Here is a 57,671-nt window from a genome sequence, read left to right as displayed (position 1 = left end):
TGGCAAACTGCTGTCGCTGCAAAACGCGCATTACTAGAAAATCCATAAAAATACTGCCCGAACGTCAGACAACCTGACGTTTCGGACAGTCTGTTTTATTACTTCGTAGCAGCCTCATATTCCCCAAGTAATTCAACTGCTTCTTCTGCTAGAGATGTATCAATTGCTTTATTGAAATCGATATCTCCAATAATCGCACCGTTCGCTTTATACATCTCATATTGCTTTTGAATATCATCCACGAACATCTTGCCATCTGGATCGAGCCCCGTTACAAAAACCTTATCCCATAACTCTTTATCTTTAAGCGCAGTATGCTCCACCATGATGTCGATGATCGCATCCTCGTCTACCTCTTCGAAAAACGCGTCGTTATAATCCCGAACTCCTTTTAAATAGGCAGCCATGAAGCGAATAGATAATTCTTCATCCTCCATGAACTGTGGCGATGCGAGTACCATTGCAATCTGGGATTCTGGAGCATAGTCCGTCGCGTCTCCAAAACGTACGTGGAATCCTTTGTCAATCCCCTGTGCGATCAATGGCTCTATATTGAGTGCAGCATCGATTGTTCCAGAGTCAATCGCACCGAGCATTGCGCCGAAATCTGCGATGTGGACATATTCCACATCTTCCTCTGTGAGACCCGCATGCTTCAACATTTCCTCGTAGATGTATCCATCAATCGAATTGCGTGATGAGACTGCAATCTTTTTACCTTTAAAATCTGGATAGTCTTTGATGACGTCTTTCATGTGATTACCGATGACGAAAGAAAAATACGATTCGCCCGGCATGTTGTGGCCTTTGTCTGCAATGATTCGCACGTCGATCCCTTGAGCGATTGCGTTGAAGAAGGAAGCAGTAGAAACCCCACCAGCAATCGAGACTTCTCCAGCGGCAAGTGCTGGAAGCATATCATCACTATTAGCAAAATCAGTGAATTCCACGTCAATGTTGTAGTCATCGAAATATCCGCGTTCTTTCGCAATATAAAATCCAGCTCCGGACGCTGCCCCATCTTCTGCGATGACGACTTTCGTCCGTTTTTCGAGCGGCGAAAGCTGACCTGTTTCAGCTCCTTCGCTCGGCTTTGTAACCGGTTCAGGCTTCGCTGGTTCTTTCTCCGCGCATCCTCCAAGTACAACGGCAACACCTAATACAACTGCAAGCCAACCTACCTTCATCCGCTGTTTCACACGCTTCCCCTTTCGTCATGTTCTCGATTTCTGCACTTCTTTTTGTAGATGCTGCCAGATGTCGACAAACTGCGCTGCCAGTTCTGGATCTTTCCGAATTTCTTCGATTTTACGTGGTCGGGGTCGGTCAATCCGAACTTCCTGAATGATTTGCCCCGGCTGTGCACTCATGAGTAAAATTCGATCACTTAGCATGAGTGCTTCGTCGATACTATGCGTTATGAACAGCACCGTTTTTTTCGTTTCTGCCCAAATACTCAATAACTCTTCTTGAAGGATAAACTTATTTTGTTCATCTAAAGCAGCAAAAGGTTCATCCATCAACAAGATTTCCGGATCATTTGCAAACGCACGTGCAATACTGACACGTTGCTTCATGCCTCCGGACAATTCACTTGGATACAGACTCGCAAATTGTGTGAGACCGGTTTTCTCCAAATAATAAGCGGTCTGCTTCGCAATGATGTCTTTCGGAGCTTTTCGCATTGCAAGACCGAACGCGACGTTGTCTTGGACTGTCATCCAAGGTAAAATCCCTTTTTCTTGAAACACCATGGATTGCAACGGGCGCTTCGACTGTTCAGCGTTAATCTTAAAGTTCCCTGCGCTGTGTTTCTCAAGTCCTGCTAAAATGCGTAGTAGTGTAGTTTTACCACAGCCACTCGGTCCGACCAGACAGACAAACTCGCCGTCTTCAATTGTCATAGAGATATTTTGCAGTGCTGTCACACTTCCTGTTTTCTTCACAAACACTTTCGTCAAATCGTTAATTTCAATTTTAGGGGGCATCTGTTCACCTCCATGGCAGCAGTTTTTTCTGAAGACCCCTCAACAGCAATGAGAACAAATAACCAAAGAACGAAATCATGATCAACCCGACAAACATATTTTGGAGTAAAAATGCTTTGTACGACGTCCAAATCAGATAGCCGATACCCGATGTTGCACCCATCATTTCTGCAGCTACTATTGTTAATAGCGCAATCGCCTGCCCCATCTGAATGCCTTCTAGCATAACCGGAAGCGCGCCAGGCAGTGCGATTTTGAAAAAGAATTGGGACTTACTCGCCCCGTAGTTATTTGCAACATCTAAGTAAATTTTGTCGATGTTAAGAACACCCGCAGCGGTATTGATGACGACTGGGAAGAATACACTTCCTGCGATTGTGATGACTTTCGACAGATCTCCAATCCCGAATAGAATAATGATAATCGGAAGTAACGCGAGTGTCGGAATCGGCATGAGCGCCATCACGAGCGGCGAAACAAAGTGCCGGATCGGAGTAAATAGCCCCATCATCAAACCGATAATGATTCCCGGAATCACTCCTGCGAGAAATCCTAGCGCAATACGATACAGAGAGACACCAACATGTTCTGCAATTGCGCCGCTAACTAGCAGTTCCCAGAACGTTTGCAAGATTGCGGACGGTGGTGGGAAGAAACGGATATCCATGACACCGGTTCGAGATAGGACTTCCCATAGCACAAGTAAAAAAACTGGAGAGACAATTGTGAGCAGTTGTTGCAGTCGTGCTTTCGTTTGCTGACGCTTCCATTCTGCTCGTTCTACACGCACAGGATCTTGCACAATTTTACCTGATTGAGTCACTTTCACCACCTCACCTCAATCTATGCACCGGCCTACTAGGCTGGGTGGGCAATTATATAAAAAACCTCCGCATCCTAGTAAAGGAGGCGGAGGCTATTCTAAACCGTTTTCGTGGCGGTCTTCTTAATATCTTGTCGTGCTGCATAAATATTTGTGACAATTACTTTAGCTACCCCATATACAGGCACAGCTACGATAATTCCGACAAATCCTGCGATATTACCTGCTGCAAGTAGCAGGGTGATGACGGTAAGCGGGTGAATGTCGAGAGATTTCCCCATTACATTCGGAGTAATGAAGTTACTGTCCACTTGGTTGGCGATTAAAGTGATGACAGCAACCCAAATGACCAATTTCGGATCTTGTGTAAATGCGATGAGAATCGCAGGCACCACAGCGATCCACGGTCCGATGAACGGAACCAAGTTCATGAATAACGTAAAAATCGCAATGAGCAGTGCATATTGCAGGCCGATAATCCAATAGCCGATTAAAATAATCGTCGCGAGAATCGCACTGATTAAAAATTGACCTTGAATGTAGCTGCGTAACACATGATCAATATCATGAATGGTTTTCTTTACCCACTCTCGTCGCTTGCCACTGAAATAGTTGTATATTTTAGGCGCGAGCTTCTCATGATCTTTCAACATGAAGACGAAGAAGAAAGGTACAAGCACAAGCAAGACAATCGCTTGAACGAATGATTGTAAGAACGAAACAATCCACCCACCAAATTTCAACGCATACGACTGTATTTTATCTGCTGCACTGTTAAGTGATTCCTCAAGCTTTGGAGGTAAATCTCTCTTCTGTTCGAGCGCCACGTCTGTTAAATGGGTCAATTCTTTTGCAATCGTTGGGCCATTGTCGATTAATTTGTTAACCTCATTTGCGACAGGAGGACCGACAACTGCAGAGAACGCATAAACCCCGCCTATTAAGATGACGAAAATGATAAGAATACTTCCCCATCTCGGCACTTTCCGCTTTTCAAGAAAACGTTGAATCGGTTCGGTCATGTAATACAGCACACCACCCAGAACAAGAGGAAGGATGATGGCTTTGGCAATAATACCGACTGGCGCAAAGATATAATTGATTTCTAAAAAGAATTTAATAATCAATAACGCTAGTAAAATGGCGACGCCTGATTGAAACCACAGTTTCTTCGTCAAGACACAGCCTCCTTTCCAATTACTATATTGTTTAGTTGTTATTAGTATACGATTTTCCGTGCATGGTGTCTAACGCAGAAAAAACCAAAAAGAGATCATCCCTTTATAGAAGGAATGACCCCTTTTTTGTTAGTCGCGCATTTCCAAGTAGGAGAGCGATACTTTCAAGTTGGCATTGCGTTCACGAATTGCATCAAGGAGTACTTGGTCTTTCGTGTCAACTTTGCTTCGGATAGCGAATGTATATAAGATCATCGTACCAAGATTTGTTGTTTCAACTTGGCGAAGCTGATAAAAGTCTGTTTTTTCATCCAAAATGTCATCCAACAAGCTTTCGTGGTTCAAGTTTTCAGGTACAGTCACTTTCAGCAGCTGTGTATCTTTTCCTTTGCCGTAATCGACTTTGTACAATAAGTAGAAGATCAAACTCGCGAACAGTGTTAACACAATTGCGAGTGGGAACTGGAACAATCCTGCTGTCATCCCTACACATAGACCGAAGAAAATGTATGAAATGTCTTTCGCGTTTGTGACGGCACTTCGGAAGCGGATAAGGGAGAAAACAGCGAACAACCCAAACGCAACTCCTGCATTATCACTCACTACGTTCATCACAACTGACACGACAACACTCATCATAATGATTGTATGGACAAACGCTTGTGAATAGCGTTCTCCTGTAAACGTGATTTGGTACACTTTCGTAATGACTAAACTAAGAACAAATGCTAATGCCATTGCAGCCAAACTCATCCAAATTGTTGGTGCACCTTCTAATCCATTAGATGTAAACAAGCTCGTGATCTGATCCATCTTCCATTCCTCCAATTGTTGGTTGTTCTAATTCTTTTGGCTCCGTATATCCTGTTTGCGGCAAAACTTCACCGTCTAATAACTCCGTACTCGTACAGAACTTCGATGCACTACGTTGCTCACAGTTCAAGTCCTGTAAGATACGCGCAAGCCAAAGTGGCACCGCGTGATCCACTTTCACTTCTAGCACAACAAGGTCAGAGTCGATGAAGTGGTTTCCATAAGGCCCGTTCTCGATATGTAAATCGTCTTTTCGACACTTTAAGTCGAAATCGAACGTTATGCGTAGTTCAGGGTCTGTCACCCCATGCAATGCGTGACGGCTATAACTGACGACCATTTCGGGTTTCAAGTTATAATATTTTCGAAAATAGTCAATTTCCTTCATAACTTGTCGATTGGACGTATTAATATCTGACAGATCTTCTTTAATTTCACCTTCTAGGTAACGGTAAGCTTCTCCCAGTGGCAACAACATCCGACGTTTGTTGACCACTTTTTTGTGTTTCTGCTTCACTTCAAAAAAAGCAGTGCTGTTCAAATCTGCCTCGTCATACACACGTAATCGCAGTTTTTGGCGATACTTCAATTTATTTTTGGTCTCAAAATAAATCGATTTGTCCGGACTGTCGAAGTAAAGACTAGTAACGGAATATCTCCCTTCCGTTCCATTTTTATCATTCCGCATTTTAGGTCCAATACGTTCTACCAATTCTTCATATTGATGGCGTGTGACTAAATACTTCTGTTCTTTTCTGCTAAAGATTTCAATCGCCACATCAGTTCCTCCTCTTCAATTGTTTTCTCTTTGTAAAGACGACTTTACAAGATTGAAATGTGAACTCTCTGAAGGATGCATTAGAAAATGATGAGAACGTGAATTTTTTGTATACTTTCGTCGATTGTGGGTAGGTTATAGAAGAATCGAATGTATATGAGGAGGAGTGTTTCATTATGAAAAAGACGGCACTAGTGGCTCTCGGTCTTGGCGTTGCGTACTTAATGCGCAACGAAGAATCCAGGAATAAGATGATGAAGCAGTTTGACTCATTCGCAGGAAGCAGTACTTCAAAGTAAGCTCTGCTATAGATTCGCCATAGGCAGCTGGGGGATATCCCTGGCTGCTTTTTGTATTAACAATTCAGATTATTAACCGATATTACATAAAAGGAAGGTGATTTCTGTGCTCGGTCAATGGCAATCAACCGGACTTATGGTCATTCGTAACATGAATACTCAGCATTCTCTTGCAGCTATGTCCATGCGCCGTCTTTCCACGGGTTTACGCATTAACAGTGCGGCAGATGATCCTGCGGGTCTTGCAATTTCAGAAAAAATGCGAGGTCAAATAAGAGGATTGGCTATGGCTCAGCGCAACATTCAGGATGGGATCTCGCTTATTCAAACAGCTGAAGGAGCTCTGGATGAGACGCATTCCATGTTGCAACGCATGCGTGAGTTGAGTGTTCAAGCTTCTAATGGAACATTGACTGATGAAGACCGTAAGATGTTAGACGAGGAGTTTCAGCAGCTTAAAAAGGAAATTCAACGCACATCTAAAGACACGGAATTCAATACAAAACCACTACTTGATGGCTCTCAGACAGACTTAAAAATCCAAGTAGGGGCGAACGCGGGACAAACAATCTCTGTTGGTATCAATTCAATGAGTTCGACATCTCTAGGACTTGACGACGTTTCGATTGCGACTCAAGAAGATGCAGAAAAAGCAATTGGAATTTTGGATAAGGCCGTTCAAACTGTTTCATCCGAACGCGGTAGGCTCGGTGCAATCAGCAACCGATTAGAACACGCGTATAACAACGCTGTGACAATGGAAGAAAATCTGACCAGTGCTGAATCCCGAATTCGAGATGCCGATATCGCAAAAGAAATGATGGCACTGACAAAGGCGAATTTACTTGCTCAAGTGGGACAGTATGTATTGTCTCTTCATATGCAGCAAGCTCAGTCTGTGTTGCAGTTGTTGAAACAGTAAAACCCGTCCGCCTGTGAAGAGGCGTGACGGGTTTTTAGACGAACCGATTTTCAAAACCAAGAATCGGAATGCGGTCTTCTTCTACAGTAATGCTATGAAGTGGCAGTTCAATCATGTACTCATCGCTTCCGTATGGAAGTACTTTTATTTTTTTTAAGGTAAATGCGTTGTTCGTCACAAGTTTCACCATCCCGGTATGAGAATCAATTCCTTCAATCGCAAATCGATGTCCGTCCAGTATTGCATAAGGTACGATTTCATAAGCGTCATCCAGCTCCTTCACCTCAACTGCTCTAAGCAGTGAAGCCGTTGACCCCCCCATGTGTTTGAAACCATTTTGTAGTTCATCTGAATCTGTAGTCGCTAAGTAGATTTGTTTGTTTCTAGAACTAATCTCGTATTCCTTCTCATTCCAGCGGGCGAATCTTCCTCTGCGAATCATCTGATCACCTCCGAAGAGTTCGTAACAATGTATATCTATTAGTATACAAATTATTAGACATTTTCAATAGACATGGTTTGTCCTATTTCGCATTAAGAGTGAAGGCGCATTCTCCTACGACTCTGTTAGTCGGTAGTATCTATACCCCATATTAATATGTGTTTAACCTATTCACTGCAGGGGTATGAAATAACTATATATTACGAGGAGGTTTTTTGATGAGTCAAGATCATGGTTTTTCAGACAAAGTAAAAGGCGCAGTGAACAAAGCTAAAGGTGAGGCAAAAGACCAATACGGAAATGCTACAGGCGATACTAAAAAACAAGCAGAAGGTAAGTTGGATAAGATGAAAGGGAATGCACAAGAGAAAGTCGGCGAAATGAAAGACGATCGTAATCGAGTGAAGTAATGAGTTGCTAGCACGTCGGGTATTTCTGACGTGCTAGCAACTTTTTTTATGAGGTTAACAGAATCTCAAACTGTATACAGCTCTCAGTATATGTTCCACACAAAAAACCGACTCACCTTAAGCCGGTTTTTACTATTAAAGATTATTTGTATTGATACGTGGGTATCGGCCAGCATTTTCTTCTACTTCAGCATCTGCACCTGCATTTTCAAGCGGAACCCCACTTTCTGAAATCTCGCTTGAACTGTCTGATCGATTGGTGTCGATTTTACTATTTTCGCTAAAGAGATCCGGATGCCGTGGTGTTTTTGGATCGTCCAAAACAAATAATGCTACTCCGCCATCCTTGACTTCATTGTAAAAAGCCTTAGTTTGTTGTTCATTAAAACCAAGCTGCTCAAATGCTTCTTTAGCTGGTTCATCATTTGTAAAAAAGAATTTCATACGTCCTAAAAATCCGTCTTGTTCTCTTGTCGCTAACACAATATCTGTTTGATCTTCGAGCATCCTGTCATTATCATCCAAATTGGAAACTGCCAGGATTTCGTCCTTTGTGTAACCGAACGATTTTAATTGTGTAATTTTAATTAACACATTATCAATTGAATGAAATGTCCCCACATACCGTTTTTGCTTCATAATTCATTCACTTCCTTCCCCATATAATTGGTCGCTCCTTGTGTAAGTATCTATTCCCCAAACAGACATCTTTAGAAACACTTATTTTGTAATGTTTATTTTTTGCTGATTAGTCAATACTGTTACTATCACATAAAAGGAGTGGACACTTCCTATGGACGTTAAAGGCAAAGTTGAAGGTGAACTAAATAAGTTGGACAGTGAAAAGAAAGAAGATATCTTAAAAAACTTTACATCGTTTAAAGATTATCTCTCCGACAAAGTAAGCAAAGGTGAAAAGTTGGGACTCAGTGAGGAACAACTGACGAAGGCAACAGAGTATGTCGCAGGGTATTTGGCGAAACACGAAGAACCGAAAAACCGCGAACAATACGTGCTTCAAGAACTTTGGAAAGTCGGCGACAAGGAAGAGCAAAAAGCACTGTCCAGTCTTTTGCTGAAACTCGTCAAAGCGGAGTAACTCCTAAAAGGAGGACTATTCATGAACGACAAGAAAAAGTCATTCACTGCCGAAGATCGAAAAGAGGTTATCCAACCTTATTTGGATAACCCTGACGCCGTTAAAACTGACAAAGAATCCCTTTTTGATATGCATGAAGATATGCAAACGGTAGATGCAGTCCCTGTTGAAGACACAAATATGGAATGGGAAGAAGAAAAGCAAGAAAACCATCGTAAATCCAAAGATCAATCATCCAGTGAAGAAAAATACGCGGGTAGATAATTTTATCCGTAGACACCTTCTTAAACAGAGGGTGTCTTTTTTTCATTTCCCGGGCAATAATTAGAGGTCTAACTTCCTAACGTATCAAAATGGTAATCAGCGTGATATACTATTTAGCTTAGGAGGAAATGCATTATGAAATTTTGGATATATCCCATTCTCGTAATTGTCGCGGCAAGCAGTTACGGAATTCTTTCATCTATTGTCAAATTAGCCATTAAAGATGGTTATTCGGCTTCTCAAGCTGTTACTAGCCAATTCTTCATAGGGTTCTTAATCGCCCTTTTACTTTACATCATCATTCAACACAAGCGTCCTCGTTTTGGTGGGGGCTGGACACTTATACTTGCAGGATTTTTCACCGCTTTAACAGGGATTGTTTATGGAAAAACAGTTGAGTATATGCCTGCATCACTGGCAGTAGTTATGCTCTTTCAATTTACGTGGATTGGCATGCTATTTGACTGTATAGCCAGTCGACGTTTACCGAAGAGGGTAGAAGTGATTTCACTCGTATTCCTTTTCACTGGAACGATTTTTGCAGCAGGTATTTTAAATGTCGATTTGAGTGGTATCCCTTGGCAAGGCTGGGCATTTGGGCTGGCTTCAGCAACAAGTTTTGCCTCATTCGTGATGGCGAACCAAAAAGCGATTGAAGGAATGGATACAACCACTCGCCTACTATTTACTTCTTTCTTCGCAGTAATTGTGATCTTGTTCTTCCAATCACCCGAAATCGTTTGGACCGGACAATTATTCACTTCAAGCCTCTTATTATATGGACTTGTCCTTGGCTTATTCGGAATTATAATTCCCATCTATCTCTTCTCCATCGCAGTTCCTAAAGTGGGTACCGCAATGACGTCCATTCTTAGTGCTATGGAGCTTCCGGTCGCTATGACCGCCTCTGTTGTATTAGTTGGTGAACATATTACGTTCATACAAATCATTGGGATTTTAATAATATTATTCGGGATGACTTTACCGTCACTTGCACAGAGACGACTTAAACGTCTCCCCCCAAAAACGTCTGAACTGCTCTAATGCAGTTCAGACGTTTTTGCATATAAGACAGCAACCCCGTACAATGAATACATAGAAAATGAGACAATCTAGAGAGGAGTTTTTCGATGTTGCAAGACCGCTTATATTATCAAGAGCCTTACCGTACCAGCTTCACAACAGTGGTGACACAGCACGCTGTCGATGAAAAAGGACGACCGTTCGCAGTGCTAGAGAATACTGCATTTTACCCTACTGGTGGCGGACAACCTCATGACACAGGACATATTGCAGACATTACAGTTGTGGACGTAGAAGAAGTCGACGGAGAAATTAGACATTATTTGGAAACTCCCTTAGTCACCGGAGGAACGGTTTCTGCTGAAATTGACTGGGATCGCAGGTTTGATCATATGCAACAGCATACTGGTCAACATGTACTGACTGCTGCTTTTGTTGAACTTTTTGACTACCCTACCGTCAGTTTTCACCTTGGACGAGAATTCGTGACCATCGATCTCGCCACTGATCAGGTCTCTTCTGATGAACTGCGTGCGGCTGAAAAACTGGCCAATACAATTATCCTTGAAAATCGACCGATTGAGCAGAAATGGGTGACGCAAGAAGAACTGTCAGCATATTCACTTCGCAAACAAATCAGTGTCGATGAAGAAATTCGTCTCGTAATCATTCCGGACTTCGATACAAACGGATGTGGAGGTACACACCCTAGCTCCACCGGACAAATCGGATCGTTAAAGGTCCTCTCCACTGAAAAGCAGAAAAAGAATACACGCATCCACTTTGTGTGCGGAGGGCGGGTCCTCCATCAGCTCGGTACAGTTCATGACGAACTTTCAGACGTTGCACGTCTACTGAGCGCTCCATTGGACCAAGCAGCTGATGCCACACAAAAACTGCTCGATGCGCAACATACGTTAGAAAAGCAATTAGAAGCCGCGAACGAACAATTGCTTGAAGTAGAAGCGGCATCTCTTGCAGAACGAAAAACTATTGTCATTCGACAAACATACAAAGATCGTTCCATGCAAGAATTGCAAAAGCTTGCTCGCAAAACACTTGCTCTTCGTGAACAGGCAATTGTTTTACTCGTTTCGGATGATGGCGAGAAGTTGCAATTCGTGGCATCGCGTACAAATTCGCTCACGCCGGATATGAGTACGGTTTCATCCATCGTACTTCCTGCAATAGAAGGTAAAGGAGGAGGCTCTGCGTCATCAGTTCAGGGAGGCGGTGCACGAACCATGCCTGCCGAAGACCTATCAGAGTTGCTCGAGCGCTCCATTCCCGTTCACGTATAATAACAAATACAACCCAAAACCCCCAACCATCGCATTAATTGCGTTGTTGGGGGTTTCCATTTATTCTTTCTTACCAATAACTGCTTCCCAGTCAATTGTGCCAGCCTTGATTTCATCGCGACGCTCTTTTGTCATCGAGTCGCTTGGACGTCCGCCATTTGGCCAATCTCCTTCATGATTTCCAAACTCAGGACGGTCTTGGGATAGGATGAACGCTGAAACGTCAGCAACTTCCTGATCAGAAAGACTTCCTGGATTTCCAACTGGCATATTGTTGTGCACGTAGCCTGCCATTTTAGTTAGGCGCGCAATTCCAGCACCATCATTAAAGGAGCCATCTCCCCATAATGCAGGACCCGTGTTAGAACCAGTTCCACTTCCATCACCTGCGTGACATGTTGCACACGATTGCTGATATACTTTTTCTCCATCTGCAACACTTGGAATTGGCATGTCGTCTACACTATTCTGGTGACGCCAAGGCAACTCTGCCCCTACTGGAATTCCTTCAGAAATATAAGTCATATACGCAACCATAGCTTTTAAATCAGGATCATTGCTTTCAAACTTTGTACCATTCATGCTTCGAACCATACATCCATTGATACGATCCTCTAATGAAACAATTTTACCAGAACGTCCGATATACATCGGATACACTGCTGACATTCCTACTAATGAAGAGACTTCACTGTCCAAACCAGCACCTGCGTGACAACTAGTACATGATAATTCGTTTACCAGTTTCTCACCGTCTTCTGCAGTGGGAGCTTCATTTCGCAATACAGTAGAAGTATCGTTTACAAGGTCGTATCCGCGCTTGATTGCATCACCAAGCTCGTCGTCTGGAACGTCATCCATTGAAGGCGGATTATGTTGAATTTCACCACCTGCAGTATTATCGGAACCGGATTCAGTTGCAGATACATCTGCAACACCTTCATTTTCTGCTGCTTTGTTCGTTTTTAATTGGAAAGACATAAGGACGATGGTAAGTGCAAAAATAGCCACTAATACAGTTAGTACCAAAGTAGAGGTTTTTCTCATTTTTAATTCCTCCTTCGTTTGTGACTATTGTATCAAACGACATTCTATTATGATATGGAATTAAAGTAAATTGGATTGAAATAGGGAATTCCCTTAGTTATTTATGAATTTTCACGCGACGCAAAGAACATCCATGGGTATCCCCTATGGATGTCCTTAATCACTTATGTCCTAACACCTTTTCCCAATCAATCGAGCCTTCTTTAACTTGTTGTTGCTTTTCTTTATTCATAATATCTTTAGGCCCATCACCGTCCGGCCAGTCTTCATCACTGTTCTCAAATTCCGGTCGTTCTTGGGATAAGATGAATGCCGAAACGTCCGCTGCTTCTTGGGGTGTAAGAGAGCCAGGATCTGTTTTTGGCATATTCTTTTGGACAAAGCCTGTCATTTTCGACATTCTTCCCATACCAGCACCATCATTGAAAGAGCCTTCTCCCCATAGTGCGGGACCAGTTGTAGGCCCGGAACCTGCTCCATCTGTCGCATGACATGCGATACATGACTGCTGAAAGATAGAATTTCCTTTGTCGACATTTGGAATTGGAACTTCATCTACTTCGTTTTTTCCAAGCCAAGGTAAGTCAGCGCCTTGCGGAATCCCTTCGGAGATATAGCTTAAGTAAGCAACCATTGCCGACAAATCCTCATCACCATCTTCGAACTCTGCATAATTCATACTACGAACCATACATCCATTGATGCGATCTTCTATCGTTGCGATTTTATCATTCCGGGAACGATACGCAGGATATTTTGTAGTCACACCTACCAAGGAAGAAACACCCTCATCTAATCCAGCGCCAGCATGACAACTTGTACAAGCAAGTTGACTCATTACTTCTTCTCCATCACTGGTTTCTGCTTTTTTCCGTAGTTCATTTGACGTGTCCATCATAAGTGCGTAACCTCTTTTAATCGCATCCCCTTCTGGTCCATCAGGTACATCATCTATAGAAGGTGGATTGTGGGCAATATCGATGTCATCCAACACAGCTTCTATATTTCCATCTGCAATTTCTTGTTGCTTGACCTTACTATCTTTCAACTCGTTCGCTAGTACAAAAATGAGTATGATTCCTACAACTGCTAACACACTTAGCAGAACTGTGGATTTGTTTTTCATATGTACTCCTCCTATCTAGTTGTTTGTACTTGAAACGCTTCAAGCACAGCTCTACCTCTTCCCTTTTTTTATAAAACTTTTACTCAATGAATTTCGCAAACTTGTATCTTTTTGTATTTTTAAAAAGCACAATACTCTCCCCTTTATAATCTCTCCTAAACGTAATCCCTGAACATTATTTAAATAAATTTAGCTACCCTCGCTTTTTGTATAATAATTATTTATTAATGCAACAAAAAATAGACAGTATATTCCGTTATATAAAAATGATTGACAACTCTTTTATTGTTTCTCTAGTATAGTACTTAAACCGATTGGCAATTCGGAATTCACTATTTGTTCAGCATGTACAACCTGAAACTTCTACGCACGGTTTCAAGCACTCAAAAGGGGATGGCACATTTGAATACGTTTACAAAATGGGTAGAAGTTGTTTCAAATTTTTTATGGGGCGCACCAATTATTATACTGCTGATTGGCGGAGGACTGTTTCTAACAATCCGTCTTGGGTTCTTTCAATTCAAGTACATGCCACACATTCTTCGGCAGACCTTCGGGAAAATTTTGTCGAAAGGCTCTGGAGACGGCACGCTGACGCCTTTTCAGGCGACAACCTCAGCACTTGCTTCCACGATGGGTGCCGCAAATATTGTCGGGGTACCTGTTGCAATTGCCCTCGGTGGTCCAGGCGCAATTTTTTGGATGTGGCTCGTTGCGTTAATCGGGATCGGTACGAAATATTCAGAAGTCGTTCTTGGTATCAAGTACAGGGAAAAGAACGAAGCTGGTGAGTATGTAGGCGGTCCGATGTATTATATTAAAAAAGGACTTGGTTGGAAAAAAGTTGCATATCTTTTCGCATTTGCACTGATGATCGAAATTATTGCCAGTACGATGGTTCAGTCCAATTCGATCGCGACTACAATCGAAAGTTCGTTTGGATTACCTCCGTACATTACCGGAATTATTGTTGCACTTTTAGTCGCACTTGTCTCCTTCGGAGGAATTAAAGCAATTGGGCGTGTGACAGAGCGACTTATCCCTTCCATGGTTGTCGTATATATTGTCAGCGCACTCATTGTGATCGCGTTCAATATCACAGAGGTACCCGCAGCATTTGGCCTTATTTTTACATATGCATTTCAGCCGTTATCTGCGGCAGGTGGATTTGCAGGTGCTGGTGTTGCCGCTGCTATTCGATGGGGATTGGCACGCGGACTCTACTCGAACGAAGCAGGAATTGGAACGGCACCGATTGCACACGCTGCTGCGGTGAATAATCATCCAGCAAAGCAAGGATTTTGGGGAGTATTTGAAGTCATTGTAGATACGCTCATCGTTTGTACCATGACGGCAATGGTAGTATTAACGACAGGTGTTTGGAAAGTCATCGATGCCGATAATGCCTCTTCAATGGTGACAGAAGCGTATAGCACTGTTTTCGGTGCAACTATCGGTGGTGTGATTATTTCAGTCGTCCTCTTCTTGTTCGTCATTACGACCGTCGTTGTCATCATCTACTACGGAGAAAAGCAGGCAGAATTCTTATTTGGGACTGGTTTTTCAAAAGTGATGCGTTTGGTTTATATCGTCGCTATTGTTATAGGAGCGCTTGGCGGATTACAATTCGTATGGAAGTTCCTTGACTTACTACTCGCGATTGTCGTCGTACCGAACGTGATCGCTGTATTATTCTTAAGTGGAAAAGTCCGTGAAGTGACAAATGATTACTTTACGAATCTCTATCCAATAGAAAGAAAAAAATAATAGAATACATTCATTCCTCCAGTCGTACAAATATCTGTACGATGGAGGTTTTTTTTTGACAGTTAAGGATATAGGTATATAGATCTCTTTCTAACAAATCGAGAGTAAGAGAGCTTGTGAAAAAACAAGGAGCGGTGTTGATGATAAAGTTTAAAGGTGTCTCTAAGTCATACGATGGAAAAACGAACGTCGTGGAAGATGTAAACTTCGAAATTACAGAAGGGGAATTTTTTGTACTGATCGGACCGAGTGGATGCGGAAAAACCACGACACTAAAAATGATTAACCGTCTTATTCCCTTGTCGGACGGGACTATACGTATTCACGATAAAAAGATTAGTGACTATACGATTCACGAACTACGCTGGCAAATCGGATATGTCTTGCAGCAGATTGCATTGTTTCCGCATATGACCATTGAAGAGAATATATCGATTGTGCCTGAACTGAAACAGTGGAAAAAAGACCGGACCCACAATCGGGTTACTGAATTGCTGAATATGGTCGAGTTAGATCCTGATACATACAGAGGACGTAAACCTAGTGAATTATCTGGTGGACAACAACAGAGAATTGGAGTAGTTCGGGCGCTTGCGGCAGATCCCGATATTGTTTTGATGGATGAACCATTCAGTGCACTCGACCCCATCAGTAGATTGAAGCTACAAGATGACTTGTTGCATTTACAGAGGACGATAAAAAAGACAATCGTATTTGTTACGCATGACATTCAGGAAGCGATGAAATTAGGGGATCGTATCTGCATTATGAAGGACGGGAAAATTGAACAACTCGGGACGCCTGATGAAATTACAGCTGCCCCTGCGACACCTTTTGTACAAGAATTTATCGGAAGTGGCGGCACTCAACCTTTTGTCATACGAGATCATATGGAACCCACGTCTGAATCGATTCATTTAGACGCACCGCCATTAGCAATTGACGCTGGATGGAGTACTGTATTGGACGCACTGCTAGTAGCGGATGTGGTTTCTATCGAGGATAAGGGCGACATTGTCGGCACGTTGTCCCGAGAAGCGTTACTCTCCTTTTTAGCAACACATGAGAAAGAAAGGACGGGGACAGCATGAGTCATTTCTTTGAAGTTTTTCAAGATCGTAAGGGAGAATTGGCTAGTGCGCTATTAGAACATATACAAATTTCCTTGATTGCGCTCGTTTTTGCTGTATTAATCGCCATTCCACTTGGAATTTATCTAACGAACAAGCGACGGATTGCGGAAAGTGTCATCGGGGCAAGTGCGGTGTTGCAAACTATTCCATCCCTCGCCTTGCTTGGATTACTAATCCCGTTACTCGGTATCGGGAAAGTACCTGCCATTATCGCGCTCGTTGCATACGCGTTGTTGCCAATTTTGCGCAACACGTATACGGGTATCAAAGAAGTTGATCCTTCATTAATAGAGGCTGCCACTGCAATGGGGATGACGACGTGGAAACGATTGACCAAAGTTGAACTTCCTCTTGCAATGCCTGTCATTATGGCGGGTATCCGTACGTCGATGGTGCTTATTGTCGGAACAGCTACGCTTGCTGCACTCATCGGAGCGGGTGGTCTAGGGGATCTAATCCTTCTGGGGATTGACCGTAACAATCCTTCCCTTATTGTATTAGGAGCTATTCCTGCAGCACTTCTAGCGCTCGCATTCGACTTTTTGCTTAAGAAATTTGAAGGTCTTTCATTCAAACGGGCTGCTACCGCTCTCATTGTATTTTTCATTATTAGCTTGCTCGTTATCGTGTTCCCATTTTTGTCCGGGCGTTCGAATAAGCAGTTAGTAATCGGTGCCAAACTCGGTGCTGAACCGGAAATCCTTATTAACATGTACAAACTCCTCATTGAAGACGAAACTGACCTGACTGTCGAACTGAAACCAGGTCTCGGCAAAACTTCGTTCGTATTCAATGCACTTAAGTCAGGCAGTATTGACATGTATCCGGAATTCACAGGGACAGCACTTTCCGAGTTTTTAAAAGATGAAGCTGTCAGCAATGATCGCAAGGAAGTGTACGAACAGGCGCGTGATGGTCTTGCCGATCAGTTCGATATGACGCTGTTACCGCCAATGTCGTATAACAATACGTATTCGTTAGCGATTTCCAAGCAATTTGAGGAACAGACGGGTGTGAAGACCATTTCAGACTTGTCTGCAGTTGAAGCCAATGTAAAAGCCGGATTCACTCTTGAATTTAACGACCGTGAAGACGGGTACAAAGGCATTCAAAAATTATATGGCGTGGACTTCCCTTCTGTGAAAACGATGGAACCTAAATTACGGTACCAAGCAATTGAAACAGGCGACATCAACTTAATGGATGCCTATTCAACGGACAGTGAATTGAAAGAGTACGAAATGACCGTGCTCGAAGATGATCAGGAACTGTTCCCACCCTATCAAGGGGCACCTCTCTTGTTGAAAAAGACACTCAAGAAATATCCTGAGTTAGAAGATGTATTGAATAAGCTTGCAGGAAAAGTGACGGACGATGAAATGCGTGACATGAACTTCCGTGTAAACTCAGGCGGAGAAAACGCTGAGGATGTGGCACGTGAGTTTCTTATGAACGCTGGATTGTTGAAGTGAAGAAAAGGCTGCTACGGCAGCCTTTTTTGCGTGAACCGGGGTTTTTATGTGTTGTCCGACACATCGTAGGGAATGTCCGACATTCTGAGTGTTTTCTTCAACAGTTCTGGGCATTCCTCCATCACACATCAAAATTTCTCGGACACTTAGCGAAGTTTCTCGATATCGGGACACAACTCAACCTCATTAAGGGATTAATTGGATGCGCTTCGCTTGTTTTAGGATAGGCTAGCCGATGATGGCACTCCAGCCAAGCTGTATTCTTAGTATGGGCCCCTCTCATTTGCTATACTTCAATAAGTTAGAAATCCAGTTGAAAAGGAGCAAATCCATGCAACCCATTACAGATAAGAATGCCATTATCACTGGTGCAGGTCGAGGAATCGGGCGCGCTACCGCAATAGCATTTGCAAAAGAAGGTATCCACGTAGGACTAATCGGAAAGACCGTAGCTAACTTGGAAAAAGTAGCCGAAGAGTTACGTCAATACGGCGTGAACATTGCGATCGCTTCAGCGGATGTATCTGATCAGGAATCCATCACAGCTGCCGTTCAACATATTAAAACTGAACTTGGGCCGATTGATATTCTTGTGAATAACGCTGGAATTGGGAAGTTCGGCAAATTCATGGAACTATCTCCTGAAGAATTTAAAAATATCATCGATGTCAATTTAATGGGCGTTTACTATACGACGAGAGCCGTTTTGCCTGAAATGATTGAAAGACAATCCGGAGACATCATTAATATCTCATCCACTGCCGGTCAAAAAGGAGCTCCAGTTACAAGCGCATATAGCGCATCTAAGTTCGGAGTACTTGGGCTTACTGAGTCACTTATGCTCGAAGTTCGTAAGCACAATATCCGTGTGAGTGCGCTCACACCAAGCACCGTCGCAACCGACTTGGCAATTGACGAAAAATTAACAGATGGTAACCCGGAAAAAGTAATGCAACCAGAAGATTTAGCAGATGTCATGGTTGCACAGTTAAAACTACACCCGCGTGTGTTATTGAAATCTGCAGGACTCTGGTCTACGAATCCATAATTGACGTAAAAAAGGACCCATTCCGGGTCCTTTTTTTCAACTAACTACTCACTTGCTCATTGCTTTTACAATTTCAACCGAATATTCTGCTCCATATTGTCCTGCCGTCTCCAAGTCTTCTATATTATCATCAGAGACTTCCGAATTCGAAACTGTACGTACTGATAAATACGGTACATTGAATCCTTTAGCAACTTGAGCGACGGAAGCGGCTTCCATTTCTTCAACACTCGTACCTGCATTCTCATGGAACCATTGAATTCGATCTATTTCTCTGTTCCAGAAATCTGCACTACCGACTTTCCCTTCCACTACTTCACCATATTTGTATTGATCCGCTACACTTAACGCAATCTTTACAAGCTCAGGGTCGCTTTCAAAGGATTCGTATTCGACCTCTTCTCCATCTTCTCTCATCCCTGTCGACATGAAAAGCCATTCATCAGGTTTCATACCCTGCTCGTCATCTAAATGTTCCGTACGCATATTCCCGATATTCATCACTTCAGTCCCAATCACCGTATCAAATACATGAAGGTCTGGATCATGTCCCCCTGCCGTTCCCTGGTTGATAATTGCCTTCGGATTATATTTCTCGATCAATACCGTTGTCGAAGCCGCGGCATGCACCATACCAACTTCTGTTCTTGAGACAACGACAGGCGTATCAGCAATCATACCGGTGTAGAATGTGTAGTTTCCATGTTGCTCTTCTTTGTAGTCTTTCATTTCATCGAGAAGTGCGGAAATTTCAACATCCATAGCACCTTGGACTGCGATTGGTTGCACGTCGTTCTGTTCGTCCTCTTTCGAATCATTTGTCTCCCCTGTTGCAGTTGAGCAGCCAGCTAGAACTAGTGCACAAATAAGTGTTGCGGCAAAAACTTTCAATTTCATAATATTACTCATAATAAAATAGCCTCCGTCACCTTTTATACGAACGTTTTCAATGAAAGTATATAAAATAGTTCGTGTTTGTAGATTACAATACAATATATCGGAGTGCAACTATATTCGATAGAATTAATGTTTTCGGTTATTTTTTCCTATCTTAATATAAAGAAAGACTGAAGACTTAATTCTTCTGAGGGGTTATCTGTTCCTGCTACTTTCATCACAAACTACTTGGATCGCCTTTCTTTTGAGCAATGAATCACGTATCATTAGGAACTATAGAAATTTCCATTTAGAGAAACTGAACATATGGAAGTGATATACAAGTCCAAGAAAGTATCTGTTTATCTTGTTCTTTTAATCATCATTTACTCCCCAGTGATGCTCCTCAAATATCTGACTCACGATACATTAGACTGGTTGATTACTTTCCTATTTTTATTGAGCATGAGTTTAGTTTATTTATTACTACGGAGAACGAATACCGATAGGCGAATTCCTATTGCAACTGTCCTTTCTGAACTTGGCCTTTTTTGCAATTCGATCTATTTTTACGGTATACTGACAGTTGGTTCATACTATAAGCCGGTAAAGGAATGATTTTCGATGAAAAAAGAAATCGCTTCCATATACTATGTGCGATTTTTTGCAATGCTATTTGTTGTGCTTGTACATACTACAGCTCAATACCGGCACCTGTTTCCGGCCCCTTCAATTCAGAACACATTTTATTTTTTTCTGAATAATATTGTTCGCGTTGAGGGCGGAATGTTCGTCATGATTATGGGAATTGTGTTTTTCTATATGTATCGAGACCGTCCTTTTACTAAGGATGTGCTTTTCTCCTATTGGAAAAAACGTGTGACGTATATTCTCATTCCCTATATTGTTTGGTCACTCATTTACGAAGTGGAAATGTGGCATTACCAGGATCGTCCACTTGTGTTGTCTGACATCATTCACCGACTTTTGTTTGGGGAAAGTAAATATCAGCTTTATTTCATATTCATTGTTGTGCAGTTTTATTTAGTGTTCCCCTTACTGATGATGCTGGTCCGCAAATTCTCATTTTTCCGGAAGTACTTATGGCTTTTCGGGATTCTCGCAGAATACGCCTATTTCCAGTTTTCCATTAACACAGACTATGTAACAGTGCCTCTGATGTTCAGCTTTATTGGTTCGTATATGCTAGGTGCCTGGATAGGGGTCCATTACGAGACCATTATTGAAAAGATGACGAAAAAGAAGATGGTGATTGCTGGAATCACTGGTCTTCTCTTCGGATTAACCTATGTGTTCATCCGATATCGCAATACGTATTTTGATCGACTGCCAATTGATGATAGTTATTACAAAATGATTGGGATTTTGTTCAAAGTGATCGGTAGCTTGTTCTTCTTCTACTTTGCAGAGTATTTAGTGCGTTGGTCGAGTCAAAAATCCGTTCACCGGATGCGCAGCATTGCGTACTATTCGTTCGGCTTCTACCTCATGCATCCACTCGTTTTGTTCCAAGTGATGAAGTACTTACCGACGCGTGGTACACCACTATCATTTCATATAACAATCGTTTTGCAGTATACGATTACGGTCATTCTCTGTTATCTCATCATCTGGTTTTTCCATCGTTTCGTACCTTTTGCCAGCTTCATATTCGGGAAATTGCCGAAGAACGCAAAGTTATTCTGGCAAATTAAAGATTAGCGAAGGAAGCATAACAACTCAACCCCTGTGAAGATTTGCTCTTCGCAGGTTTTTTTTGAGGACGGACATGAGTCTTCAGTTTTCTTTTTACACAGAATTGATTATCATAAACAAGGGAGGCGATGAAAATGAAAAAAGCATTCATTTTACTAGTAGCAGGTTTAATGCTCGCTGCATGCAATAATGATGACAAGTCTGAGAACGCTTCAGATACTGATAAAAAATCAGCAGCTACGGAATCGCAAGAACAAGCGGGTTCTGAAACAGCAGATGATCAAGTTGGATTAGAAGAAGGATTGAAAGCTGATTCTACTGAAGTCGAGTACGAAGATATTGCAAAGGGAGACGTTCCTGCTAACACGAAAGTCACTTTCAAAGGGACTGTTTTTGCCGTTGAAGATGGTCGATTCGGATTAAAGAAAGATGTTACCGATTCTACCGAAGATGTTCTATGGGTGGACGACATCCGCTTAGGTGAACGTACGGAGATTCCTAACGGTACCACAGTGACGGTATATGGAAGCTATACGGATACCGACGAACAAGACGTTCCAAAAATGCGCGCTGTGTTTATAGACCAGAAATAATTCACACATATAAAAAGGTGAACCTCTCTTCCCTACTTATTTATTTGGGTTTAGCGAGGTTCACCTTTTCATTTCTATTTTAAAATAAAATACCAATATATCTATTCTCATACAAACAGCATCATGCATAAGATACCCATATCTATCAAAATCACGGAATCTTGCAAAAAAGGTTGCCGATAGATACACGTATGGATATGATGTTGAAAAGAGGAGGAGAGGCTTTCTATGACGAATGATTCTAAGGATTTTTTTGATAGAGAACGTAGAGATGAACCTAAACGAAAAATTGAGCGGAAAGACGGAGAACCCACTCCAGCATTTAAAGGCGCTTCCTGGGTAGCGCTTGTCATCGGTATCAGTGCGTATCTCGTCGGTTTGTTTAATGCCGCTATGGAGCTGAATGAAAAAGGGTACTACTTCGCTATTTTGATATTCGGACTTTACGCAGCCGTTTCCCTTCAAAAAGCTGTGCGGGACAAAGACGAGGATATCCCTGTCACCAACATTTACTATGGACTAAGTTGGTTTGCGCTCATTGTAGCGATTGCGCTTATGGCAATCGGGCTATACAATGCCGGGAGTATCATTTTGAGTGAAAAGGGCTTCTATGGGATGGCGTTTGTTTTGAGTATCTTTGCAGCCATCACGGTTCAGAAAAACGTGAGGGATACACAGAAAGCTAGAGAAAATAATTAAATAGAGCAACCTGTTTTACCTATCAAAAAAGCTGTCAGCCAAGGTCAAGTAATGACTTTGGCTGACAGCTTTTTCTTAATGTGATAGTTTAAATCACTCATCATATTTCTTCTATACAGCTTACTATTTCACATCAAGCATTGATATAAAAAAGGTATTCTTGACCATTTTTAATAGGATCTTGTGCAAAGGTGTAGCCATGGGCGATTGCTTCTTCCGGGACATTGCGGAAAGAGCCTGGGCAATCTGTGATGACTTGTAACAGTTCTCCCTTGTTCATGCCCTCTAGTGCCTCAAGCGTATAAATTACTGGGTAGGGACAGGATTCCCCACGTAAATCGAGTGTGAAATCAGCTTCTTTGTTAGCTTGCATGTTGGTTCACTCCTCTCTTCATTGCCAACTGGCGATGATAGCGTTTTTCTCGATAAACCGTTAATGCATATAGTACGCCTAACATGGCCAGTGTTGCAAGAATGGCACCGACTGGACCAAAAGAGTCCATCAGATTTATTTTTGTTCCACTTTTGACGAGTACATCATAGATACCTAGATGATCCCATGCATAGGCAAGGAACGTTGCGCCGATGATGTTGCCCGCAAATACAGGCAAGAACAGAACTTGTCCTTCCATGAGTCGGTACATCATTCCAGTTTCACAACCTGAAGCCATGACAATACCGAGACCGAACAATACACCGCCGACAAATGTGCTAAGCGCTGCGATTTGAGTGATTGGCGTTAGGTCATATACGGAAATAATAATAACCGTTATTACAGAACTGACAGCCATCCCGATAATGATTGCTTTTGCCATGACACTGCGTCCAACGAGGAACAGATCACGGAATGCCGAAGTGAAGCAGATTTGACCGCGTTCAATGAGAATACCGAATGCGAGTCCGAATAGCGCACCTAACCCGAGCAGTTTTTGTCCTGTTACAAAGAAATAGATTGTCAAACCTAAGTAGACAATTGCGATTACGACTCCTACATAGGGCTGGATGATGCGCTTTTTAACTTTGGATGGTTTTGCAGTGCCGCGCGTTAACGTCGGCTTACCTTTCCACCAGCGCATTTTCGTCAACTTCGCTCCAAAGAACGTTCCGACTCCAGTTGCGACAATGAAAATCCAAGAGTGAAATGAGAACTGTGGAACTCCTGTGAAAAATGCGGCCAAATTACAGCCAAGTGCCAAACGTGCTCCAAATCCTGCAATGATTCCACCGACAAGTCCTTGGACATATCTGCGTTTCTGTTGCGGAAGACGGATCTTAAAATTATTACTCAATAACACCATCATCAAGGCACCAATAAACATTCCCCAGACAATCCAGCCATCCGGACGACTCCAAGTCGTTCCTTTCAGGTGTACCATGTCATAATATTCCCAGCCAGAAATATCCACCCCGAACAGTTTCAGTATATCCCCCCCAAGTCGAGTGAATTCACCAGTGACAGCCCAAACTGTCGAAGTCAGACCAAAGTATAATGCGCTAAGAATCCCTGCAATCAGCAATACGACATAAGGATTCCAATAGCGTTGAAAAACAGGTTGAATAAAATTTTTCATATAATGTTTCTCCTCCAATAAAGTACTTTTCTATTTTAGACCTTATTGGAGAGAAAGCAAGGTAAGAAACATGTATGCAGCAGGAGGTTTTGTAGGTCTCCAGTGCACCATGCTCACTGTCAGCACGAGCCAGAAAGGTGCCGACTACCCGCCAAATCGCATTCAACAGCGAAATTGCGGTGAATTTCTTTGCAGCATTTAAGTGTGTGAGAAAAGACATAAGTTCTTTCGTGGGCTTCTGCCTTTATAGCATGACTATTTAATAACGGCTACCCCTTCTGAACGAACAGTTACTGAATTTCTCATTCCGTTTCCAGTTCCATCCAGGACTTTCCACATATGATTCTGTTAAAGGAAACACTTAAGGTTCATTTTCTAAATAGTCCGTTATTCTATTAATTGAACTGGTACAATTATTTAGATAACTACGTTTACAAAGGAGAGCAACGAAATGAATCTGAAACAATTAGTAGTCAGCAGCACATTGGTGGCGATGCTTATACTTAGCGCTTGCGGAAAAACGCAAGACAAGGAAGAGGAAGCATCGGCAGCTAAACCACCTAAAAGTGAAGAAGCCCAGAAAAAAGTTGAAACGAATGCGAGCGAACCAACAACTGAGATAGAAGAAGCCGATGAAGAAACTGCAGAAGAGACAGAAAGCGCGGAAAACGGGTCCTCCGAAAACATGAACCCCTATATGGAAGAAGAGACAGGCGGGGACATAGAAATTGTTTATACAAATACCGAACCTGAGCTGATACATGCCTATTCGGACGAAGTGACAATCTCCATCGAGGAATATCAGATCGCTCATGTGACAAATATGAATGAATCGGCCAAACACAATTTTGAAGATGAAGACGAAGGGTATGTCATCACATACAAACTTGGCTTCGAAAACAAATTGGAGGAAGATTTGTTTTTCAACGCAAGTACAATGATGCTTTCCGACGACGGTACCGAAAACCTATATATGCGGATTGGCCTTGTCGATCGAGCTGATTGGCTAAAAGGTGATAAGGACAAAGCCGGTCGCCAATACTCTCCTGGCAAATATACCGGAATGCAATCCTACACGATGACGAAGGACCAGTACCAGCGTTTGACAGCACCGACATTTACCATTGACATGCCGATGTTAGAAGATGATTTTTATAAGCAAATCGGCAAAGACGCCATTTTTAAAGTTCCATTCAATGCAGATGGGGCTGAGAAAGCAACGAAGAGCTCCGCACTCTATGCCGATAAAATGGTAACAGACACGATTGCGGATAAGGAACTGTTTTTCGCAAAGGAAGATGTCAACGAAACTCAAAAGATCGATGATGTTTCAATTACTCTAGAAGGTGTCCAATATGCTGACGTCAAGCCAACCACTGCAAACGCTGAACGCTTCCGCAATTTCGGTGACGGCCCGCTCGTTGCATTGACGGCAAAGTTCCAAGTAAAGAATGACAGTAGCATAGCGATTTCAAAATCTATGATGGAAAGTCGGTTGTTGTTAGATCAGAACCGAGGCACAATGCTATCACAAGGAATGTTGGAACCAACACTCTACGGAGATATGCAGCCCGGTGAATCGGAAGAAATTTTGACTGTCTTCCTTTTCCGTAAGGACGAATTTGCCCTATTAAAAGAACTGGGATTGCAATTTGGTCCGTTAACGGACAGCAACGCTAAAAAATTATTCAAAGAGAAGTCTGTTACGTTCGACCTGCCGATGAAATAAGAAAAAAGCGACATCCGAAGGCTTTGGCCAATTGGATGTCGCTTTTAATTTTTCAGTCCCTCGGTTCTAGACCTAACGCTTTTAAGAAATCATTTAAGCCTTTTGATCCGAGTTTTTCAAGCGGTTTCTTGTTTTTTGCGTCGTCTCCGACTTTCAAGAAATTCTTTTCAATGTAGCGAATATCGGTCTCATCTACAATTCCATCCTTATTAATGTCTGTGCTTGGATGATTTTTACCGTATTGTGCAACAACACGCATGACATCGTGGATATCGATGACGCCATCATTGTTCACATCTCCAGCAGGGGCATCTACAGCATCTACCCAAAATTCTTCTCCAACGAATTCACCATTGTACTCGACACCCGGTCGGATTGTCCGTTGTTTGTTTAAATGTCCAGGTACTTCAAAGTAGACAGTATACTCTTTTTCCGAAACGGGCATATCGTAGAAGAAGTATTCCCCGTGTTCATCTACTTTTGTATGATAGACTTTTCCACTTTTAGATTTTGCATATACTTTTGCACCCATTTTGTCGTAATCTTGTATGTCTAAAAACCCGTCATGGGTAAACGCTTCCGGTGTGATGAATCCTGAAAGAATCGAATGCTTTGGTACAACTTCAAATGGATCCGCAAGAAATACCGGTAAATTTTGTAGTTCCGTTTCACCGTGTTTCTTATATTTGAGGGTTTCCACACCTAATGCGCCTGCACCTTCAAAATACTCATCACTGATCATTGTAAAAGTGACGTCAATGAATGGGCTTTCTCCAGTAAACCCGCTGAACTCCGCGTCAGATTGAAGTGTGGCGCCAACGTGAAGCATGTTAAACCAATCTCCCTTATCAATCTTAGGTTCATCCAACTGAACTTCAATACCATTTTCATCTGCAAACTTCTTAAACTCATCATTTAACGACAGACTTTCAAACTTAAAGATCTCGTGATCATACTCCACACCAAATGTACCTGATAGTAAGTTTTCGACTTGTGATAAATTCAGGGTCATCGTAAATTGATCGTCGAGATACAACTTCTCTTTGTCGTATGTTTGCAACGCGTATGGCGTCCCTTTTTTGATGACTGTATATCTCGTAAGACTTCTTGTATCCGCATTGGATGCTAAATCTACAGGTACTAAGTCAATCTCCACGGGGCCAGCTTCAATTTCCTCCGGCAATACACCAAAACTCATTGAGCCATCTGGTGCTACCCCAAGTGCACTTGGAAACGAGTTATTTTGATAAACAGTGACGATATTTCCAGATTGGTCGTATTTCAATCCTTTTCCGTTCAACAGGTCAATCGTTGAGTCATAGATATTCGTATGGACCCAAAATGCATTGAGACCAAATTCGTTTGTATACATCGATTCATCGACTTCAATAATCCCTGGTTTGTGATCTAGGGACGTCATTTCAGGTGGCGTGTTGTCGACCACTACAACTTGTTCCATTGAGTATTCGGCGCCATCTTTATCCGTACCAAGCAGTTCATAAAGATAATCTCCTTCAGGTAAGCGGACCCTCTGAGTGCCAATCGGATTCTTGGGATCTCCCGTGAATGGAAAAATGTTGCCCATGAAACCTTTGGATGCAAAATAATCCACGTCCGGCTTCAAGTCGTAAAATGCCCCAACTATTCCCAGCGGCTCGTTTGTTTTAGAGTCTTTGATAACTAGATCCACCTTTTCCATTGGGCTTTTCAAGTTCAATTTCAGACCCATGAATGGAAGCAAGAACGGATGATACTTCCACACATTCGGAACGGCTGGACGATCGAAGTCCATGGAAGCGAATCCTTTGCTGGAAATACGAAGTGCAAATGGAATTTGATGTGTTGCACCGTCACCATCTGAAATTCGAATATATCCTTCATACGTTCCGAATGCTGCTTTTTCAGAAGCACTAATTTCTGCTTCAAATTCCACCACTTTACCGCCAGCTACTGTCATCTTCTCTGGAACATTAAGCACAACCCCATTGGCAGCTGCATCTTGTCGGTTATCATTTGCTTGTAAGAAATCCACTTCAATCGAATAGGATTTCTCTGTGTCTGCATGATTAGCTAATTTGACTTTTTTGGTGTTCTTAATGGCTTCACTTTCAGAAATATAATAACTACCGAATCGAAGAGACCCTGTTTCGTGTTCCAGTATGATCGGTTCATCATCTTCGACCATTTTGATTTGATCCACTACAGTTACAGCTGTGTCTGCATACACTGCATCGTACACATTGATACGCCCAGCTCCCACTTCGTAGACTGAATAATCCTCTTTCATATCTACTGAACTGTTCATCAATGCCGCCTTGACTTCAAATGGCGTGTAATCTGGATGCTCTTGCAAGATAAGCGCTGCAGCTCCCGCCACGTGTGGCGCCGCCATTGAAGTTCCTTGGATTCGTGCATAAGCACTTTCATAGCTATTGTCAATGGGATCATTAACGTATGATGGGTATGTTGAAAAAATAGCTACGCCTGGTGCAACAAGATCTGGCTTGATGTCAAAGCTACTTGCGACAGGTCCTCTTGAGCTGAATCCTGCTAAGTAATCTCCTTCTAATTTGATGTTGCTCAGTTCTCCAAAAGTAAGACTGCTATTCTTCTCAGCGGACTCTACCAATTTCAGACCGTCTTTGTTGGATACACGGAAAGCGGGTAGATATGACGTGTTTTCCCCAACGTAATATGGAATCTGACCTTCTGAATCGTTGAAAACGATTACCGATTTAGCACCTGCATTCTTTGCATTCATTAGCTTTTCATCAAACGAACGCTGCCCTCTTTGTATCAATGCAATTTTCCCCGTTACGTCTTTTCCTTCAAATTCACCCTCCCCACCAAAACCTACATAAACTAGCGGGTACGATTGACCTTGAAATTCTTCAATCTTATCCGAAAAGTCTTTTGCCAATAACCTCACGTCACTAAACGATGATTCTTCAGTCGTTGCAGCATACGTCGGAGAGGTTTGTGCCACATCACTTGCTCCAACAGAAATTGGGAGTGCCGCAGTTCCTGGTGTTCCCACTGTTTGTGCATTCGGCCCAGCATTCCCTGCTGCAACAACACTAACAACACCTGATAGCATCGCGTTATTTACAGCAATTGAAACAGGGGACAACGGGTCGTTCACTGCAGTCCCTAGAGAGAGGTTGATGACGTCCATCTCATCACGGACTGATTTGTCGATTCCCCCCATTACCCCAATCATGTCACCCATTCCGTATGGACCTAAGACACGATATCCATATAACTCGATGCCCGGTGCAACACCTTTAACGGCATAGTCTACGTCGTTTTCTTGTTGTCCAGCGACCGTGCCGGAAACGTGTGTGCCGTGGGATGTATAGTAACTACTTTGATAAGGATCAAATTCAGGCTGTCCAGATTTTAACCAGTCTTTATACGTTGTTTCCATTGGGTCCGCATCATCTTCTACAAAATCCCAACCTTTTACACTATCCGGGTCAATTGTAGCTGGGTCCTTACCCTCTGAAGACTGATAGCCATTGTAAGCACTCGCTAAGTCCGGGTGATTGTAATCGATTCCTGTATCGATGACACCGACTTTGACGCCTTCACCCGTGATCCCATCCGCGTGCAATCGATCTACACCGATTTGAGGGATGCTATCAATCATTTTGGGCTCGATTGTTTCTGCTTTAATTTCCGGTAGTTCTACATTCACTTCTTCGTTTTTCCATACTCTCTTCACTAAACCTGTCTTCAGCACTTCCTTTATTGCTGTTCCAGGCATCGTAACGGCCACTCCATTGAACGCATCACGATATTCTAGTGTGATTTCAACGCTGTTTCCTTCAACAGAATGGGAGCCTAATTTGTTGTAAGGCTGCATTTCCAAACTCTTAATCGCTTTCTTAAATTCGTTATGGGACGCCTCCACTTTGTTCTTTGCATCCTTTAATGAGATAGCGCTCCGTTTTTCTTGGAGCTGACTTTTAGCCACTGCTACCTTTGCAGGATCTTGTTTAAATTCTATAATGAGCTCTACTGGCGCTTCGCTTTTTTGATTAATTGCCGGATGAACCGTGAATCCGACTTCCTTTTCAAGTTCTTGAATCGCCGCACGCTGTTCTTTAGTTAGTTTGTCCAAGAGTTCCCTTGCGTCATTTGTATTCTGTTTTGCTTGGATCGGAAGTGCATGTGTCCCTATTAATGAAGCTGTAACTAGAAATGTAGACATAGCCACTGTCGTAAAACGCTTCGTCATTCGTTTGTTCATCATCTTCTTCCTTTCTAATCTCAGAGTTTTTGTGCGTGTTATCCACCAAAACTTTTTTCAACCACTCCCTTTTCTAGTAAATAATTCGAGGGTTCTACGTTAAGCGTACCAATAATTTACGACTTGTAAATTGGGGTAATTTTAATAATGTGAATATTCAATTCAATACCCATTAATTTTCAGACAAAAAAAAAAACCATCTGCACGTAATTTTCACGCAGATGGGCTGATTCTTATTATGGAGGGTTACATTATTAGATTTGTTAACATTGCTATATTGAACTTGGATGACAACAGTTCGTGAATTTCGACGGCGACCTATGCAAGACTAATTCTTAACTCACTTATGATGAAACCTTCTTAAAAACAAGCACGGCATTGTGTCCGCCAAACCCAAATCCATTTGAAATTGCATAGTTCACTTCCATTTCCACCGCTTCGTTTGGAACGTAATCTAAATCACATTCCTCATCTGGTGTATCTAAATTAATGGTTGCAGGTGCAAGGTTTTGTTCGATACTTTTTAGTGTAATAATGGATTCGATGCCTCCTGCCGCTCCAAAAAGGTGTCCTGTCATAGATTTCGTGGAGCTGACTTTCACCTTATACGCATGAGAACCAAATGCTTCTTTAATTGCTTTTGTTTCTGAAATGTCACCTTCTGTCGTACTTGTTCCGTGAGCGTTAATGTAGGCAATATCCTCAGGTTTTATTTGTGCTCGTTCTAGCGCCAATTTCATAGCTCTGGCTGCTCCATCGTAATCTGGAGAAGTAATATGGAAGGCATCAGTTGTTGACGCATATCCTACAATTTCCCCTAGGATGGTTGCACCTCGTTTGATCGCGTGGTCATACTCTTCTAACACTAGAATGCCGGATCCTTCAGACATGACAAATCCATCTCGACTTTTATCGAAAGGACGGCTTGCTTGTTCAGGTGAATCATTATGTGTAGACATTGCTCTCATTTTCGAGAAACCTGCGAAAGACAGTGGATTGATGGATGCTTCAGCACCACCTGCCACAATCGCATCAGAATAGCCGTGCAAAATGTTTAAATACGCTTCTCCTATGGCATGATTGCCTGTTGCACAGGCTGAAACAGGAGCAAAACTTGGACCCTTTAATCCATTTTTTATGGCAATAATGCCTGCTGCCATATTGCTAATCATCATCGGCACCATAAATGGTGATACTCTTCTAACCCCTTTTTCCAGGAGTACTTTGTGGTTATCCATAACCGTGTCAATTCCGCCAATTCCTGAACCTACATAGACACCAACGCGCTCTTTATTCACTGAGTCTTCGTCAATTCCAGATTGGTCAATTGCTTGTTTGGCAGCTGCATAGGCATATTGTGCAAACAAATCGTATTTGCCCAGTTCTTTTTTGTCAAAGTACTGTTCCGCATCAAAGTCGGATACAAGTCCAGCAATCCGCGTATTAATCTCTTTGAAGTCTTCAGATTCAATGGTTTGAATACCAGACTTTCCGTTTTCAATATTATTCCAAAGCGTCTCTACATCATTTCCTAATGGTGATACAACTCCGTATCCCGTTACTACCACTCTACGTTTCATTTAATATCCCCCATATATTTCAGTAAAGTTACTTCTCCATTTCCAGCATCTTTTTTAATTGTGTGGACACAGAGAAAAGAAAATCCGATCCTAATACCCGACGATATTGAAGTGCTCCTTTTACACTTGCAATCATTAGTGCAGCCATTGCAGGGGTATCTTGAAATCCCGGACCTTTCCTTTCATCATTTATATCTTCAAGTAGATTTTGGGTGTATCTAATTTCCATTTCACTCAATCCATGAACAGCTTTTTGCATCGACTCCGGAATGTAGTTGTAATCCGCTTGCAACGAAGATAATGGACATATTTCATTGTCTCCTATTTTTTCAGTTCTTTTGAAAATGAATGCCCATAACCTTTCTTTAGGATTCGCATCCAACTGAACTACTTCGTTATAAGTTGTCTCTAGACCAACTTTTATTTTTGCGCAGACAGCCAAGCCCAAGTCTTCTTTTTTCATGAAATGATAATGAATGCTCGCTTTTGTTACATTCAACTCTTTAGCTAAATCGTCATAACTAAATGACAAGTAACCTCTTTCAGAAATATTTCTCAATGCCAACTCGATAATTTGTGATTTTCTATTTTCCATACGTAAACACTAACTTACTAGTAGGTAAGTGTCAAACAATCCACTGCTTCTAGATGACAAAACCCATCCGCGTATCAACTTACACACAGATGGGCTGTTTTTTTTATAAATGGTGAATCACATTATTGGGTTTTCTGGAATTCTCATTTCACGATTCGGAAGGATCGATTTGATCACTTGGGATGACAATAGATGCTGGATAGCAATTCCTTGCAGTTCTAAAGCGACACCGTTTATACCTTTTTTATAATAGTGCACGATCGTATATGGATAATGCTTTTCCCCCAAGAATATCTCGAGTTCCTTTTGGAAGTGTCTGTGGCTTTGTTCGACTTGTTCTGTCGCTTGTTCCAATGACAAAAAGGAATTTGATAATATGGCGACATGGGCAGGGCTCGTGCTAAACTCAATAATGACCTGTACAAATTCTTCCGTATGCAAATTCACATCGGGATCAATATAAATCACCGTGTTCCACCTCCCTGTTTGTTCATTGGGTAAAATCATCACTTAGATTAAACATTTCTACACGACACACCGAGAAACCTTTGGTCAAAAACAATTAAAAACTAAAACACACCTTATAGTTTCTGATTGAAATGAAAGAATTTACAAACCTATTAAAGGAGTGAATGCTAATGACACAGTCAATATTACATACGGCTTTGGTAGTTAAAGACTATGATGAGGCGATAGAATTTTATACAAAAAAGCTCAAATTTAACCTAGTGGAGGATACGTATCAGCCGAAGCAAGATAAGCGCTGGGTAGTAGTATCTCCCTCAGGATCTGGTTCCGCGATACTATTAGCAAAAGCATCAAATCCAGAGCAAGAGCAATTCATTGGAAACCAATCTGGGGGGCGCGTTTTTTTATTTCTAAGGACAGATGATTTTTGGAGAGATTACAATGAAATGGTCTCAATAAATATAGAGTTCGCGCGGGAACCCAGTGAAGAATCGTATGGAACTGTAGCAGTTTTCAAGGATTTATACGGAAACTTATGGGATTTATTAGAGCTCAATGAAACTCATCCAATGTATTGACGGGTCATAATGTAAGTGAACATTTTTATAAAGCATCTATTGTATTCGTTTCTTATATTAACCAAAAATATTTTCACCTAAAAAAAGGCATCGTTCTCTCAAAAAATGAGTAAACGATGCCTTTTAATTCATTTGGATTTTACCAATACCTCTTACATTTAAGCATATATATTTTTTTTAATACTAGCTATAAGTTGTGGCAAGAGCAACCTACCAAGAAAATCATGTATTGGACAATTGTCTTAGTAAAAATCAACACTTAGAAAGTTGCAGTTTTCGCGCTTACTTTTTCGGCGTATAGATAGTTTTACTATTTCCATCAATGATTAATAATGATTTACCTGGTATTGTCTCGCCCTGGTAATTAAATTCATCTTCTGAGAAATTGGCTACTACACTTAATGATTCACCATACTCAGTCATTTGGACAAGTCTATCATCTGATACGATTTTAAAATCTGTCATTTCTTTTGTTATTGCTTTTTCACTGAAATTTGACCAAACATTAGAGTGTCTTACGATTGTTTCTTTATGTTTTTCCCACTCGTGTTTATCTATATGATATAAGGGAGGGACATTATAGAGCACCTCATACAACATCCTATTTGTAATTTCATCTTCTACTTTTAAGGTTCCCCATCCCCACCAATAAGTCGTGATCACTGAATCGTTGTAAACCAACTTATACAATGGAATCGTGTAGTTTGAATCCATAAATAATTTCTTGTATTTATCCTTTATAGGTATTTGTTTAGAAAACAGTTCTGGAACCCCACCATTACTCGAATAGTATCTCCCAACGTAGTACTTACTATCTTTATTTGTTTTCATATCCTCATCCATCCAAGAAAAAGATGGCGTTTCTATTCCATGAGCAAAGGCAATCGTCTTGTTTGCAAAATCATTGCCGCCTTCTGTTCCAACTACCATTTTCCATTTTTTCTGCAGATACTCCATTCTTTTTATTCTAGCTTGGATGTCTTCTTTTTCAGTGGTAATATGTTCCGGCGAATAATCATCGTAGATTTCTCCAGTACCATCCGTGTCTAAAAACCATGAGTTGAATTTTATGCCTGTTTCTAAAATCGAAGTTATTCTTTCTTTTACACTAGGCATTGCAAGAGTGGGATTCAACTTTCTACCTTCACCTTGGAATCCTTCAATCTTATTCCCATCTTTATTAGTTACAGTTGCATTCTCATAAAGTGAGGTATCCTTAAACTTAGCGGTTTCCCACTTTTCTTTACCTGGTTCGTGGATTGAATGATATGAATCATAGGTGCCTATTAAATAGCCGAGATCTTCTGCTTCTTTCACTAATTCTGGTTTAATAAATCCTTCCTGCCAGTCGTCCAGTCCAATCCACATGTTTCCTAATCCTGAATCCTTCATATCCTTTATCACATTGACAGTGTTTGCATCTGCCCATTGCTCTATTGGGTCAACTGCATTTCCAAGTTCACTTTTAAACAATCTCTTATTTAGGTCAATCAACTCAATAGGATTTAGATTTTCTATTTTCTTGTTTACTAGCTTTTGCGTTTCTTTATCTATTTCAGTAAATATTTCCGGATCATAGAATTCTTTTAGTTGCATCACGGCACTTAAGCCTTTTACTATTCTATTTTCAGTATATTTGTCTACATAATCTAAGTTATTTAAATCATCGAAGGCCGCTGAGAGTTCTGATCCATCCTCAACTTTAGTAGTTAATAATCCCTGAATCCATGATTTCAGTTTTTCGGGTAGGTGGTCTCTCAGCTTAGCCCACTCTATATTTTCCTCTGAAATCACAGTTCTATCCCAAAAGTAAGCATGGGGTGCACCGTATAGTTTTTCTATATTACTATTTTCTTCTGCCTTATCTGCCAAGGTTTTGAATGCCCCTTGTTCGATTAAATAATTTTTATAAGTCTTAGCAACATCTACTGGGTTTTTATCTGTTACATATATTCTAAAACCATAGTCCTTCTGTTCATTTATCGCTGGAAACTCATGATTATAAGTAAACTCGATATTATTGTCTGTATTAAAATTAAGTTCACTGTTATAAGGATTATTAATTATATAGACTAGCGAATATGAACTTTTATCGACTGCAAAAAACTGCATAGATAAAGCTTCAATCACTTTCATTTTTTCTTCACTTAAATAATCCTTCCAAACAGAATCATTACTTGGAATATACTTCCCTTGATTTAACGGGAGCATATATGCATCACCTGTCACTTTAGGCCATGCAAACATGTTGTCCTCATCTTTGCTAGATTTTATAGATACATCAACATACTTAACACTTTTCTTAATTTCAACATCAATATCCTTTTCTAAATAGGACCAGGTAATCGTGTCTCCACTGTCTTTTAAATTTGAAACTTCCATCTTCTCCAGTGGTTCCGATGCCCTCTCAGCAATTCCATTGGACTCTACCTCCAACGCTAGGGTCTCTGGATCCACATTAAAGTTAAAATCCAGATTAGCTATTTGGGTATTATCCACTTTGCTTGGTACGCTTTTGTCATTCACACACCCCGCAAGAACACTAGTTACCATTGCAGCTATTAACATGACTGGTAGTGTTTTTTTCATGTACCACACCTCCACCACTAGAGTATTGGGAGTGCGTTACGCGAATGTGACAAAAAACGTTAATCTATTATTTTTCAACTTGAATCCATAATCTAGTTTGTGATTATCCAAAATGGTTTTGATAATAGGCAAGCCCAATCCTGTACCAGAAAGTTCCTTACTTCTCGATTTTTCTAATACATAAAATGGTCTCCATATATTTTCTAAATCACTTTCGTCTATATCCCCAACTCCGTTAGCAATTGTAAGATTGACGCCATTAGTATCTTTAGTTAACGTAATTTCAATACGCTTATCATTGGTATATTTAATAGCATTGGTAACCAAATTATCGAGTACAACATCTATCCCTTCTTGCTCAGCACAAATAATATATTCCTTTTCCACATCTATATTTAATGATAAATCAATACAGTTTTCGTGTAGTATGAGCGTGTATTTTTCTGTAGTGTCGATAATCCTTTTCCCTATATCAAAATCACATTTTTTTAATGAACTACTTTCTAACTCTGCCCAGAACAAAAGCTTCCCTATCAATAAATCCATTTTCTCAATCTGCTCTTCAATTACATCCCTGTACGTTCCGTCATCTAAACCGTCCACTATACCTTGTTCATACACTTTCACTATGGATAGTGGTGTTTTTAACTCGTGGGACACATCTGACATTAGTTCTCTCAATCGCTTATTTTGAACACTGATCTCATTATGGGCTTTCTCTAATTTCTCACTCATACTATTTATACTTTTTGCAAGATCGCCTATCTCATCATTGGTGGTAATCTCTTCTTTCCTAAATTTCAAACTGGCTATATCCTGAGACAGTCCTTTCAAGGATTCTAAAGGTTTCGTAATTTTTTTAGATAGAATAACCACTAAAAAAATAATCAGAATTACTGAAACAATCATTAGCACTATATTAAACCGATTAATGATTTGGATCGTTTCTTCCATATGAGGTAAAGGTAACGCTATGGCAATAATATAATTATCTATTTTTATAAATTTCGTTAAAACTTTATATTTACTTACACCTTGATCATATATTTTATTTACACTATTGTTCTGCAAAGTATTTAACGTATTTTCCGTAATCCAAAATTTATTTAGCTTTAATTTCTTCATTTCAAATTTTGATTTTATGCTATCATTTAGTTGATCTAAATTACTACTGACTTCTGAATATACAATAGTTACGGCGTGTTCCTCTTCTATGCGTTCCAAGTCACTCACAAAATTATTTTCGGGAACACTACGTATATCGTTCGCTACCTCGTTTAAAATCTTTCTTTGCTCATATATATAATATCTGTCGACCAAGAAAATATTTGCTACTATTAAAAATATAAACGTGCAAATTACAATGGATGAAACACCAACTGAAAACTTGGTCCCTATTTTAATCTCCCTGCACCTCCAAACAATAGCCTACCCCCCTGTAAGTTTTGATAATATCAGTACCAATTTTAGTTCTTAGTCTTCGGATATGCGTATCGACTGTTCTAGGATCACCATCATAACCCATGCCCCAAACCCGATTAATAATCGTTTCTCTTGATAGGATAACTCCTTTATTTCTACTGAAAAACAGCAACAAATCATATTCGATTTTGGTAAGTTGCAATTGTTCTTCATGCTTGTACGCTTTTTTTTCATTCTCCATTATCCTTATATCGCTTACTTTAATTTCCTCGCTACTATTCATAAGTTTTTTAGCCCTTAATAACAATATTTGTGGATCAAATGGCTTCCTGATATAATCATCAGCCCCATTATGTAAGGCCTTTAGCTCATCTTGATTTTGACCTTTCGCTGTTAATATCAGAACTTTAGTTTGACTAGTATCCTTTATATATTTACATACGTCTATGCCATCGATTTTCGGCATCATCCAATCTAAAATAGCCAACTCGATCTTATCCGACTCAACTATATCTAATGCTTCCTGACCGTCTTTAGCCGTCAGGACATCAAAGCCTTCATTTTTAAAATATGCTGAAAGTATCTTAAGCATTTGCGGCTCATCATCTGCGATTAAAATAGTCATTTCCCATTCCCCCTACGCATCAATTTTACATAGCTAAGTCAAACACTGATAACTCCGGAGGATTCCAAAATCTCACAGTTATCCTCGTCGTGCCGATTCCACTATTCACATACAAATAGTTGTCTTCCGCTAGTTGATACATCCCTTTTGTGTATTTCTTAGCCAAAGGTGGTGTCACCAATGGACCAAATAGTGGAACAACAACTTGTCCACCGTGACTGTGACCAGCCAACGCCAAATCAAAACGTTCAGCCGTTATGTTGTCTACAAGATCGGGGTCATGCAGCAATAGCAACTTGTCCCCCTGATCGTCAACACCTGTATACGCTTTTTCAATATTCGGGTGTCCAAGCATCGCATCATCCAACCCTATAATCGTTATTTCTTTTCCACTATCAAGCTCGATGACGCTATTCTGATTTTTAAGTAGCTTAAATCCTGATTTGCTCATAATATTTTTATAAAACCTAACCCCACCGCCTCCATAGTCATGATTCCCCCAAACAGCATATTTTCCATATCTACTTCGTAGTTTACCCAATATATCACTTATTTCTGACCTTCCCTCAAAGGCAGATGGTACATCTATCAAATCACCCGTGAAAGCGATGATGTCAGGTTCAAGCTTATTTACTCTTTCGACCAGATTCTCAAGCTGCTTTAATGAATAATTAGGACCCAAATGCACATCTGAAAACTGAACAACTCTGATGGAATCTCCACCTTCCGATGATAGCTCTACTTTAAATTCCCTTGTCACCAAACGTTTTGGCTCTATTTTAAATGCATAAAAAATGATTCCAGCTACAACTATACTTAGGATGAAAGAGCATTTAATAACTCTCCAAATTGTTCTCTTCAAAGTCACACTACCTTCCTGCTATCTAAAGACTAACTACTACGATACATTCTCTGTGTGACACCAATGTTACGAGCAAAAAACCACAACCTCTAAGGCTGTGGCAGTTCAATCTTCTATGTGTTTATAATCCTTATAGTCGTGGTCAAGAACGTTCATCGTTTCCTCACTTGTAATAGCCGTTTTAACTAGGCATCCATGACCACGCTTTTAGCTAAATACATCTGGCCACTAAACAAATTCAAGGCGATGCAGGCAGCTAAAAAGTTCAGAACTATCATTTACCAGGCGATTTCGGAGAATGAATGATTGAACTTCATCTTTCTGGACTTTTAGCCGAGCCCTCCGAAAGGTAAAGCCAAGATGGAAAAAGAAGATTACTCTCTTTCTGCGCGGACTTTAACAATGGTTCTATTATTATGAAATTGATTCATACAATTAATAAATTATTTTGAGAGGAGGATTTTATATGGAAATAATAATATATGTTCTACAAGGTATATTAATATTTTTATTTCTAATTGCAGGGGTTGGAAAAGTAACAGGTTCCAAAATGCATATAGAAAATTTTAAGACTTGGGGACTCCCCCAGTGGTTTAGGGTGGTAACAGGCATTATTGAAATAGCTGGTGCTGCACTATTAATCACTGGGTATTGGGTACCAAGTTCGGCACTTATTGGGGCACTTCTACTTGGTATTACAGGAGTCGGTGGTATTTTAACACATATTCGTATGAAGGATTCATTTAAAGATACAGCAATGATTTTATTACTTACAATTCTATCATTTATAGTATTCTTTATGTATTTATAAATATTTTAAAAACTACGATAGCAAAAAAATCCGAATTATTCTAATATACGATTAGTAGAAGATACATGAAAAAAGGTAGAGTTTGACTCTACCTTTTGGGGTGTACAACATATTAGCACATTCACGGTTCTTTTTTTTAGGTTAGTTGCATCGTTGTGATACAAGTATTATCGCCTTCAAAAGTAGAGATTTCAGATTCTACTGCTTTGCCGTCATACTCGATTTTCACTTGATATGTTTGATCCCTCGGTAACCACAGGTCAATAAACCCATTTTCTAAAGACGTAACTGTTTCCTCCATCACTACATTACCTTCATCATCCTGGATATGAACATCGAAGTCTTTTTCAACCAGTTCCCCTTGGCATCCCGTTAAACTGTGGATAGCACATTCATGTGTCGTTTCAACAAACGGTGCAATAGAAACAAAAAACTCGTCCTTAGGAAGGTCAAAGGAAGTCTTTTTACCATTATCAGTAACAAGTAGCTCATTTGATGTAATAGATGCAGTTACCTCTTCAAATTTACCGATACTATAAGCATGGACTTGTTCTTTTATATCTTGTTTTTCCTCAACTTTTTTTCCCTCTTCTTGCGGTGCACTACTATCATTGGTACAAGCTACTAACACTACGCTTAGTAATATACCCATTATTAAAAACAGAGCTTTTTTCATTTATTATTCCACTCCAATTTCTTATATTGAAAAATTTAGCTACGTTCATTTTATCATATATTCTCTTGAATAGTCAGTTTTCACCAAATGTTCATAAATTTAAAAGGGGGGGTTATTCTCTACTCCCCCTCATAGCAACCCCTTTCGATATGTGAGATAATCAATCTAACAGAACCAACGTACTAAACATGAAAAATCGAGGTGCCATCATGAAACCGGTCATACTAGCTGAAAAACCATCCCAAGCAAAAGCCTACGCAGACGCCTTCACTGCCCGTAAACACGAAGGCTATATGGAAATCCATCCGTGTCCAACGTTTCCGGAGGGGGCTTTTTTGACGTGGGGTGTTGGCCATCTCGTGGAATTGAAAGAACCGCATACATACAATCCTTCATGGAAACGCTGGTCACTTGGCAGCTTGCCAATTTTACCTGAGCGCTATGAGTTTCAAGTGTCGAAGGGTAAGTTCAAGCAGTTCCAAGTCGTGAAGAAGCTTATTAAGGGCACGGATACTGTCATCAACGCATGTGATGTGGATCGCGAAGGATCGAATATCTTCTATAGCATTTATGATCAGACGGGTGCTCGCGGACAAACGATAAAACGCTTGTGGATCAACTCTCTTGAATCCGATGAAGTGATCAAAGGGTTTGAAAACTTACGAGATAATAAGAAGGATTTGCAGATGTACGAAGAGGCGAAGTCCCGCCAGATCAGTGACTGGCTCGTTGGGATGAATGGCTCTCGGCTGTATACGCTGTTATTGAAAGCGAAAGGTATCGAGGAAGTCTTCCCTATTGGGCGGGTTCAATCACCGACCGTGTATTTGATTTATCAGCGGCAGCGTGAAATAGAGACGTTTGTTTCGGAACCGTTTTTTGAAGCAGAGGCTTTATTTAAGGCGGCGAATGGTACGTATAAAGGGAAAGCCAAGTTAAAAGAGCCGAAACGGGAACTGATCGCTGATGCATTGAATAGTCGCGGTATCACGAAGCGAACGCCGGGGACTATCTCGGAATTGAAGACGACAGATAAACGCATGCCACCGCCACAGTTACACTCTCTTTCAACGCTCCAGGCAACTGCAAACCGTCGCTGGAAGGCAAGTCCTGCGACAGTCCTTAAAACAATGCAGACGCTGTATGAGAAGAAACTCGTGTCATATCCTCGTACGGACACGCGTCATATTACGCCGAGTGAATTTAATTACTTAGCGGCATCCGTTGAAAAATACCAAGAGCTCATTGGACAGCCATTCGAAATCGCTTCGAAGACGCCTAAAAAACGTTTCGTCGACAGTTCAAAAGTACAAGAACACTATGCTATTATCCCGACGAAAAAAGTTCCAACAGCCGCTGCGATAGCAAGGTTAGCACCGTTGGAACGTAATTTATATGAAGAAGTCGTACGGACTGCACTCGCGATGTTCCACCGCGATTATTTATATACAGAAACGAAAGTGACGACAGACGTCAACGGACTTCCCTTCTTTACGACTGGGAAAACGGAGCTGGACAAAGGTTGGAAAGAGCTGTTTTCCGCGCCTCCTAAAAAAGGAAAGGAAGCGGAAGAACCTGCCCTTCCACCTCTTGAGCAGAACGAAACGGTTCAAAGCGAAATCGGGATTAAAGAGGGGGCTACCCAGCCACCCAAACCGTATACAGAAGGTCAATTGATCGCGATGATGAAAACGTGCGGGAAGCTCGTTGAAGATCAGACCGAGACTGATATTCTAAAAGAAATTGAAGGACTTGGGACAGAAGCGACGCGAAGTAATATTATCGAGACGATTAAAAAACATGGCTATATTTCTGTCACGAAAAACATTGTGTCGATTACGGATAAAGGTCGCGTCCTCTGCCAAGCGATTGAGGGCAGTTTGCTCGCTAGCCCCTCAATGACTGCGAAATGGGAAACGTATTTGAAGAAAATCGGGAATGGCGAAGGCACGGGTCGGCATTTTTTAGGAAGCGTGTCGAAGTTCATCTATAAACTGCTTGAAGACGTTCCCGTACAGCTAGAACAACAAAAAATCGATATTGTGTTGCCACCATCCAAATCTTCTAGCCGAAAATCCTATACAGCAACTGAAGTCGCTCCCTGTCCGAAATGTGGGAATGGTATGATCGTCGCAAGAAAAGAGTTTTACGGCTGCAGCAACTATAAAAACGGCTGTAAGCAGACGTTCCCAGGGAAGTTCCTGAAAAAGAACCTCACCCAAGCTCAAGTAAAACTGCTGTGTACGAAAGGAAAAACGAACATCATTAAAGGATTTACTCATGCAAACGGCCAGAAGTTCGATGCCATGCTTGAATTGAAAGAAGGCAAGTTGAACTTAGTATTTGTATAACCAATAAAAACGGAAAGCCCTCTCACAAAGAAAGAGGCTTTCCGTTTTTCGTTCCACTCTTACAATACAGGTGATAGAAGACGCGAAATGCCTTCTTTGAATTTGATAAAAAGTGATCGCTCTGCATATCTTTCAGGTGTCAGTTCTGAACTGACCTCAATGTCTTTTAAGAATAGCCCATGCAGTTGTTTCGCCACTTTTTCATCGTAGACAATTGCACTCACTTCAAAGTTTAAGTGGAAACTACGGGAGTCGATGTTCATCGTCCCCACTGCCGCCACTTCCTCGTCAACGACGATAGTTTTCGCATGCAAAAAGCCATTTTCATAAAGTAAAATCTTCGCTCCGTAATCCAGCAAATCTCCTACATATGCCCAAGTTGCCCAATAGACAAATGGATGATCCGGTTTGCACGGAATCATGATCCTTACATCGACTCCAGACAACAGCGCAATTTTACACGCATCCATAAAACTCGTATCGGGAATGAAATATGGAGTTTGGATGAACACACTCTTTTTCGCTGACAGAATGAGTTTAATGTACATATTCTTCAAGTGCTCAGTCACGGAATCCGGCCCACTCGAAACGATTTGGATGGGGATTGTTCCCCCCTGCTTCTCTAGATGAAATGCATACTCATCCCATTCACCGGGTTTATTATCCCCAGCCCGATGCCAGTCTAGTATGAACTTCCCTTGAATGTGATGGACCGCCTTTCCTTGGATTCTGAGATGTGTATCCCGCCAGTATCCGAATTTTTTGTCCAGGCCGAGGTACTCATCTCCTACATTGAAGCCGCCAATATACGCAATGCGACCGTCGATAATGACTAGTTTCCGGTGATTCCTGTTGTTGACTCTGAAGTTTATTAATCTGAAAAATGATGGGAAGAACACTTCGACTTCGCCACCTGCTGCACGCAGTTCATCAAAAAATTTAGGTGCGGTTTTTTTAGATCCGACTTCATCGTAAAGTAGGCGAACCTTCACCCCTGCATTAGCTCGTTTCGTCAAGGCATCACGGAGTCTAGTGCCCAATGCGTCCGATTGGATGATGTAGTATTGAATATTAACTTCCTTCTCAGCTGCTTGGATATCCGCAATGAGGGAATCGAATTTCCGATGTCCATCGTCAAAGATCTGAATGTCATTATCCGAGGATAATAGCGCATCTGATGATATCAAGTTCATGTGGATTAGTTCCCCGTGTTTCTTGAGTAACGGAGACTGTTGAACGTTCTCTCTATAGACTGTCGATAGTTGATGATCCACTTCATTATCAATTTCTTTTCTCTCTTCATCCGTCAGCTTATAGAAGTTCTTTTGCTTCAAATTCCGTCCAAGGAATAGATAGATGAAAAATCCCGCTATAGGAATAAACACCATAACCAATATCCACGCCCACGTATTCCCAATATCGCGCCTTTCGAAAAACAATACTCCCACCAACAATAAAAGATTAATCACTATCGTAATGGATAAAATCAACGTAATTATATATCCTATCCCCATAATTACACCATCCTTCTCGCTTCAGTTTCAATTAAAACCACCCATTAATGTTCTTGAAAATCATCTTAACGTATAGGTTATTTATAGAAAGTAGTATTCACTATAACATGTACCCTTTAAAAAGGAATATGATCCAAATAATTAGTTTATCCTACGGGAAAATAAGATGGATTTTTGACTAGCAATCCCCAAACTTGCATTACTTAGTTAAACAATTATAATTAGTTTTACTTAACAACTAGGATGTGTACACATGAAACTTATACATGCGTTGGATGAATTCTATTATGAACAGATTCTGAAAAACCTTAGAGAAATGAACCATAATAAGGTGTATGGAAATTTGTCCTATAATAGTCTGCTGTATATGGAAGTGATCTTGTATAACGAAAACTGTACGGCTAGTTTTCTCGCAGACACACTTCACGTGGCCCGCTCCGCGGTGACGGTGAAAGTAAATGAACTGGTGGCAAAAGGGATTGTCACAAAGACACCAAGTGTTACCGATAAACGCGTCAATTACTTAAACGTCACCCCTAAAATCGTGGAGGACTACAAACGGATGGATCACTCATTTACTCAAGCGATTACTGAAATTGAAAATCGTTTTTCGTCATCAGAAATTTCCTCTTTTGTTGACATGCTAGGGATTATCCGAAAGCACCATCAATAGAAGTTAAGCTAACCACACAAAAGATGAAAGAGGTTTTTGAATGGAACAGAAACAATACGAATACTTAGCGGATAACCCGAATGTGAAAGTGCTTCCTATCATGTTAACGCTCATTATCGGGGCGTTTTTCGCTATTTTAAACGAAACACTCTTAAATATCGCCCTTGTCACCCTCATGGATGAGTTCTCGATTTCTTTATCAGCTGTTCAGTGGATGGCGACCGGATTCATGCTCGTAATGGCCATCGTCATTCCGATTTCTGCGCTACTGCTTCAATGGTTTACAACGAGGCAACTGTTTTTAGGAACGATGGCTGTATTTACACTTGGTACGATTATTTGCGCGAGTGCTCCGTCGTTCTCGATTTTACTAATGGGGCGCTTAATCCAGGCTGTTGGAACAGGCTTATTGATGCCAATTATTTTCAATGTCTTCCTACTGATTTACCCTCCTGAACGTCGCGGAAAAGTGATGGGAATGATTGGTCTCGTCATTATGTTTGCCCCCGCAATTGGTCCTACATTATCCGGGGTCATTGTGGAATATTTAGGATGGCGCTACTTGTTCATCTTGGTTATCCCGTTTGCATTGTTCTCGATCGCATTTGCGTCTAAGTATTTAGTGAATGTGTCCGAAGTGACGAAACCTAAAATCGATTTCATATCGCTATTATTCTCGACAATAGGTTTCGGATCCATTGTATATGGATTCAGTTCCGTAGGAGAGAGTAAGGATGGATTTGCTAGCCCAACTGTCTGGTTGTTCATCAGCATGGGAGTCATCGGCATTGCGCTATTTGTGTGGCGTCAGTTGAAGCTCGACGAGCCGATCATGAATATGCGCGTATTCCGCTATCCGATGTTCTCACATGCAGTCGTGATGTTTTTAATCATCATCATGGCGATGTTTGCCTCGGAGATCATTTTGCCGATCTATATGCAAGGTCCACTGGCTCTCACTGCAGCGACAGCTGGATTGGTTCTATTGCCAGGAAGTATTTTAAACGGGATCATGTCACCATTTATGGGCGCCTTATTTGATAAATTCGGACCTCGCGTGTTAATGATTCCTGCAACCCTTGTGTTAAGCGGTACGATGTTCATGATGAGTCAGTTGACCGTTGATACGCCTGTGTGGCAAGTCGTCGTCTACTATATCCTCATCATGCTATCTATCTCTGCCATCATGATGCCTGCTGAAACGAACGGACTGAACCAGTTGCCGAAACACCTCTATCCACACGGTACTGCAGTAATGTCCACGCTACAGCCAGTTGCTGGAGCAATCGGGGTATCGGTGTTCATCAGCATTATGAATGCACGACAGTTACACGTGTTACAGAAATCCTCAACGCCAACTGATCCTGCGGCGATAAATCTAGCGCTAGTATCTGGTGTAGAATTGGTATACTTCATAGCGTTTGCGATGTCGATAGTCGCGGTTGTTCTATCGTTTATTGTATATCGAGCAAAACCGAGTGAAGATGAGGAAAGTTCAATTATGTAACAAATACAAATCATGCTTAAACGAAGATTAAAGTTATCTAGCAGGTACCCAACTAGGGTGCCTGCTTTTTTGTTTGTAGCTACCACATGCATCTGGCAGCTAAGTCGACTACACTTACTTGTAGAAGGAGTGATGACTTATGAAGCAAAAACGATACCGGAACTTAGACCCAACTGCACGCCCTGCAAATTTTGGTGATTTGCTGCGGTGGCAAAAGGAACGTTTTAAGAAACAGAAGGATATGAGTTTCGTGGTTGGACAAGCTCCCCACAAGCAACAGGCATTGCTGCATGCGAATCAGGACAAGTTAACGATTACATGGATTGGACATTCGACTTTTCTCATACAGCTCGCTGGTTTGACAATTGTGACGGATCCCGTTTGGGCAAGTCGGATGGGATTCAGTAGAAGATTGGAAGAGCCAGGGCTGTCGTTGGATGAAATCCCGCCAGTCGATATTATTTTGCTCTCACATTCCCATTATGATCACATGGACGTTCCTTCATTGAAGAAACTGAAAGGAACTCCTGCCGTACTTGTTCCTGAAGGACTCGGACCTAAAGTACGCAAGCTGATGCAAGAAAATCGAGTCTATGAGCTATCTTGGTGGGGACAGGTGCGCATTGGTTCTGTCGAATTCCACTTTGTTCCGGCTCAGCATTGGACGAAACGTACGCTTACAGATACAAATACATCACATTGGGGTGGATGGATCATTCAACGGTATATGGAGCCTTCGACTGAAGCGTTGCATAAACCCGATTCGATTTACTTTGCTGGTGATAGCGGGTATTTCCAAGGATTCCGTGAGATTGGTGAGAAATTCCCCGATATTACGTATGCGCTCATGCCGATAGGTGCCTATGAGCCCGAGTGGTTTATGGGGACTCAACATATGACACCCGAAGAAGCAATCCAGGCGTTTGTGGATATCGGGGCTGAGATGTTCATTCCGATGCACTACGGAGCTTTTTATCTAGCTGATGATACGACAGAAGAAGCATTGGATCGCCTACTTATCGAATGGAGACACCGGGAACTGGAAGATTGTCATTTACAGTTATTGAAGCATGGCGAGACGCTCTCCTCTGGTTATTCAGAGAAAAATTGCAACTGATTTGGTGTTGTAATTTTTCGAATACACTGTATAGTTGATACATAGATTTCCAATATACTTACAGTGAACACAGGACGAGTCTACTAAAAAGGGGAAGCTGGGATGAATCGCACCTACTTTATACATGAATTTTTACTGACCGCTAAAAGCAAGCGGACGATTCCTTTTCTTCTGTTCATCGGGGTGTTACTTATCAGTTATTGCTTTCTCCTCGTCCCGAACCGAGAAACTAAGGAAACGTTCCACCCAGAAGAAATAAAAGAATATTTAACTGGGGTGGAAGTGGAACAAAACCAACGCATGAAGAGCGGAAATACTGGAATTATTTTAATGACGGGAGACCCGGTTTTTGCCAGAAACGATTATGACCACGGATTGTTCAGCGCACTACTCAACTCCTATGAAGACCGCAATTTTTTACGGTATCTCCACTTGCGCGCCTACTATCTTGAGTCGGATCCTTCCGTTTATCTGCAAGATGAAAATCTGTTCAAATACTCTCCTTACCCCGGCAAAGATCGGGAACACCTTTATCATCAGACGATGCTCCGCTATGAGGATTACTTGATGAATGATCGACGGATAACAGAAGCTCTGCTATTTGAAAAGACCGGTATTCAATCATTGCAAACCTTTCTACACACGTATGGATTTTATTTCTTCTTATTTTGTGCCGTTTACTTCAGCAGTGATATCTTGTCACGCGATCGAACTCATCGGACGGTGTTACAAGGTCTTCCTATGTCTTGGTATCGACAGTTAAATTTGAAAACACTAGCTGCATTTAGTTATACACTTCTCGTCTTAATCACTGTTCTTCTTACAGGCTTTTTTGTCTTATCCTCGCAATTCGGATTCGGGTATTTTAATTTGCATGTGCCCATTATGACCGCCCAAAATACATTTTCAATCGAAGAATACGGAGTAATCAGTATGGTGAAATTTATAGGCCTATCACTAGCTGCCCTCCCGCTGTTACTATTTCTTCTCATACGTATCAATGTCATTCTCAGTCTACTATTGAAGAACGAGTGGCTCGTCCTCTTGCTTGGCACATTCGTGATCTTTTCGGAACGTCTATACGATACAAGAACGACTCGCGACATCTTAGGTATCGACATCAGCTATTTTCCGCAAACCTATTTTGATTTCGGGAAAATTGTGACGGGTGAAAAAAACTTCTTATTAAACACTGAGACGATTACGTTAGCTAAAGGGATTATTGTACTACTAATTACAGCTGCAATCATCGAAGCAGTCCTATTTGTCCTCTCTCGTGTAGTCACCAAACGAAGGCTCTATCAGTCTCGATGAAATCATCTGATAAGGAATGAGCAAACTATGAGATGGAACTACCTCCTATTTGAAACAAAGATGTTGCTACACAATCGAAAGAATTGGCTACTCGGAATGGCAGTTATCCTGTTTTTCCCGATTTACTTTTTGCAGTACAGTCAAACTGATATCGAAACGCTGCAAGACCAGAAAAACGTAGAGGCAGAGCAATTCCACTCAATCTTCAAAGCCTTCCCTGAGGAGATGCGAGCGACGAAAGAGGGGCAGGAGATTTACGATAATCTTACTGAGCAAGCCTCTCTCATCAATATGCAACGATTCTACCTTTGGGATGAAGAAGAAAACGACTCATACATTGCGGATGGGCTCCGGCTTAATGAACTGCGGCTCGAATTACACGATGCTGGAAACAAAGGAATTCATCCAAACTACATTTTCTCAAAAGAAGAGATCCATAAAGAAGTGGCTTTGCTGAACTATTATAAGAAGCATAATGTCTCCATCGTTCCCAATCCGTTTGTAGCAAGCAATTACATACCTGCTGCGCTCGATACAATCAGCGGTTTACCATTCAGTCTCCTTGTCCTGCTGATCGGCAGCAGTATGCTATTGCATGATCAGCAGAATCGCTCCGTCATGAACGGACTGCCTGTTTCATTTTTGCAGAAAATTTTCAGTAAAGTGGGAATTCACCTAGGTCAAATTTTCGTTTTCCTCGCTGCAGGGATTGGAATTGGTAGTGTGTATGTAGCATTGAAAACTGGTTGGGGCAGCTTTACTTCACCAGTCCTTCTCTATTCAGGCGGTAATTTTTCTGCGGTGTCGACTGTTCACTATGTACTTTTGCAGCTTCTAGCATTTCTGCTCATCAGTTTTCTGTTATTAGTTGCTTCTATTTTAGTAAGCAGTCTAACCAAAAATATGTACGCAACGGTTTTATCCATCGTTTTCCTACTGCTGCTGCCCACCCTTCTTCTTTCAGCAGGAATCGATGCGAGCTGGCTACGTCCTCTTGCTATGATCGATATCGGTGCTGTTCTAAGCGGAGAGGCTGCGATGAGGTACGATAGCGCATCTACGGACTATCTGCGCGCACTCTCGTGGTTCGCTGGGTTATCACTCGTAATGATGGCCGTGCTATACATGAAGACAAAACTACAGTACACCCCACATCCATTAGCACCCGGTAAGCAGAACTAAAACAGGAGGGATGACCTTGCTAAAACTATCAGATCTATCAATTTCCTATCAGGATAAAATCGTACTGGATCACTTGAATTTCACCGCTGAAAAGGGAGAGATCATCGGAGTTGCAGCACCGAACGGAACAGGAAAGACGACACTATTCAATATTATCGCGAATTATACGAAACCTGATTCCGGACGGGTGCTTATTGACGGGAAATATACGTATCGGAATGAGAAGGAAGAGGTCCTGATCCATAAACTATTAACCACATTTCCTGAACAGAAGGATTTGTTTGATGAACTCTCTGGCACCGCTCACTTGAATCTGTATGCATCGATGTGGAACGGCTCGTCAAAACATGTCCCCGCCATTATCGACAAACTTCAGATGACCCATTATGTGAAGAAGAAAACAAAAACGTATTCACTCGGAATGCGTCAGCGGCTCTGCTTTGCGATGATGATGGCATCAGATACAACTGTAATGCTGATGGATGAGGTGATGAATGGGCTCGACGTTACGAACGTTGCACTGATTTCAGATTGTTTGTCGGAAATGAAAAGTAAAGGCAAACTAATTTTCGTCGCATCGCATTTATTGGAAAATCTCGACCTTTATGCAGATCGAGTTATCTTCTTAAAAGAAGGTAAAATCGTCCATGAACAGCGTTTCACAGAAGATCGCGACATCTATTTAAAGGTAGAGCTGAACCCAGTTGGTTATGATGAACTGAAGACGACGGTTGAACTTCCTGCTGCACACGTGTACATCGCAGAGCATTTACTCTGTATACCGCTGGACGGTCTAACCTTACCGGAACAAACGCGGTGGGTTGAGCAGATACTTGGTCAGTTTGGACATAATCTGACGGTAGGGCCACTCGGGACGGTGGAGTATTATGAAAAATATTATTCGTAATGGCGGCATGCTGGTATTTGTATGGCTGCTTTTGTCAGGTTGTCAGGCTAAACAAATTTCAACGTCTGAGCCAACAGTTCGATATGAGCAGAACTTCGAGCTGACAGGTGATGAAAAAGATGAATTGATCAATCCTGTGAATCCTGCAATCTTTACGACTGTGGATCGCAGCAATCCGGGAGCTGAGGCTGTATCAGTTCCAGTTGTCCCTAAGACAGGGGAAGAATTGAAACTAAAGACTGGGCGTTATATGATTACAGGCTACCCTACTGGTAATATTTCTATTTTCGATTCCAAAGGAGAGCAAATTTTGCGGGAGATTGTTGGGGATTATGCAGGTGCTACAAGCCTGACAGTGTCTGTGGAAGAATCTTATACAGTGCGAGCGGATGGAGGGTATGATTCTATCAATATTTTCACCGCGCCCACATCCCCGAATACTGACCTGACTGCTGGCGTATGGGAAGTAGGGACAGATATTAAGGCAGGAACCTATACGATTTCCTTGGACCAAGGCTACGGTTATTTACAAATTCTTGAGAAAGAAAAGGATTCCATTCTCTATGAGTTGATCGGCGGAACGATTGGTCGTACGGAAAGTACCGTGAAACTGAAAGAGGGTCAGTGGCTCCGTGTAACCGACACTTCGTTAATCACCTTCCGTCCCACAGATACTTAACAAAACAAATGGTCTGATTTGAATGAGTCATTGTATGTATAGAACCGTGGTTGCCTTTCACTTAGGCATTCACGGTTTTTGAATGTAGTTATTTAATGACGACTTATTATCTTATTTAAAAATAATATTGCTTATTTTCTGTCTATTTGATACGTTGGACAAACAGGATTATTGGAAGGTGATTCACTGTTTGGAATTCATTGGGGGATGAGTTTCAAAGAAATCCAACTAATTCGAACGAATCCGTAAAGGGGATGGGGAATTGACAATCGAGTTGAAAGAATCGGAGTTGCGCAGAGAACCTGATCTGCCACGCACGAATGATGGGAAGTTAGATTATGAACGAATTATTGAAACTCCTGAGTTTAAGCTTCTGGTCAAAAAGAAGAATCGCTTTTTGACACCCTATGTTATTGCATTTTTTGCGATTTATCTCTTGCTGCCTATTTTGACAGGATACACATCCATTTTAGAAACGCGGGCCATTGGCTGGATGACATGGACATGGGTGTATGCGTTCGGATTGTTTGTGATGGTATGGGTGTTTACTCAGATCTATGTAAAAAAAGCACGTGATTTCGATAAAGATGTTGAACAGATTATCAAAAAACACGTTAGAGACTAAGGGGGATTCCGTTTATGAGCTTCATTTCCATCGCAATCTTTTTTGCTGTAATTTTATTGACACTCTATATTACGTACTGGGCTGCGAAACAAACGCAGACTGCCAGTGATTTTTATACCGCAGGTGGTTCACTGACTGGCTGGCAAAACGGTATGGCCATTGCAGGCGACTATTTGTCTGCTGCTTCATTCCTTGGAATTGCCGGTGCGATTTCATTGAATGGATTTGATGGGTTTTACTACAGTGTCGGATTCCTCACAGCATACCTTGTTGTGTTGTTCTTAATTGCCGAGCCTCTTCGAAATCTCGGCAAATATACTATGGCCGATATGATCGGTTCACGGTTTGGCGCAAAGAAAGTACGAGGGGCTGCAGCGCTGAATACGATCACAATTGTACTCTTTTACATGCTCGCTCAACTCGTCGGTGCAGGCGCGCTGATCAAGTTATTGTTTGGAATTGACTATTGGATCTCTGTTATGATCGTAGGAATTATGATGCTCATTTACGTGCTGTTCGGCGGGATGACAGCTACTAGCTGGGTTCAGATCGTTAAAGCAATCTTACTCATGATTGGAACAATCGTGATTTCTTTCCTTGTGCTGATGAAATTCAACTTTAACTTTGTTGGTATGTTCGATGTTATGCGGACTGCGACCGACCACGGCGAGTCCTTCCTGCATTCAGGGGTTGTTTATAAAGATCCGATTGGTTTAATTTCCGTGTTGCTTGCTCTGGTGTTAGGAACTGCCGGGCTTCCTCACATTTTGATGCGCTTCTTTACGGTAAAAGATGCAAAGACTGCACGTTCGTCAGTTGTCTATGCAGTATGGATTATCGGGATTTTCTACGTATTGACGATTTTCCTCGGATTTGGTGCTGCGAAGTTCGTAGGGTCGAAGGCAATCATTGCAGAGAACGCAGCAGGTAACATGGCTGCACCGATGCTAGCAGGCGTACTAGGTGGCGATGCATTGGAGTCATTCGTCGCAGCGGTTGCGTTTGCAACGATTCTTGCTGTAGTCGCAGGGCTCGTGTTATCGGGTGCTTCTGCCATAGCCCATGACCTTTATGCTGAAATTATCATGAAAGGCAAAGTAACCGAGAAGCAGCAAGTGAAAGCGGCTCGTATCGCTGCAATCAGTGTTGGTATTGTCTCTATCTTACTGGCACTTGGTTCTGAAAAACTGAATGTAGCGTTCCTTGTGTCCCTTGCATTCTGTATTGCAGCATCCGCAAACGTACCTACGATCTTGTTAACAATCTACTGGCGCAAGTTCAATACGACAGGTGCAGTTGCATCCATGCTGACGGGGTTGATCACAGCACTCGTACTAGTTGCGGTCAGTCCTAACGTCATTAATCCAGTTCCAGGAGCTGCATTCTTCGTGGGAGATCCACTCTTCCCATTCGTGAATCCGGCAATCATCTCGATTCCAGCTGGATTCTTAGCAGCTATCATCGGGACATATGTTGGTGCAAAACGTCATGAAGAAGCTGAAGTTTCGTATGCAGAGGTCCGTTTCAAAGCGGAAACTGGTTATCGTGGGTTGTGAAGCAAGAGCGTATTTGAATTAATAGTTGAAGACCAGCGAGTTTGTCACTAACTAGTGGCAGATTCGCTGGTTTTTTAATATAAGGAATCGGGTAGCTCATGGGATGGAGCGCTTCGTCAATTTCAAGCAAGTGCTCATCTATTCGCACTGAAAAACCGCCCCTACAATTAGGAGCGGCTAGATTAAATCACTTATCGTTTCTCTGTACGTTCCACAAGAAACGTCATTAAAACGAATAGCGCAAATGCGAGCAACAGAATCGTTCCACCTACAATATAAAAGACAAGCGAAAACGTTTCATTAATATTAAAGGGTTGAATGAACTGGAGCCACATACCCGTAGTCAATCCAATTGATCCAATAATCGCTGTCCAACCGTGAACTGCCACGAGTTTTGTTGCACGGACGCGGCAAATTTTATAAAACACGCCCCATGAAAAGACGGATAACCAGCCCACGAGTAAAATGTGTGCGTGTATCGGTTTAAACGCATATGACCCTGAACCCGCCATATGTGAACCAAGCACAGTTCCGACCAAGCCAAATATCGCTGCAATTCGGATTAAACGTATACTCCATTTTTCCTGCATGTTGAATTCCTCCTGTATCGTTCTGATTATCTTAATCATACAATCTCAACATGAACGCAACATGTACAAGACATTACAATTTCGGTAAGGTCACGATGAAGACTGTCCCCTTCCCCTTTTCACTTGTTACGGTAATCGTCCCATTATGCAACTCTGTCACTTGCTGGACAATCGACAATCCCAGCCCCGTTCCTTCTGCTGCAATTGTACGCGAATCGTCTTCCCGATAAAACCGATTAAAAATGTGAGCAAGATTTTCTTCCGCTATGCCAATCCCTGAATCACCAATTTGTACAGTTATGGAGTGTTCTGTAGATACTAAAGAGACTTCGATTGTTCCATAATCCGGCGTATACTTCAGCGCATTGGACAATAAGTTCTCCCATACTTTTTCAAGGAACGCAGGATCTCCAGTTAGCTCTGAATCCTCAATCTCCATAGAAAGTGAGATTTGTTTTTCTTCAAGAAGCCAACGATATTTGCGGACTGTGTCTCTCAACTGCTCACTCACATCATACGTAACAGGCTTCAAGGGACTCATCATCTGATCGAGTGATGTTAATAATAACAATTGTTTTGTCAAAGAAGATAATCGATCCGTCTCAGCCTGAATGACCTTCGCATACCCCGCACGCTCTTCGTTAGGCAGGGTCTCATCCATCAGCAGCCCTGCATATCCTTTAATGTTTAATAGCGGTGATTGGAAGTCGTGAGATACATCACTTATGAACTTCTTGCGGATCAAGTCATTCTCTTTAAGACGCTTAGTCATTTTCTGAAAGCTTTCAGCCAACTGTCCAATTTCGTCTTGCTGATGAATTGGTAAGATGCCACTGAATTCTTCTTTCCCGACCTTTTTCGTTGCAAGCGTCAGCTGGGTGATTGGATGAATCAGCCGCTTCGCTACTATTAACATCGCAAGTAGGCTCGCTATGGCCATCACAATGACCATACCACCCAGTAAGTAATGGACTTCTGTAAAGAGCAACTTGATGTCTGGACGTAAAAACAGGGCATACTCTTTACCCCTATATGTGAATGGGACGCCGACTGTATTCGCGGTTTCATCCGAAAAGAAGCCCGTAACGAATGTTTCTGTGGGGAAGTTTTTCATGCCGTGATAGTCTCCGCCATTAAGGACGGACTTCACATCTTTTTCTTTTAAGTTATCCAGTCGGAATGATTGACCGTAACGTCGACCTTCTAAATCGTCACTTACAAGCAATAGTTTATATCCTGCTGACGCTTGCGTTTTCAAGTAAAGATCCAATTCTTCCGGCGTTGTTTCTTCAATATAGTTCGCAAGTTGACGAACGATATTCATATTTTTTTCATCATTCGAATCTTTTAAATTCCGATGATAATACGTGTTAACCGCCAGAAACGCTGTAAGTCCACTGAACACCATGATTCCTGCCGTATACAGCAGAAACTTTCCATAGAGTGATTTCATATCGCACTCGTGTCCAGCTTATAGCCGACCCCACGAACCGTCACGATACTCACTTGCTCTGGCAATCCTTCCAGCTTGTCCCTCAAACGCTTAATATGAACGTTCAGCGTCTGCTCGTCACCTTCGTAATCGAATCCCCACACCCGATCCAACAATACCTCCCGAGTAAATACCTGATTCGGGCGTGATGCAAGGACAGACAACAGCTCAAACTCCTTCAAAGGCAGGAGCAATACTTTTTTTCCAATAGACACTTCATACGTTTGACGATTAATAGACAACGGTCCGGCTTGGATAAAGACATCCACCGCTTTATCATAACGTCGTAGGATGGCACGAATTCGAAACAGCAATTCTTTCGGCTCAAATGGCTTCACAAGATAGTCATCCGATCCCGCTAGAAATCCCTTTTCCTTATCCTCTAGTTCCCCTTTTGCAGTAAGAAGGAGAACAGGAATATCCCAATCCGATCGCAGTTTCCTCGTGAGCGTATAACCGTCCATCTCCGGCATCATGACATCGACTACCGCAAGATCCGGTACCTCTTGTTCCATAAGTTCAAGTGCTTCCCTTCCGTTTTTCGCTTTCATCACTGTATAGCTGGCTGCGGATAATGTAATTCGTACCAGCTCTAAAATATTCGGGTCATCATCGACCACCAAAATCGTTAGCATCTATCCCACTTCCTTCTTTTTTGACTTACTCCATTCTGCATTCAACAGCCCAGAAATTAAGATGATGACGGCGGTCATGTAAAACCAAATCACGAGCATAATGATTCCAGCTAACTGACCATATAACCGTGTATAATCCACGGCTGTCACCCATCCACCAAACAAATAAGAAAACAGTTGCCACCCAATCGTCGAGAGTAACGCACCTGGAATGGCCTGCCGAAACAATACTTTCCCACTTGGAACAATTTTATAGAAGAGTAGGAAAAAGGCAAACAAAAACAACGTGCCTAGCCCCCATTTTATTTTTGGCCACAAAAATAGCCATCCTTGCCAATCATCGATTCGATCATAATAAGCAATTACTTGATGAAGAATATTTTCAATAAAAGGAAGTACTATCGAGAGTGGTACAACGAACATGAACAATAATGTAACGCCAAGATCACGAAATAACGATAACCAATATCCTCTTCTACGTATATACCCATTCGCTAAGTCAAGTGAACGCGCTAAAGATTGTACCGTGACAGACGATAACCAGAAAGCCCCTGCTAAACTGAAATATAGCCATTTGCCCTTACCATTTCGTAAGACTTCACGGACATTGTCTTCAATTAGTTGAAATGATTGCTCGGGAATGAACGGACGTAAAAATCGAAACAAAATTTCTTCATTAACAGGAAACAAATTCAGTAACGAGATGACGAAAATAAAAAATGGCAACATCGATAACAATAAGTAATAAGCAGTTTGAGCAGCCTGATCAAAGAATCGTTCTTTTACAAATCGTCGTAGCACACGCAATCCTGTATTCATTCACAGACTCCTTTTTCATATAGTATATGCCGGGACATTCCTTTTTCTATCATCATATACTACAAGTGGATAATAAAAAAGCGAGTCAAGGAATAAATTCCTTGACTCGCTTTCCAAATTGCCCGGCAACGTCCT

General features: G+C 41.6%; 55 protein-coding genes (1 of these 55 running past the window's edge). 28 read left to right on the top strand and 27 right to left on the bottom strand.

The genetic code is table 11. The features are described 5' to 3' along the window. A protein-coding gene (locus RL70_RS06685; protein ID WP_039042640.1) for a multidrug resistance efflux transporter family protein crosses the window boundary here: on the top strand, positions 1-48 show its final stretch. Its footprint begins 918 nt before the window's first position; the window shows 48 of its 966 coding nt (coding positions 919-966); its start codon lies off the left edge, out of view; the stop codon is at positions 46-48. Positions 49-98: 50 nt separating this feature from the next. On the opposite strand, the gene RL70_RS06680 is transcribed toward RL70_RS06685, so the two are convergent. The 6 genes from RL70_RS06680 to RL70_RS06655 all read right to left on the bottom strand — a co-directional run bounded on the left by RL70_RS06680 (position 99) and on the right by RL70_RS06655 (position 5,580). Then, on the bottom strand, positions 99-1,187 hold the full coding sequence (locus RL70_RS06680) for an ABC transporter substrate-binding protein (protein ID WP_039042743.1): 1,089 nt from the start codon (positions 1,185-1,187) through the stop codon (positions 99-101). A gap of 27 nt (positions 1,188-1,214) precedes the next feature. Then, positions 1,215-1,988: an ABC transporter ATP-binding protein gene (locus tag RL70_RS06675; protein WP_039042639.1), complete on the bottom strand. Its 774-nt coding sequence runs from the start codon at positions 1,986-1,988 to the stop codon at positions 1,215-1,217. 4 nt (positions 1,989-1,992) lie between these two features. Further along, positions 1,993-2,817 (bottom strand): ABC transporter permease, encoded by an 825-nt coding sequence (locus RL70_RS06670; RefSeq protein WP_369795205.1) that lies wholly within the window; start codon positions 2,815-2,817, stop codon positions 1,993-1,995. A 92-nt stretch (positions 2,818-2,909) separates the two neighbouring features. Further along, entirely contained in the window at positions 2,910-3,989 is a 1,080-nt protein-coding gene (locus tag RL70_RS06665) for an AI-2E family transporter (protein WP_039042637.1), read from the bottom strand. 129 nt (positions 3,990-4,118) lie between these two features. Continuing rightward, a complete protein-coding gene (locus RL70_RS06660) occupies positions 4,119-4,802 on the bottom strand; it encodes a DUF4956 domain-containing protein (protein ID WP_025785253.1) in 684 nt (227 codons plus the stop codon). Continuing rightward, positions 4,771-5,580: a polyphosphate polymerase domain-containing protein gene (locus RL70_RS06655; protein ID WP_052245818.1), complete on the bottom strand. Its 810-nt coding sequence runs from the start codon at positions 5,578-5,580 to the stop codon at positions 4,771-4,773. The genes RL70_RS06660 and RL70_RS06655 overlap by 32 nt, the downstream gene beginning before the upstream one ends. Before the next feature lie 176 nt (positions 5,581-5,756). Between RL70_RS06655 and RL70_RS18290 the strand changes: the two genes are divergently transcribed. After that, positions 5,757-5,879: a hypothetical protein gene (locus tag RL70_RS18290; protein WP_255352964.1), complete on the top strand. Its 123-nt coding sequence runs from the start codon at positions 5,757-5,759 to the stop codon at positions 5,877-5,879. Between the two features lie 106 nt (positions 5,880-5,985). Then, positions 5,986-6,801 (top strand): flagellin, encoded by an 816-nt coding sequence (locus RL70_RS06650; RefSeq protein ID WP_039042636.1) that lies wholly within the window; start codon positions 5,986-5,988, stop codon positions 6,799-6,801. 34 nt (positions 6,802-6,835) lie between these two features. Here the strand turns inward: RL70_RS06650 and RL70_RS06645 are convergent, their stop codons facing one another. Further along, entirely contained in the window at positions 6,836-7,243 is a 408-nt protein-coding gene (locus tag RL70_RS06645) for a hypothetical protein (protein WP_039042635.1), read from the bottom strand. A gap of 218 nt (positions 7,244-7,461) precedes the next feature. Here RL70_RS06645 and RL70_RS06640 point away from each other — a divergent pair, with 218 nt between their 5' ends. Then, positions 7,462-7,653: a CsbD family protein gene (locus RL70_RS06640; RefSeq protein WP_039042634.1), complete on the top strand. Its 192-nt coding sequence runs from the start codon at positions 7,462-7,464 to the stop codon at positions 7,651-7,653. A 135-nt stretch (positions 7,654-7,788) separates the two neighbouring features. Here RL70_RS06640 and RL70_RS06635 read toward each other — a convergent pair whose 3' ends face one another. After that, a complete protein-coding gene (locus tag RL70_RS06635) occupies positions 7,789-8,292 on the bottom strand; it encodes a general stress protein (protein ID WP_039042633.1) in 504 nt (167 codons plus the stop codon). A 154-nt stretch (positions 8,293-8,446) separates the two neighbouring features. On the opposite strand from RL70_RS06635, the gene RL70_RS06630 reads away from it, so the two are divergent. From RL70_RS06630 to RL70_RS06615, 4 genes are all read left to right on the top strand, one after another. Continuing rightward, on the top strand, positions 8,447-8,752 hold the full coding sequence (locus RL70_RS06630; RefSeq protein ID WP_039042632.1) for a DUF3243 family protein: 306 nt from the start codon (positions 8,447-8,449) through the stop codon (positions 8,750-8,752). Positions 8,753-8,773: 21 nt separating this feature from the next. Continuing rightward, a complete protein-coding gene (locus tag RL70_RS06625) occupies positions 8,774-9,016 on the top strand; it encodes a hypothetical protein (RefSeq protein ID WP_039042631.1) in 243 nt (80 codons plus the stop codon). A gap of 135 nt (positions 9,017-9,151) precedes the next feature. Then, positions 9,152-10,060, top strand: a complete 909-nt coding sequence (locus tag RL70_RS06620) for an EamA family transporter (RefSeq protein WP_197054089.1) — start codon at positions 9,152-9,154, stop codon at positions 10,058-10,060. An 86-nt stretch (positions 10,061-10,146) separates the two neighbouring features. Then, positions 10,147-11,340 (top strand): DHHA1 domain-containing protein, encoded by a 1,194-nt coding sequence (locus tag RL70_RS06615; RefSeq protein WP_156137933.1) that lies wholly within the window; start codon positions 10,147-10,149, stop codon positions 11,338-11,340. A 60-nt stretch (positions 11,341-11,400) separates the two neighbouring features. Here RL70_RS06615 and RL70_RS06610 read toward each other — a convergent pair whose 3' ends face one another. Together RL70_RS06610 and RL70_RS06605 are read right to left on the bottom strand one after the other, a co-directional pair. Then, the gene (locus RL70_RS06610) at positions 11,401-12,387 is read right to left on the bottom strand and encodes a c-type cytochrome (RefSeq protein ID WP_039042629.1); all 987 of its coding nucleotides are present in this window, start codon (positions 12,385-12,387) and stop codon (positions 11,401-11,403) included. Between the two features lie 160 nt (positions 12,388-12,547). Further along, positions 12,548-13,513 (bottom strand): c-type cytochrome, encoded by a 966-nt coding sequence (locus RL70_RS06605; RefSeq protein WP_039042628.1) that lies wholly within the window; start codon positions 13,511-13,513, stop codon positions 12,548-12,550. Between the two features lie 402 nt (positions 13,514-13,915). Between RL70_RS06605 and RL70_RS06600 the strand changes: the two genes are divergently transcribed. The 4 genes from RL70_RS06600 to RL70_RS06585 all read left to right on the top strand — a co-directional run bounded on the left by RL70_RS06600 (position 13,916) and on the right by RL70_RS06585 (position 18,933). Next, the gene (locus RL70_RS06600) at positions 13,916-15,280 is read left to right on the top strand and encodes a sodium:alanine symporter family protein (RefSeq protein WP_156137932.1); all 1,365 of its coding nucleotides are present in this window, start codon (positions 13,916-13,918) and stop codon (positions 15,278-15,280) included. Between the two features lie 140 nt (positions 15,281-15,420). After that, on the top strand, positions 15,421-16,371 hold the full coding sequence (locus RL70_RS06595) for an ABC transporter ATP-binding protein (RefSeq protein WP_039042626.1): 951 nt from the start codon (positions 15,421-15,423) through the stop codon (positions 16,369-16,371). Then, positions 16,368-17,885 (top strand): osmoprotectant update ABC transporter permease/substrate-binding subunit OpuFB, encoded by a 1,518-nt coding sequence (opuFB, locus tag RL70_RS06590; RefSeq protein ID WP_039042625.1) that lies wholly within the window; start codon positions 16,368-16,370, stop codon positions 17,883-17,885. The genes RL70_RS06595 and opuFB overlap by 4 nt, the downstream gene beginning before the upstream one ends. Positions 17,886-18,216: 331 nt before the next feature. Further along, entirely contained in the window at positions 18,217-18,933 is a 717-nt protein-coding gene (locus RL70_RS06585; RefSeq protein ID WP_039042624.1) for a 3-ketoacyl-ACP reductase, read from the top strand. A gap of 48 nt (positions 18,934-18,981) precedes the next feature. On the opposite strand, the gene RL70_RS06580 is transcribed toward RL70_RS06585, so the two are convergent. Then, entirely contained in the window at positions 18,982-19,842 is an 861-nt protein-coding gene (locus RL70_RS06580) for a 5'-methylthioadenosine/S-adenosylhomocysteine nucleosidase (RefSeq protein WP_039042623.1), read from the bottom strand. Between the two features lie 591 nt (positions 19,843-20,433). Between RL70_RS06580 and RL70_RS06575 the strand changes: the two genes are divergently transcribed. From RL70_RS06575 to yiaA, 3 genes are all read left to right on the top strand, one after another. Then, the gene (locus tag RL70_RS06575) at positions 20,434-21,531 is read left to right on the top strand and encodes an acyltransferase (protein ID WP_039042622.1); all 1,098 of its coding nucleotides are present in this window, start codon (positions 20,434-20,436) and stop codon (positions 21,529-21,531) included. A 128-nt stretch (positions 21,532-21,659) separates the two neighbouring features. After that, on the top strand, positions 21,660-22,118 hold the full coding sequence (locus tag RL70_RS06570; RefSeq protein ID WP_039042621.1) for a membrane lipoprotein lipid attachment site-containing protein: 459 nt from the start codon (positions 21,660-21,662) through the stop codon (positions 22,116-22,118). Positions 22,119-22,346: 228 nt separating this feature from the next. Continuing rightward, positions 22,347-22,817 (top strand): inner membrane protein YiaA, encoded by a 471-nt coding sequence (gene yiaA, locus RL70_RS06565; protein WP_039042620.1) that lies wholly within the window; start codon positions 22,347-22,349, stop codon positions 22,815-22,817. Positions 22,818-22,950: 133 nt separating this feature from the next. Here the strand turns inward: yiaA and yedF are convergent, their stop codons facing one another. Both yedF and yedE read right to left on the bottom strand, forming a co-directional pair. After that, positions 22,951-23,190, bottom strand: a complete 240-nt coding sequence (yedF, locus tag RL70_RS06560; RefSeq protein ID WP_039042619.1) for a sulfurtransferase-like selenium metabolism protein YedF — start codon at positions 23,188-23,190, stop codon at positions 22,951-22,953. Beyond that, complete coding sequence (yedE, locus tag RL70_RS06555; protein ID WP_039042618.1) at positions 23,180-24,388, bottom strand: selenium metabolism membrane protein YedE/FdhT; 1,209 nt, start codon at positions 24,386-24,388, stop codon at positions 23,180-23,182. Before yedE ends, yedF begins: the two co-directional genes overlap by 11 nt. Positions 24,389-24,839: 451 nt before the next feature. Here yedE and RL70_RS06550 point away from each other — a divergent pair, with 451 nt between their 5' ends. Then, the gene (locus tag RL70_RS06550) at positions 24,840-26,117 is read left to right on the top strand and encodes a DUF5068 domain-containing protein (RefSeq protein ID WP_039042617.1); all 1,278 of its coding nucleotides are present in this window, start codon (positions 24,840-24,842) and stop codon (positions 26,115-26,117) included. Between the two features lie 52 nt (positions 26,118-26,169). On the opposite strand, the gene RL70_RS06545 is transcribed toward RL70_RS06550, so the two are convergent. The 4 genes from RL70_RS06545 to RL70_RS06530 form a co-directional block, all read right to left on the bottom strand. Further along, on the bottom strand, positions 26,170-30,369 hold the full coding sequence (locus tag RL70_RS06545) for a S8 family serine peptidase (RefSeq protein ID WP_052245817.1): 4,200 nt from the start codon (positions 30,367-30,369) through the stop codon (positions 26,170-26,172). A 344-nt stretch (positions 30,370-30,713) separates the two neighbouring features. Next, the gene (fabF, locus tag RL70_RS06540) at positions 30,714-31,949 is read right to left on the bottom strand and encodes a beta-ketoacyl-ACP synthase II (protein WP_039042616.1); all 1,236 of its coding nucleotides are present in this window, start codon (positions 31,947-31,949) and stop codon (positions 30,714-30,716) included. A 28-nt stretch (positions 31,950-31,977) separates the two neighbouring features. Beyond that, entirely contained in the window at positions 31,978-32,544 is a 567-nt protein-coding gene (locus RL70_RS06535) for a TetR/AcrR family transcriptional regulator (protein ID WP_039042615.1), read from the bottom strand. Between the two features lie 117 nt (positions 32,545-32,661). Continuing rightward, positions 32,662-33,012: a protease inhibitor I9 family protein gene (locus RL70_RS06530; RefSeq protein ID WP_052245816.1), complete on the bottom strand. Its 351-nt coding sequence runs from the start codon at positions 33,010-33,012 to the stop codon at positions 32,662-32,664. Positions 33,013-33,182: 170 nt separating this feature from the next. Here RL70_RS06530 and RL70_RS06525 point away from each other — a divergent pair, with 170 nt between their 5' ends. After that, positions 33,183-33,590, top strand: a complete 408-nt coding sequence (locus tag RL70_RS06525; protein ID WP_039042614.1) for a VOC family protein — start codon at positions 33,183-33,185, stop codon at positions 33,588-33,590. 282 nt (positions 33,591-33,872) lie between these two features. Here the strand turns inward: RL70_RS06525 and RL70_RS06520 are convergent, their stop codons facing one another. The 4 genes from RL70_RS06520 to RL70_RS06505 all read right to left on the bottom strand — a co-directional run bounded on the left by RL70_RS06520 (position 33,873) and on the right by RL70_RS06505 (position 39,088). Further along, a complete protein-coding gene (locus RL70_RS06520) occupies positions 33,873-36,179 on the bottom strand; it encodes a glycoside hydrolase (RefSeq protein ID WP_039042613.1) in 2,307 nt (768 codons plus the stop codon). A gap of 36 nt (positions 36,180-36,215) precedes the next feature. Continuing rightward, entirely contained in the window at positions 36,216-37,499 is a 1,284-nt protein-coding gene (locus tag RL70_RS06515; protein WP_197054088.1) for a cell wall metabolism sensor histidine kinase WalK, read from the bottom strand. Positions 37,500-37,578: 79 nt separating this feature from the next. Then, positions 37,579-38,226, bottom strand: coding sequence for a response regulator transcription factor (locus RL70_RS06510; RefSeq protein ID WP_039042611.1), 648 nt, complete (start codon positions 38,224-38,226; stop codon positions 37,579-37,581). Between the two features lie 25 nt (positions 38,227-38,251). Continuing rightward, positions 38,252-39,088 carry a metallophosphoesterase gene (locus RL70_RS06505; RefSeq protein WP_039042610.1) on the bottom strand — a complete coding sequence of 279 codons (837 nt, stop codon included), beginning with the start codon at positions 39,086-39,088 and terminating at the stop codon, positions 38,252-38,254. Between the two features lie 466 nt (positions 39,089-39,554). On the opposite strand from RL70_RS06505, the gene RL70_RS06500 reads away from it, so the two are divergent. After that, entirely contained in the window at positions 39,555-39,899 is a 345-nt protein-coding gene (locus tag RL70_RS06500; RefSeq protein ID WP_039042609.1) for a DoxX family protein, read from the top strand. Positions 39,900-40,035: 136 nt separating this feature from the next. On the opposite strand, the gene RL70_RS06495 is transcribed toward RL70_RS06500, so the two are convergent. After that, positions 40,036-40,575 (bottom strand): CueP family metal-binding protein, encoded by a 540-nt coding sequence (locus RL70_RS06495; protein WP_039042608.1) that lies wholly within the window; start codon positions 40,573-40,575, stop codon positions 40,036-40,038. A gap of 209 nt (positions 40,576-40,784) precedes the next feature. Here RL70_RS06495 and topB point away from each other — a divergent pair, with 209 nt between their 5' ends. Next, entirely contained in the window at positions 40,785-42,926 is a 2,142-nt protein-coding gene (topB, locus tag RL70_RS06490) for a type IA DNA topoisomerase (RefSeq protein WP_039042607.1), read from the top strand. A gap of 59 nt (positions 42,927-42,985) precedes the next feature. Here topB and cls read toward each other — a convergent pair whose 3' ends face one another. Beyond that, positions 42,986-44,440 (bottom strand): cardiolipin synthase, encoded by a 1,455-nt coding sequence (cls, locus tag RL70_RS06485; RefSeq protein ID WP_039042606.1) that lies wholly within the window; start codon positions 44,438-44,440, stop codon positions 42,986-42,988. A 253-nt stretch (positions 44,441-44,693) separates the two neighbouring features. Between cls and RL70_RS06480 the strand changes: the two genes are divergently transcribed. From RL70_RS06480 to RL70_RS06440, 9 genes are all read left to right on the top strand, one after another. Further along, positions 44,694-45,113 carry a MarR family winged helix-turn-helix transcriptional regulator gene (locus RL70_RS06480; protein WP_052245815.1) on the top strand — a complete coding sequence of 140 codons (420 nt, stop codon included), beginning with the start codon at positions 44,694-44,696 and terminating at the stop codon, positions 45,111-45,113. Positions 45,114-45,153: 40 nt separating this feature from the next. Next, positions 45,154-46,620 (top strand): MDR family MFS transporter, encoded by a 1,467-nt coding sequence (locus RL70_RS06475; RefSeq protein ID WP_052245814.1) that lies wholly within the window; start codon positions 45,154-45,156, stop codon positions 46,618-46,620. 139 nt (positions 46,621-46,759) lie between these two features. Next, positions 46,760-47,737, top strand: a complete 978-nt coding sequence (locus RL70_RS06470; RefSeq protein WP_039042605.1) for an MBL fold metallo-hydrolase — start codon at positions 46,760-46,762, stop codon at positions 47,735-47,737. Between the two features lie 102 nt (positions 47,738-47,839). After that, positions 47,840-49,051 (top strand): hypothetical protein, encoded by a 1,212-nt coding sequence (locus tag RL70_RS06465; protein ID WP_039042604.1) that lies wholly within the window; start codon positions 47,840-47,842, stop codon positions 49,049-49,051. A gap of 27 nt (positions 49,052-49,078) precedes the next feature. Then, on the top strand, positions 49,079-50,233 hold the full coding sequence (locus tag RL70_RS06460) for a hypothetical protein (RefSeq protein WP_039042603.1): 1,155 nt from the start codon (positions 49,079-49,081) through the stop codon (positions 50,231-50,233). Between the two features lie 16 nt (positions 50,234-50,249). Continuing rightward, positions 50,250-51,140, top strand: a complete 891-nt coding sequence (locus RL70_RS06455) for an ABC transporter ATP-binding protein (protein WP_039042602.1) — start codon at positions 50,250-50,252, stop codon at positions 51,138-51,140. Beyond that, positions 51,121-51,819, top strand: coding sequence for a hypothetical protein (locus RL70_RS06450; RefSeq protein WP_039042601.1), 699 nt, complete (start codon positions 51,121-51,123; stop codon positions 51,817-51,819). Before RL70_RS06455 ends, RL70_RS06450 begins: the two co-directional genes overlap by 20 nt. A gap of 262 nt (positions 51,820-52,081) precedes the next feature. Continuing rightward, positions 52,082-52,444 carry a DUF485 domain-containing protein gene (locus RL70_RS06445; protein WP_231567244.1) on the top strand — a complete coding sequence of 121 codons (363 nt, stop codon included), beginning with the start codon at positions 52,082-52,084 and terminating at the stop codon, positions 52,442-52,444. A gap of 14 nt (positions 52,445-52,458) precedes the next feature. After that, entirely contained in the window at positions 52,459-54,000 is a 1,542-nt protein-coding gene (locus RL70_RS06440) for a cation acetate symporter (RefSeq protein WP_039042600.1), read from the top strand. A gap of 191 nt (positions 54,001-54,191) precedes the next feature. Here the strand turns inward: RL70_RS06440 and RL70_RS06435 are convergent, their stop codons facing one another. The 4 genes from RL70_RS06435 to RL70_RS06420 form a co-directional block, all read right to left on the bottom strand. After that, a complete protein-coding gene (locus RL70_RS06435) occupies positions 54,192-54,590 on the bottom strand; it encodes a hypothetical protein (protein ID WP_039042599.1) in 399 nt (132 codons plus the stop codon). Positions 54,591-54,663: 73 nt separating this feature from the next. Next, a complete protein-coding gene (locus RL70_RS06430; RefSeq protein ID WP_039042598.1) occupies positions 54,664-56,043 on the bottom strand; it encodes a cell wall metabolism sensor histidine kinase WalK in 1,380 nt (459 codons plus the stop codon). After that, entirely contained in the window at positions 56,040-56,717 is a 678-nt protein-coding gene (locus RL70_RS06425; protein ID WP_039042597.1) for a response regulator transcription factor, read from the bottom strand. The genes RL70_RS06430 and RL70_RS06425 overlap by 4 nt, the downstream gene beginning before the upstream one ends. Beyond that, positions 56,718-57,536 (bottom strand): YihY/virulence factor BrkB family protein, encoded by an 819-nt coding sequence (locus RL70_RS06420; RefSeq protein ID WP_039042596.1) that lies wholly within the window; start codon positions 57,534-57,536, stop codon positions 56,718-56,720. It abuts the gene before it with no gap. Positions 57,537-57,671 lie beyond the last annotated feature (135 nt).

The sequence above is a fragment of the Sporosarcina sp. ZBG7A genome (genome assembly GCF_000813425.1).
In the GTDB taxonomy this organism is placed as follows: Bacteria; Bacillota; Bacilli; order Bacillales_A; family Planococcaceae; genus Sporosarcina.
This window is presented reverse-complemented; position numbering and strand designations above follow the sequence as displayed.

Excerpts from the sequence above, each read along its gene's own strand:
- RL70_RS06680 (WP_039042743.1), bottom strand. The coding sequence starts at position 1,187 with ATGAAGGTAGGTTGGCTTGCAGTTGTATTAGGTGTTGCCGTTGTACTT.
- RL70_RS06675 (WP_039042639.1), bottom strand. The coding sequence starts at position 1,988 with ATGCCCCCTAAAATTGAAATTAACGATTTGACGAAAGTGTTTGTGAAG.
- RL70_RS06660 (WP_025785253.1), bottom strand. The coding sequence starts at position 4,802 with ATGGATCAGATCACGAGCTTGTTTACATCTAATGGATTAGAAGGTGCA.
- RL70_RS18290 (WP_255352964.1), top strand. The coding sequence starts at position 5,757 with ATGAAAAAGACGGCACTAGTGGCTCTCGGTCTTGGCGTTGCGTACTTA.
- RL70_RS06645 (WP_039042635.1), bottom strand. The coding sequence starts at position 7,243 with ATGATTCGCAGAGGAAGATTCGCCCGCTGGAATGAGAAGGAATACGAG.
- RL70_RS06640 (WP_039042634.1), top strand. The coding sequence starts at position 7,462 with ATGAGTCAAGATCATGGTTTTTCAGACAAAGTAAAAGGCGCAGTGAAC.
- RL70_RS06635 (WP_039042633.1), bottom strand. The coding sequence starts at position 8,292 with ATGAAGCAAAAACGGTATGTGGGGACATTTCATTCAATTGATAATGTG.
- RL70_RS06630 (WP_039042632.1), top strand. The coding sequence starts at position 8,447 with ATGGACGTTAAAGGCAAAGTTGAAGGTGAACTAAATAAGTTGGACAGT.
- RL70_RS06625 (WP_039042631.1), top strand. The coding sequence starts at position 8,774 with ATGAACGACAAGAAAAAGTCATTCACTGCCGAAGATCGAAAAGAGGTT.
- RL70_RS06620 (WP_197054089.1), top strand. The coding sequence starts at position 9,152 with ATGAAATTTTGGATATATCCCATTCTCGTAATTGTCGCGGCAAGCAGT.
- RL70_RS06615 (WP_156137933.1), top strand. The coding sequence starts at position 10,147 with ATGTTGCAAGACCGCTTATATTATCAAGAGCCTTACCGTACCAGCTTC.
- RL70_RS06610 (WP_039042629.1), bottom strand. The coding sequence starts at position 12,387 with ATGAGAAAAACCTCTACTTTGGTACTAACTGTATTAGTGGCTATTTTT.
- RL70_RS06605 (WP_039042628.1), bottom strand. The coding sequence starts at position 13,513 with ATGAAAAACAAATCCACAGTTCTGCTAAGTGTGTTAGCAGTTGTAGGA.
- RL70_RS06595 (WP_039042626.1), top strand. The coding sequence starts at position 15,421 with ATGATAAAGTTTAAAGGTGTCTCTAAGTCATACGATGGAAAAACGAAC.
- opuFB (WP_039042625.1), top strand. The coding sequence starts at position 16,368 with ATGAGTCATTTCTTTGAAGTTTTTCAAGATCGTAAGGGAGAATTGGCT.
- RL70_RS06585 (WP_039042624.1), top strand. The coding sequence starts at position 18,217 with ATGCAACCCATTACAGATAAGAATGCCATTATCACTGGTGCAGGTCGA.
- RL70_RS06580 (WP_039042623.1), bottom strand. The coding sequence starts at position 19,842 with ATGAGTAATATTATGAAATTGAAAGTTTTTGCCGCAACACTTATTTGT.
- RL70_RS06575 (WP_039042622.1), top strand. The coding sequence starts at position 20,434 with ATGAAAAAAGAAATCGCTTCCATATACTATGTGCGATTTTTTGCAATG.
- RL70_RS06570 (WP_039042621.1), top strand. The coding sequence starts at position 21,660 with ATGAAAAAAGCATTCATTTTACTAGTAGCAGGTTTAATGCTCGCTGCA.
- yiaA (WP_039042620.1), top strand. The coding sequence starts at position 22,347 with ATGACGAATGATTCTAAGGATTTTTTTGATAGAGAACGTAGAGATGAA.
- yedF (WP_039042619.1), bottom strand. The coding sequence starts at position 23,190 with ATGCAAGCTAACAAAGAAGCTGATTTCACACTCGATTTACGTGGGGAA.
- yedE (WP_039042618.1), bottom strand. The coding sequence starts at position 24,388 with ATGAAAAATTTTATTCAACCTGTTTTTCAACGCTATTGGAATCCTTAT.
- RL70_RS06550 (WP_039042617.1), top strand. The coding sequence starts at position 24,840 with ATGAATCTGAAACAATTAGTAGTCAGCAGCACATTGGTGGCGATGCTT.
- RL70_RS06545 (WP_052245817.1), bottom strand. The coding sequence starts at position 30,369 with ATGAACAAACGAATGACGAAGCGTTTTACGACAGTGGCTATGTCTACA.
- fabF (WP_039042616.1), bottom strand. The coding sequence starts at position 31,949 with ATGAAACGTAGAGTGGTAGTAACGGGATACGGAGTTGTATCACCATTA.
- RL70_RS06535 (WP_039042615.1), bottom strand. The coding sequence starts at position 32,544 with ATGGAAAATAGAAAATCACAAATTATCGAGTTGGCATTGAGAAATATT.
- RL70_RS06525 (WP_039042614.1), top strand. The coding sequence starts at position 33,183 with ATGACACAGTCAATATTACATACGGCTTTGGTAGTTAAAGACTATGAT.
- RL70_RS06520 (WP_039042613.1), bottom strand. The coding sequence starts at position 36,179 with ATGAAAAAAACACTACCAGTCATGTTAATAGCTGCAATGGTAACTAGT.
- RL70_RS06510 (WP_039042611.1), bottom strand. The coding sequence starts at position 38,226 with ATGACTATTTTAATCGCAGATGATGAGCCGCAAATGCTTAAGATACTT.
- RL70_RS06500 (WP_039042609.1), top strand. The coding sequence starts at position 39,555 with ATGGAAATAATAATATATGTTCTACAAGGTATATTAATATTTTTATTT.
- RL70_RS06495 (WP_039042608.1), bottom strand. The coding sequence starts at position 40,575 with ATGAAAAAAGCTCTGTTTTTAATAATGGGTATATTACTAAGCGTAGTG.
- topB (WP_039042607.1), top strand. The coding sequence starts at position 40,785 with ATGAAACCGGTCATACTAGCTGAAAAACCATCCCAAGCAAAAGCCTAC.
- cls (WP_039042606.1), bottom strand. The coding sequence starts at position 44,440 with ATGGGGATAGGATATATAATTACGTTGATTTTATCCATTACGATAGTG.
- RL70_RS06480 (WP_052245815.1), top strand. The coding sequence starts at position 44,694 with ATGAAACTTATACATGCGTTGGATGAATTCTATTATGAACAGATTCTG.
- RL70_RS06475 (WP_052245814.1), top strand. The coding sequence starts at position 45,154 with ATGGAACAGAAACAATACGAATACTTAGCGGATAACCCGAATGTGAAA.
- RL70_RS06470 (WP_039042605.1), top strand. The coding sequence starts at position 46,760 with ATGAAGCAAAAACGATACCGGAACTTAGACCCAACTGCACGCCCTGCA.
- RL70_RS06465 (WP_039042604.1), top strand. The coding sequence starts at position 47,840 with ATGAATCGCACCTACTTTATACATGAATTTTTACTGACCGCTAAAAGC.
- RL70_RS06460 (WP_039042603.1), top strand. The coding sequence starts at position 49,079 with ATGAGATGGAACTACCTCCTATTTGAAACAAAGATGTTGCTACACAAT.
- RL70_RS06450 (WP_039042601.1), top strand. The coding sequence starts at position 51,121 with ATGAAAAATATTATTCGTAATGGCGGCATGCTGGTATTTGTATGGCTG.
- RL70_RS06440 (WP_039042600.1), top strand. The coding sequence starts at position 52,459 with ATGAGCTTCATTTCCATCGCAATCTTTTTTGCTGTAATTTTATTGACA.
- RL70_RS06435 (WP_039042599.1), bottom strand. The coding sequence starts at position 54,590 with ATGCAGGAAAAATGGAGTATACGTTTAATCCGAATTGCAGCGATATTT.
- RL70_RS06430 (WP_039042598.1), bottom strand. The coding sequence starts at position 56,043 with ATGAAATCACTCTATGGAAAGTTTCTGCTGTATACGGCAGGAATCATG.
- RL70_RS06425 (WP_039042597.1), bottom strand. The coding sequence starts at position 56,717 with ATGCTAACGATTTTGGTGGTCGATGATGACCCGAATATTTTAGAGCTG.
- RL70_RS06420 (WP_039042596.1), bottom strand. The coding sequence starts at position 57,536 with ATGAATACAGGATTGCGTGTGCTACGACGATTTGTAAAAGAACGATTC.